Source organism: Nocardia lijiangensis NBRC 108240 (assembly GCF_001613045.1).
GTDB lineage: Bacteria > Actinomycetota > Actinomycetes > Mycobacteriales > Mycobacteriaceae > Nocardia > Nocardia lijiangensis.
In genome coordinates this window covers 1-57671 of the sequence record NZ_BDBP01000038.1, presented here as the reverse complement: position 1 = coordinate 57671, position 57671 = coordinate 1, and the positions used below count along the sequence as shown (strand labels likewise).

Sequence of the window (57671 nt, the reverse complement as noted above, 5' to 3'; positions counted from 1 at the left end):
GAAGACGCGCTGCTTCAAATGCCCCGTCGTCATCATGCGGATGAAGAAGGCCGAGGCCGCTGGCGTCAGCGGCAAGGACCTGAAGAAGGCGCTGAAACAGGCTCGCGCCGCCTGAGTTCCGCACATTCCGGTGCACACCCGGCAAACGGGGTACAACCGGCTTATGAGCATCCCACTGCTATCCGACGCCGAGATCGCCGACGCGCTGACCGGACTGCCGAATTGGAGCAGGTCCGGCGACAACATCACCCGCACCATCAAGGCCGCCTCGTTTCCGGCGGGCATCGATTTGGTGCGCCGGGTCGCCGACGCGGCCGAGGCCGCGAACCATCACCCCGACATCGATGTTCGCTGGCGGAATGTGACGTTCACGCTGTCCACCCATGCCGTGGGCGGCCTGACCGCCTTGGATTTCGGCTTGGCCCGCGAGATCGACCTGCTCGCGTCGCGGTCCGAATAGCCGCCAATTGCACGCCGTGGAAGCCCGTACTCGGCGCTCGACACAGCCGCCCCGGGCTTCGTCACACGTGCGCGACGAAGCCGAGCTACGCCCGCGCGGAATCCGCCACCACGGCGCTCGCCGTCTCGTCACCCGACGGCGCGCGCCGCGCGCCGGACCAGATGATCCAGCCGAACAGGACGAGCACGCCGAGCACGTCCACCGCACCCAGCCAGGACAGCACACCGGGCCGGGAGATCTCCCAGATCGTCGGCTGGAAGAACGACAGCACCCACGGCACCCCGATCAACATGGTCACCAGCCAGTAGCCCGCCAGGATCCGCGCGCCCGGCGCCCGGCGCAGCGGACCGTAGACCAACCAGAGCACCGCCGGCAGCAACCAGACCCAGTGGTGTGACCACGAGATCGGCGAGATCAGCAGCCCGAACAGCTGCACGATCAACAGCGTGCCCATCCGGTCGTCCGGTTCCAGCGCCCGCCACGCGAAAAAGGCCAGCGCGGCGACCGTGAGCACCGCCGCGATCCACACCGGTCCGGACTCCACGTCGTGGCCGAGGATGCGGCTCAACGTCCCGCGCAGCGACTGATTCCACACCGAGCCGACCGGGCCGATCCGGTCCGCGTCGCCGAGCAGCGTGCCGAAGTAGCGCGTCGCCTCGTGGTTGTTGATGAGATAGCTGATGCCGACCGTCGCGCCGAAAACCACCGCGGACCACAGCGCGGTCCCCCAGCGCCGCCGCGCGACGAAGTAGAGCCCGGTGATCGCGGGCGTCAGCTTGATGCCGGCGATGACGCCGACCAACCCGCCCGACACCCACCATCGCGAGCTGCGCACCGCGAGCATGGCGCCGAGCACCAGGAAGACGTTGACCTGTCCGTAGTCGATCGTGGTGCGCACGGGCTCGAGCCAGACGCCGACCGTGGTCCAGCCGACCGCCGCTGCGCGCCAACCCGGTTCACGCAACCGCTGTTCGCCGACGATCAATTCCAGCGCGATCCAGACCACGCCGTACAGCGCCGCAACGGTGGCCAGCAGCCAGCCGACCGCGATCACCTTGAACGGCAGGAAATGCAGCGGGAAAAAGACCAGCGCGGCGAACGGCGGATAGGTGAACGGCAGCGGGAAATCCGGCGTCTTTTCCGCGTAGGTGAAGTCGTAGAGCCGATCGGTGAGCAGCGCCGCCGAACCGTCCACGTAGACGTGCAAGTCGACCAGATTCATCCCGTTGCGCGACACCAGCATCCACAGCAGCCGGGCCAGAACGGAAAGACCGAGCAGCAACACCGCCAGTCGCAGGTGGGCAGCGGCCGGACGCTGGTCCGACCGAGCGCTGTCTCGGTTCAAGTCGCGGGCTTTCGGGTCGGGGATGCGGTCACGGGCCGCGACCCGCCGGTGTCCGGTGTGTCGGCGGCAAATGCCGAAGGCTGCGACTAGATTAACCGGAGCGCCGATCGATCCCGTGCGCGATACGCAACACCCATAACATTTGCATCACCTTTCACATCGGCAACGCCCCGCCGCACTACCGTCTGGTAACACTGATCGTCCACAGCACAACGTGATAACGACCACCGCTGTACAACTTGGCGGTCGTGTCCTTAGAGTGACCCCCGAAACAACGTGTTATCACCCGTTGACCAGATGTACCCGAGGTTAAAGGACGGCTAGACCAGTGCTTCGCACCCGAGGATCGCGGATCGCATTGACCGCACTCGCCATGGCGGCGAGCGCTTCGCTCGCCGCGCCCGCCGCAGTAGCGGCACCGGCGCCCGCCCAAACCGCGGTTTCGCACAACGTTCCGATGGTGCCCGAGGGCGTCCCGGTCGACGCGATCGCCGCGCTCACCCCCGCCATCGTCGGCGCCATCGCAGGTCCGGCCAATGTCGCCGGACCGCAGTCCGCGATCCTCGACCAGGCACGCATCCTGCTCAACACCCTGAATCTGCCGCCGCAGATCAAGTCGACCCTGGAGCGGATCATCACGTTCCTGGACGGCAGCGGCGGCGGCGGTCCTCAGCTACCGCAGGACGGCCCGGTCATCGCGCAGTTCCTCTACCCGACCATCGGCAAGGGCTGCATCAGCGCGTCCGCCGACTCGGTGGGCACGGCGCTCGCCGTGGCGGGCCCGGCCACGCTGCCCCCGCCCGGCCCGGAGGCCGGTCAGACCGGATTCGTGTTCACCGCGCTCGGCACCAAGGCGCCGACGGCGGAGCAGAACCCGCCGATGACCGTGCAGTGGCTGAACCTCGACACCCGTCAGTCCGGCGTCGCGACGCTGACCGACCAGGCGAAGATCAACCCCGAGGGCCCGGCGACCCTGTCCGCGATCGTGAACACCGGCTACGGCCGGATCGTCGCGGTGGTCGGCGGCTCGCTCACCACCAAGGCGCCCGACGCAGAGCCGCGCACCTGCTCGTTCCTGCCGACGCTCGGATTCTTCACCGTCGGTTGATGTTTCGAAGCCCGGCCGGTCGTTCGCGACCGCCGGGCTTCGTCATGTCCGGGTCATCCCACGGGGCCGAGGCCCCAACACACCACGGGGCCCGGGCCCGACATACCACCGCAATCGCGGCGATAGTCCCCGGCTCAGTCCCCGTTGTGGTAGACCGAAAGCATGTCGACTGTCGAAGGAACGGTACGACCCCGCTCGATTCGGAGCAGGCGCTCGCGCCGATCAATCCTGTCCATCCGTTCCGAAGGCTCGATCCTGTCCATCGGGTCGGCCTATTCGATCCTCTCCATCGGCAGCGTCGGCTCGGTGCTCTCGATCGGGTCGGTCGGATCGTTCGCCTCGGTGATCTCCTCCGGCTCCTTCGCCAGCATCGGCTCGGCCCTGTCCGGCCTGTCGCGCTGGTCGCTGCTGTCCTGGATGGGCGATCACGAAGCGCCGGAGACGCGGCCGAACCTGCGCGTGGTCCCGGACGACGAACCGGACCTGCGCGTGGCCCCGATCTGCCACTGTCAGACGTAGGCCGCTCTCACCACTGCCCGTACTCGGGCTTCAGAATGTCGTTGAGGTCGACGCCGACGCCGTCGACGGCGCGCTTGTCGATCTCGAACTGGTGCAGGTGCGCAGCCGGGTGCACGAAACCCTTCGGGGTGCCCCAATTGTGCTGCCAGTACCAGGAACCCAGGCCCGCCACCCGCGCGAGTTCGATGGTCGGCGAGTTGGCGTAGACACCGACGTTCTGCTTGCCAAGCACCGATTCCCAGCCGAGCAGGTACGGCGCGATCATGGTCGCGAAGTCGACCGGGTTCGGGTTGTCATCGATCGAGGCGTAGATGGGCCTGCCTTCCGGGCCGCCCGCGGCAAGATGCAGTTGCAGTCCGCGCTCGGCGTGCTTCTTGCCCGCCTCCAGTCCGCCGCGCCAGTCGGCGGTCGGCCCCTTGCCGAACTGATAGCAGGACACTATCTTCAGCCCGGCCGCGGAGAGTTCCTCCACCTCGCGGGCGAGCAGCGGTTTGCCCACCATCCACTCCGCGCCGGGCCGCCGATCGGAGACGTACCGGATGACGCCGACGTGCCCGGCCTCGAGAATCGCCTCGGCCGAGGGCACACCGCCGGAGTAGTCGATCAAGGTGCCGAAAGTTCCGCTCGCCGCGGCGGGGCCTGCGGCGCCGGCCACGCCGAGCGCGGCGGCCGCGGCGGTGTAGGCGAACAACTTGCGTCGAGACAGATCCAGAGAACGCATCGCAGGACTCCTTCGCGCAACCCCCATTGGTTGGCAGCGTGCCCGGCGCACCTTCCCCAAGGCTCACACGCGCGCCGGGAGCCTCGAACGTCGACTCATTTCACCACATTTCACATGCGAACCGCTAGACCCATCGGACACACTTTTCCCATTCGCCACAGGGGTTACGCGTCAGGCGAGGCCGTCGATCCGTCCGGCCACATCGATGGTGCGCCCGGCGCTGTCGGCCAGCTGCTCGCGCACCACACCGGCGACCTGCGCGACCACCTGTTTCTTGATTCCGGCCAGCGCGCCGAGGGTGGCCGCGCGCACGCCCAGCGCCTTGAAATCCATCCGGATGTCCTCGGTCGCGAGCGGCGGCACGTCGATGACGATCAGCAGCGGGTCGGCCGCCCTGGCGATCAGCACCAGCGGGATCTCGACATCGGCGCGGTACTGGTTCGCCTTGAAGACCTGCACGGTGATGTCCAGGCCCACGGGCAGTGTCAGATCGAATGCGACGAGATCGTCCGGCCCCGCGGCCCGCTCGACCAGGCGCGGCTGCCGGATCGCGCCTTTCACGGTGACGGTGGCCCGGTCCTTCGGTCCGGCCTTCAGCGGCCCCACTTCGATCGGGCGCCCGGCCATCTTCTCGACCACCTCGAAGACCCGGTCCCGCGTCACGATGTGGGAGAAGAATCGGTGGCCGAACTCGCCGTAATCGATCCAGTCGAATTCCTCCTGCACGCGGTGCCGCGACGGCGTGCCCGCGACCATGGCCTCGACGTCGAAAACCCGTCCGCTCCTGGCCTGCGGCTCGGCCAGCATGCCGTTGACCCGGTTGGCGACCTCCCGCTGCACCAGTCCCGCGATCGGATCGAGCAGCCACTCCCAGGCCGACTCCACGGTCTGGGCGCGCAGCACGAAGCTCACGTCGCGGGTGGTGATGGGCGGGATGTCGATGACGATCAGCAGCGGGTCCGCGGTGCGCGCGTGCAGCGTCAGATCGATCTCGACGACCGCCTCCAACCGGAGTTTCTTTCCGCCGAGCCGCACCTTCACCGCGAGCGTCAGCGGCACCGTCACCTGGAAGACGACGTGCGGATCGTGGCGGAGCACCGTGGGGTCGCCGACCTTGCCCTCGGCGATGAATCCGGCGAGTCCGGGAGGTCCGATGGTGAACGGTCCGATGGCCATGCCCCGTCCGGCCATGGAGGCCACCGCGGCAACGATGCGCTCTTCGGTCACCGCGTGAGTGACGAAGCGTTCGCCGAAGTCGGCGTAGTCGATCCAGGACGGGTCGTTCGTCGTTTCTTCGGTCGGCTGCATCAGAGATTCCGAAACCCTCACCTTTCAACGGACAACCGACACGGTACGCGACGAAAGCTTCCGGAAAACCGAACGATCGGGGAACCCTGTCCTGCTGATGAGGGGGTAGCAGGACAGGGTCCGTGTGACAGCGCTGCCGGGCGCTGCCATCTCCATATTAGAACTCAGCGGGGGACGCGCCGAGCATCGCACTCGCCGAACGACACCGCCTGAGCGGCAATGATTCTCAGAATCGTCCGTAGCCGACGACGTCGTTCACCTCGGCCACCCGGAACCGGTGCAGGCGCACCTCGCCGAATTCGTTGCCGCCGATCGTGGTCACCTCGCCGTTCGCCGCCGTCAGCACGATGTTCGTGTGCTGGGTGAATTGGCTTTCCTGGCCGTAGAGCAGCACGTCGCCGGTACGCGGGCGGTACCCGCTGTCTGCGGGCACGAACCGGTCCGCTCCCGCGTAGTACTCCTGCAGGGTGTAGACGCCGGGAATCCGCCAGGACCCGGAGTTCGGATTCGACAGCGGCCGCCCCGCCTCCCGCATCGCCCAGCTCACGAAGTCGGCGCACCAGGGCTCGACGAGCCCTTCGGCGTACTTCGGTCCCCCGCCCGGGTCGGCGAACTCGCGCTCCAACACCTCGACCAGCCTGGCCTGGGCCGGATCGAGGGCGGACCGATCGATGGCGGGGAAGGCCGTGGGACTCTGGCCGACCACGGCCGGGTGATCGGAGCTCGTCGTCCGCCACCAGAGCACCCCCGCCGCGACAGCGGCGACGACCAACCCCAGCGCCAGCAACAGACCGAGCCGCGCCCGGGTTCTCTGCGGTACGGACACTCCGACCCCCCATCACTCTGAACGATCACTCATTCTTAGGACGAACGGCCGCCGCGAACGGTTCCCGGATCGCGCCCCAGATAACGCAGCAGTTCGGCGACCGCGTCGCCGTCCGGCGCACCGTCGACCACCGCGGCGTACGCGCCCCACTGGCGCAGCGGTTCCACGATCGCCGATTCCGGTCCGCCGCCCGGCGCGGGATTCACGGTGCGCGCCGCGGTCAGCAGCGCCCCGGCCAGCTCCTCGTCGAGCGGCGAGGCCTGGCCGGTGGCGACGGCGAGATCCCAGGCGTGCACCGCCGCGTCCAACGCGCACAGCACGGCCGCCACCGGGGTCGGGAGTGCGCCGTGCGGCAACGGGGTCGGCACCGTCGGGGTCTCGTCGGTGACCGTGGCCCACGCGACGGCGGTCTGGTCGATCGCGTCGCGCACCAGCACCGTGGCCGAGCCGTCGATCGTCCCGGACGGCGCGAAGGGGTTGTCGGCCGGGCCGTTCCCGACGCCGAGGAATTTCGCGTACGCGAGCTGATCACCCGCGGCGTGCTGAATCACCTGTGTCACATCCCATTCCGAGCACGGTGTGGGCAGGTGCCACTGGTCGTCGCGGATGCCGGCGACGACGTCGGCGAGCGCGCGATGTGCCGCGGCGAGGGTTTCGCGCCAGACGGCGGTGAGGGCGATATCGGTGTGCATGGCGGGCCTTTCGGATGTCCTCGGTGTTTCCGACTTCGAGCCTATGAGCCCATTAGGCTGCTTTCGTTCCTAATAGATCGGGAGATCTCCATGGCCGAGACCACGACCCGCGTCCTGCGCCTGCTCGCACTGCTCCAGGACCGCGCCTACTCCGGCCGCGAGCTGGCCGAACGGCTCGGCGTCACGGATCGCACGCTGCGCAACGACATTCACCGGTTACGCGAATTGGGCTATCCCGTGCACGCCGAGCGCGGCGCCATCGGCGGCTATCGGCTGGGGCGCGGCTCCACCATGCCTCCGCTGCTGCTCGACGACGACGAGGCCGTCGCGGTGGCCGTGGCGGTCGGACTGGCCGAGGACGGCGCGACCGGCATCGCCGACATCACCGAGCACGTCGGCCGCGCACTGGCCAAACTCGAGCAGATCCTGCCGAAACGCTTGCAGCGCAAGGTCACCGCGCTGCGCAGCGCCACCGCGATCGGGCCCGCGACCACCGGCTCGCGCGAGCCCGATGCGCCCGTGCCCGCCGAGGTGCTGACCGCCCTGGCGGGCGCGATCCGGGACGGCGCCGCAGTGCGGCTCGACATCCCCACCGCCGCAGCGGAATTCGATGACGCGATCGAGGCAGAGCCGTATCGCCTGATCAATTGGCAACGTCGCTGGTACCTGGTCGCCTACGTCCTCGACACCCACACCTGGCGTGCGATACCCATCGCCGGGGTGCGCCACGCGGCCACGACCGGCCGCCGCTTCGCAGGCCGCGCGCTGCCCGACGACGATCTCGTCGCCTTCGTCATGCGCCATGTCGCCAGCACCGGGTGGCGGGTGCACGCCCAGGTCACGGTGCTCGCCCCGGCCGAGGTCGTGGTCGCACGGATCAACCCCGCGGTCGGGGTGGTGGAGCCGGTCGACGCGCAGACCTGCCTGCTCCACACCGGCGCGGACGCGCTGGAGACCATCGCCATCTACCTGAGCATGCTGATGATGGACTTCCGCGTCGAGGGCCCGCCGGAACTCGTCACGCACCTGCGGACGCTGGCCCGCCGCTACGCCGACTCGGTCCGGGACGCGCCGTCCTGAGCGGTCAGTCCTTCTTGCCCATCGGGATACAGGCCGTCAGCGCGACGGCCACCACCGCGGCCGACATGGCGATGAAGAACGTGGTGTGGAAGCCATCGCGGGAAGGCAGCAGGTGCGCGCCGAGCGAGATCGTCATGTGCGCGAGCACCACGCTCATCACCGCGGAGGAGGTGGACGTGCCGATCGAGCGCATGAGGGAGTTGAGCCCGTTGGCGGCGGCCGTCTCGGTGATCGGCACGGCGCCCATGATCAGCGCGGGCATCGCCGCGTAGGCCAAACCGACACCGCCGGCGACGATTACGGCGGCGAGCATGATCTGCCAGACGCTGTTCATCAACAGCACCGCGCACAGGTAACCGACGCCGATGACCGTCGATCCGAGCATCAGTGTCAGCTTCGGCCCGCGCGCCGCGGACAGCCGCGCCGACACCGGCGAGAGCGCCATCATCACCAAACCGGTTGGCGCGAGGGCCAATCCGGCGTTCACCATGGACAGCCCGAAACCGTAGCCGGTCTCCTCCGGCGCCATCAGCAACTGTGGGAAGGTCAGCGACATGCCGTAGAGCGAGAAGCCGACGGCGATGGAGGCCAGGTTGGTGAACAGCACCCGCGGCCGCGCCGAGACCCGCAGGTCGACCAGGGGCGCGCGCTGCCGCAGTTCGAAGAAGCCCCAGCCGAGGAAGACCACCAGCGAGATCGCGAACAGCGTGAGGATCGAGGCGCTGGACCAACCCCAGTCCGCGCCCTTGGTGATCGCGATGAGCAGCGCCAGCAGACCGATCGAAAGGCCAACGGCTCCACCGAAATCGAAACGAGCCGGGGTACGCACCGGCGATTCCGGCACGAACAGGAAGACCAGCGCCGCACACAGCGCGCCCAGCACCGCCGAGCTCCAGAACAGCACGTGCCAGTCCGCGTTCTGTGCGATCGCCGCGGCCACCGGCAGGCCGATCGCGCCGCCGACGCCCAGCGTCGCGCTCATAATCGCCATGGCCGAACCGACCCGCTCGACCGGCAGTTCGTCGCGCATGATGCTGATGCCCAACGGAATCGCGCCGACCGCGGCGCCCTGCAGCGAGCGGCCGACGATCTCCGGCAGCAGCGAGGAGAAGCTCGCGCAGACCACCGAACCGGCGATGAGGGCGAGCAGGTTCACGAACAGCACGCGGCGCTTGCCGAACATGTCGCCGAGGCGACCGCTGATCGGCGTGAATACCGCGCCCGCCAGCAGGGTCGAGGTGATCACCCAGGACGCGTTCGACGCGGAGGTGCCGAGCAGCGTCGGCAGCGTGGGAATGATCGGGATGACCAGCGTCTGCATCAGCGAGACCACGACGCCGACCATGCCGAGCGTCGCGATGAGCAGGCCGGGACTCGGGCGACGCCCGGACTCGGCGTCCGTGACGGTCGTGGACGCGTCGGCAGCAAGGGACATGAATGTGCACGCTACACATCGTGTGTATGCTGCACAATTTGGTATCAGGGTGATCCAGGCGACATAGTGTGTGCCATGTCAGACCGGGAACCCGCCGACCACGCAGCGCTCTCGCGCCTCGTCTTCGAGCTCACCCTGCTCTCCCGGCACTTCCCCGCCTCGGTGCTGCGTCGCCCTGGCTTTCAGCTGGACCGCTCGGCTTTCTTGCTCCTCACCAGGCTCGAAATCGACCACCCGCTGACCCTGCGCGAACTCGCCGACGCCTTCCGCCTCGACATCTCCACCATCAACCGGCAGGTCGGCGCGATGCTCAAACAGGGCCTGGTAGAACGGGTCCCGGACCCAGAGGGCGGCATCGCCCGCAAGATCCGCGCCAGTGCCAAAGGATTGGACCTGCTCGCCGCCGACCGCGCCCAGAGCCACGACGGCATCGGGGCTGTGGTCGCCGAGTGGTCCGGGAAGGACGTCGATCAGCTGAGCGTGCTGGTCGCCCGCTTCAACGAGTCCATCGAACACATCGAGCACAACCCGTGGCCGCGCCCGCCCGCGGCGCGCTGACCGCGACACCCGACTTCGCCGAACCCGATGCACTGCGCCGCGGGGCCGTTAAGCTCCCGACGATGGGAGAACATCGGCCTTCCCGGCGCCTCGGCACGGTCCGCCCGAGCTGGTTCGCCTGGGACAACTATCTGATCGGCGTCATCGGCCTGGCCTTCGCCGTCGCCTTCGGCACGGCGGCCGCGATTCTCGCCGAAGCCGGGCACTATCCGCCCGCTCTCGCGGTCGCGGCATTCGCGCTGCTGTTCGCCGCGCCCGCCGCGGTGCAGGCGATCGGCGAACTGCTGGCCGGGCTGATGCTGGTCGGCATGCTGCTCGGCGCGATCGTGCTGCTACCCGCGTTACTGCTGAGCCCGACAGTGCGCCGCTGGGCGAAGCGGCGGTGGGTGCGCGCCACCGCCTGACCGGTCAGCCCGCGCGCGAATACACGCCCGGCGTGATGCCGTAGCAGCGACGGAACCAGCGGGTCAGGTGTGCTTGATCGGCGAAGCCCGCCGCCACCGCCGCCTCGGCGACCGGACGGCCCGCCGCGATCAGCCGCCGCGCCGCCCGCAGCCGCAGGATGCGTTGGTAATCGCTCGGCGCCAGACCGTAATTCGCGCGAAAGGCCCGGTAGAGCGCGAAGCGGCTGGCGCCCGTCGAAGTGACCAGATCGTCCATCGACAGCGTCTCCAGATAGCGCTCGTCCAGGACATCGCGCACGCGGCGCGCGATCGCGCTGTTGCTGCCGCCGATCGTCGTTCTGGTGCGGGGAGTGCGCGCGCCGCGCTGGACGAGCGCCGCCACCGTGGCGGATAGTGCCTCGTCCCTTGCCAATTCGGTGGCAGGCGAGGTCAGGCTCGCGTACAGCCTGCCGAGCGCGCCCGCCAGCAGCGGGTCGTGCAGCACGGGCTCGGCGAAAAGCGGCAGGCCCGCGGGGCGACCCGCACGGTCCGACAGCAGGTCGGTGATCAGCTCGGTGCCGATGTGCACGATCCGATAGGTGAAGCCCGCCTCGGTCGCGCTGTGCCCGTCGTGCGGCTCGTCCGGGTTGAAGGCCATCACCATGCCCGCCGCGCTGACCCGGGCCGCGCCCCGGCAGTCGAAACTCTGCGCGCCGAAGTCGGTGAGGCCGAACGAGTAGGTCTCGTGCGCGTGCGGGTGGTAGACGTGCCGCTCGAAGTGGGCACGCATCACCTCCACCGGGCGATCCGGCATCCGCCGATATTCGACCCATTCGCTCACCGCTCCATTCTGACCGCACCAGCGTTCAATCTTTCGGGCCGGGCCGCGCCGAGTATCGAATCCGTGCGTATCCGTGTGCTGTTGGTTCTGGTCATGGCCCTGTGGGGCAGCGCGTTCGCCTCGTCCAAGGCGGCCGTCGGCGATGTCCCGCACGAGGTGGCGGGCTTCCTGCGTTTCCTCATCGGCGCCCTCGTGCTGCTCGTCGTTCTGCGCGCGCCCCGGCTGCCCGCCGCGGAAGTGCCGCGTGTGGCGGGCGTCGGCATGGTCGGCGTGTTCGGCTACAACGCGCTGTTCTTCCTCGGCCTCTCCCTCGCCCCCGCCGCGGACGGCAGCGTGATCGTGCCGATGGCCGCGCCGGTCTGCACGGTCGCGGTCGGCCTGCTGCTCGGCCGCGTGCGGTTGTCCGGTGCGCGCTTGCTCGGGCTGGTGACCGCCGCAACCGGCGGCCTCGTGTTCTTCCTCGGCATCCCCGACACCGGTGACGCCCGCCTGCTCGGCGACCTCGCCTTTCTCGGCGCCGCGGCCTGCTGGTCGGCCTACACCCTGCTGGGCGCGCCGCTGCTGAGCCGGTTGCCCGCCGCCACCGTAACCGTCTACGCGACGGCCGCGGGCGCCACCGCCCTCGGCCTCCTCGCCGTCCCCGCATTCGCCGAAGTCCACTGGTCGGAGCTGGGCCTCGAATTCTGGCTCAACCAGGCGTATCTCGGCGCACTGCCGACCGCACTCGCCTACGTGCTGTACTACCGCGCGGTCGGCCAGGTCGGCCCCACCACCGCGACATCGGCCATGTTCCTCGTCCCGGCTTTCGGCTTGACGTGCGCATGGATACTGCTCGGGGAATCCATTGCCCCACTGCAAGCGGTCGGCGCGGGGTTGATGTTTATCGGCGCGTGGGTGAATACCCGTCCCGCAGTGAAAGATTCGACCAGCGATCGCACACCCTCGACGAGCGACTCCGCACTGCCGTCAATCGAATCCGTCTGAACCGCAGCCGAGTTTGCCAAATTGGCAAGCAATGTTGCCGGTTCAGCGGATCGCCTCGCATAGTCGTCGCAGGAGGTGGTCACGGTGACCGGTCAGTGGGAAGACAGCTATGACGTGGTGGTGGTCGGCGGCGGCGCCGCGGGATTGAACGGTGCGCTGATGCTCGGCCGATCGCGCCGCTCGGTGCTGGTCATCGACGCGGGCGCGCCGCGCAACGCTCCGGCGCAGGGCGTGCACGGCCTGCTGGCCAGGGAGGGGACGCCGCCCGCGGAGCTGCTGGCACGCGGTCGCGCCGAAGTGCGCGGGTACGGCGTCGAGCTCGTGTCGGGCGAAGTGCGCGGCGCGGATCGCGACGGCGCCGGGTTCGTCGTGACGCTCGCCGACGACCGCACCGTCCGCGCCCGCAGGCTGCTGGTCGCCACCGGCTTGGTCGATGAACTCCCCGACATCCCCGGCCTGCGGGAACGCTGGGGCCGGGACGTGGTGCACTGCCCGTACTGCCACGGCTGGGAGGTGCGCGATCGGGCCATCGGCGTGCTCGCCACGAGCCCCATGTCGCTGCACCAGGCGCTGCTGTTCCGGCAGCTGAGCGTCGACATCACGTTCTTCGCCCACACCACGTCGCCGACGCACGAGGAGAAGGTGCAGCTGGCCGCCCGCGGCATCGGGCTGGTGGAGGGCGAGGTCGCGAACCTGGAGATCGCAGGCGATCGCATCACCGGCGTGCGACTGAGCGACGGGACGGTGATCGAACGCGAGGTCGTCGCGGTCGGGTCGCGCGTGGTGGCGCGGGCCGATTTCCTCGCACCGCTCGGCCTGCGCCCCAGCGAACATCCCATGGGCGAGTTCATCGCCGCCGACCCGACCGGCCGCACGGAGGTCCCCGGCGTGTGGGTGGCGGGGAACGTCACCGACCTGGCCGCCCAGGTCGGCACAGCCGCGGCCGCGGGCGCCACGGCAGCCGGGCAGATCAACGCCGACCTCGTCGCCGAGGACACCCGAAACTCGGTCGCCGCCTACCAGTTCTCGGCCGACACCGAAGCCCGCCTGTGCGAGGCGGCGGCGGGCGATCGCCGTCACGGCCTGTGAACCACGAAAGGATCACCGTGTCCGAACAACTCGACCACGCGTTCCGGGAAGACCGCTACCGCCACTCGACAACCCCTCTCCCCCAACCCAATCCCCACCTCGACCCACGGCAGTCACCGAATCGAGCTCCACGACGCCGTGCTGGTGGCGAGAAAGGATCGCTGAGATCGGCGTCCATAGCTCCTTACTTCCGCGCCGAGAGCAGCATCGGCTCGTGCAGGTCGTAATACGTGACCTCACCCATCAGCCTGCTCTCCTCCTCGAGCAACGGCCGCAGATCGTCGGGGATCTCGATCTTCTCGTGTTCGCGAGCCTCGGCTTCGGACCTGAAATACACCGTCTCGACGTACCCGTCGGCACCGTAGGTCGCCAGCGTGCCACCGAGAATGTCCGGGCGCAGTTCGTGTAAACGATCACCGGTCTGCGCCTGCAGTTCGCGCATCCTGCGCCCATCGGTGGTATGGCCCTCCATGACCTGCACGAAGCCTGCCTCGTCGGAGCCACCGCCCATCCACTGCGTCACCTCAGGGCAGTCCATGAAGGTGACCGGCCCGTCGAAGCACTGCTCTGTCTCGGCCCACCACGCACCCTGCTCCGGACGCGCGCTGTTGCGCCGAGCCGCCTCCTCGGATTCGAAACGGGCGAGCGCGATGAATGTGCCGTCGTCACACAATCCGTACGTCGTGCCGAGATATCCGACAGCCCCCGGTTCCAGTTCCGCTGTCCACCGATCCATACACCGACTCAGCCGGTCGGCGTCGGACACTTTGCCTTGAATCACTTGGATGAACATCTTGTCCTCCTCGTGTGGAGCAATCGCTCCGCGAATGGCGCGGGTCGGCGCGTCGCGGTCCACCGAGCGTGTGCAACCGCACGGCCCGCGGACACCGCCGCCGCACCGTCAATCGTTCGCCGCCCGCCGGGCCCGCGCAAGTGCGGTCGACTCAGCAGTTGCACCTGCGAAACGACAACTTCACCCCGCACCCCGACCAGGCACGAGGTTGGCCCGATACGGCGCGCCATCGCCGTGACGAGTGGTGAATCGATCTCGCTGCGCCTGCGAGCGGAGTGCGCTGGTTCCGGCGGAACGACCTGGACGGGAACTGCCTCGTCCACTTCCTCGCGGCCGCCGCCGTGCCCAACCATGAAGCCCCCCAGCAATTCCCGTCATCGGCGACGCTCAGCGACCATCGGCAGGCGTGCACCCGGGCAGGTCGATCAGACCTCCAGTTCCTCCTCGATGCCCCTGAGGTGGTGCCTGGCCAGCGCGAGGTTGGACCGGCCGCGGTCAAGGGCGAGGTAGAGGAACAACCCCTTGGATTTGCGCCCGGTCATCGGCCGGATGATGTGGTACTGGCCGGAGAGGGTGATGAGGATGTCCTCGATGTCCTCCTTGAGGCCGAGCTGCTCCATGGTGCGCAGCTTGGCGCGCACCACCTCGGTGTTGCCCGCCGCGGCGACCTGGAGGTCCAAAGCCTTGGAGCTGCCGAGCATTCCGAGCGCCATGCCGCTGTTGTAGTCGACGACGGCGGCGCCGATCGCGCCGTCGATCACCATCATGTCCTTCAGTGCCAGATCGAGATTCGACATTTCATTCCTTTCGATGGGTGTGTGTCGCCCGGGCTCTGCCGGGCTTTTCCGCCATCGCCGCCAGATGGTCGACGATCGCGCGGGCCACCGGGCGCGACTCCAGATGGAGCCGGCCGACGTTCACTTCGGATTCGGCCAGCACGGTCAGCGAGGCCCAGCCCGCCGCGTAGATCACCACGTGCCCCTCGGTGCCGCGCACCACGACCTCGTGGAAACCGCCGCCGTTGGCGGTGGCGGACAGCCGGTACGACAGCGCGAGATGCGAAGCCGACAGCGCTGCCATTCCGTCGGGTTCGATGTGCGCGGGCAGGTCGTGCGCGATCAGTAGCCCGTCGCCGGACGCGACCAGCGCGCCGGTCAGCTGTGGCACCCGATCCCGCAGCATCTTCAGTTCCGCCAGCACCGCCGCGTTCGGTTCGGGTCCGGACATTGCCACCTTGGTCAACCTTCCCATCCATTCGCCGAGCATCTTCTTTCGCGCGGTCACGCAAGCTCCTCCAACGCCGCCCGCAGGCGGACCAGCACGTCGCGGTCGACGGGTTCCCACTGTTCCGCGGGCGGCGGCGGGGCGGTGCGCACCCGGCGGCGTAGGGGCGGGAGGGCGGGGTCCGAGGTCGCGAGGGCAGTCATGCGGGGCATCTCGGCACCGGCGGTGTGCACGGGGCCGGGCTCCGCGACCACAACGGGCTCTCCGGCCCACGGCCCAGCGGGCTCGTTGCCTCGGGGACCAGTCAGCCTGGGACGCTGCATGTTTCGTGACTCGGTGCGCGCGGCGGACCCCTCCTCGCGCGGCCCGCTGTACGGAGCGAACCCCGCGCCCCATCCGGAGTTCTGCCCACTGGGCTCGACGACACCGGGGCCGGGCGGCCTGATCAAGCCCGCCGCGGTCAATTTCCGCACCGCCTCGAGACAGCCGTAGGTGGTGCGGCCCAGGTCGCGGGCGATGCCCGTGACGCTGCGCCGGGTGTCGGCCGCCGCGAGCACCTCGGCCTGGCTCGCCGTGAGCACCACGTGCCGTCGCCGGACGCGGCGAACCGGAACGACCGGCGCCCGGTCGACCAGCTCCGCGGGCCACGGTCCGGACTCGGGATCACCGCGCCGCTCGCACTCGTGCACCAAGGCGCGCGGCGTGATGTGACAGACCGGGGCGAGCCAGTGCGGCGGCGCAGGACGGAACTCGGGTTCCGCGGGCGAAGCGAGCAGGAAGTAGGCGGCGTCGAAAACCGATAGGAGCGCAAGGGTTTCCAGCCTCGGCCGGGCCAGCACCTGCCCCGGATCCCCGGCGCCCGCCCGCTGCCAATCCTCCGCGGTCGCCACACCCGCCTCCACCACGAGCCGGTCCAGACCGGTCGTTCTGCGGCAATCGGCGGAGGCGATCACTCCGCCAGTGAGGTAGAACGCGCCGTCGCCCGCGCGTAGCACACCGGTGCTCCCTTCTTTTTCCAGCCGCCGCAGCTCGACGGCGAGTTCAACCACCATGACCGTCCTCGGCGAATTCCGTGAGAATCGCCCGCAGCTGATATCGCGCCATTGCCAGATTCCCGGTGTCACCGTCGCACAACACGTGCACGAAAAGCCGGCCGTCGAAGTCGCCGTCCACCAGATTCAACAAGTGAAATGCGCGGGTGCCGCACACGACGATCTCGGTGAGATCGTCACCGTCCCTGCCGGTGACCAACGCCGAGCAGCCGAGCACCGAGCGCACCACATCCGTTGTGGCCGCGGCATCTTCGTGCTGATCCACCAGATCGTGCTGCCCGGCCGCGGCGATCGCAAGGCCGCTCGCGCCGTCCACCATCGTCACGCTGCGCGCACCGGGAATGTCCATGATGCGTTTCAGGCAGCCCTCAATACCGATCACCGTGCCACCACTTGTCTGTGAGGGTTTTTGCGAGCCCGACGCTACACACGGCCGGGGATAGATGTACAGCTATCGCCGAGAAATTTCTCAGCACACAACGCATTTCCCCCGGATACGAGAAAAGAATACCCTCCGGTATTTCAAACCTACCGGTCATTAAGGGACTTTAGTCATTCCGTATTGCGTAATTGGGTTGCCCACAATGCGGAAGACTCGCTGTGCAGGGTTCACAGCGGAGCGCGCTACCACCGCCCGAACACGAGGGCGGCATGGCGGCGTTGTGCCCACCGAAACCGTAAAAGTTGTTGAGCGCGTACCTGATTGCGCCGTCACGAGGTCGGCCGTGAACGATGTCGAGGTCGATCTCGGGATCCCGGTTGTCGAGATTCGATGTGGGCGAGACGATTCCGTCGCGGATGCTCGACACCGTCAAGGCCGCATCGACCTTGCATGGTGCCGATCGGTTCAGCGCGGGGCGAGCAGAGCGGTGAACGCGCGCATGATGTCATCGACCAGTGTCGCGGTGTCGGTGCAGAGCTGCATCCTGCGCTTGTCGAGCTGGCCGTCGACCCCGAGCGAGGCCAGTCCGTGGGCCAGCGCCCACCACGCGACGGCGAGCGTGTCGGCGCGCTCAGCGGGCAGGAGGCCAGCGGCGACGCAGGCGGCGATCGTATCGGTGAGCACAGCGAAGGCGGCATCACCCACCTCGGCGGCATCGGGATGCTTCTCCGACTGGGACAGCTCGGGCCGGAACATCAGCCGGAAGTGTCCGGGATGGTTCCGGGCGAAACGCACATAGGCCTCGGCCAGGGCCGTGAGCTGGGCCATCGGAGTAGCCGCGGAGTCCCGGGCGGCGGCGAGATCGGCGGCCAGCCCGCGGAAACCCTCGACGGACAGCGCGGCGAGCAGAGCGGCGCGGTCGGCGAAATGGTGATAGGGGGCACCGCAGCTGACCCCGGCCTCGCGGGCCACCCGGCGCAGGCTGACCGCCGCCAGGCCCTCGGTCTCGATCAGCCGCAGGCAGGCCTCCAGCAGGGCACCGCGCAGCGCGCCGTGGTGGTAGCTGGTGCGTCTCACCTTCCACAGGGTAGGCGACCGGTCACCCCGAGCCCGCATTGGACAGCAAATGTATACAGTGCTTAGATGATCTTAACATCGTTCAGATGCGCTGGTTTCTCGAGAAGGATGAAGACATGAACACACGCGTACTCGTCACCGGCGCAACCGGATACGTCGCCGGTCACTGCATCGCCGAGCTCCTCGCGCACGGCTACACCGTGCGCGGCACCGTCCGGGACACCGCCTCGGCGCGGTCCCGCCCGCACCTGGCCGAGCACCTGCGCGACGGCCGGCTCGAACTCGTCATCGCCACGCTCGACAGCGACGCCGGCTGGGCCGAGGCCGTCGACGGCTGCGACTACGTCCTGCACGTGGCCTCACCTTTCCCGTCCACACCGCCCGCAAACGAGTCCGAGCTGATCGAACCGGCCGTGCAGGGCACGCTGCGGGTGCTGCGGGCCGCGGCCGCCGGTGACGTGCGCCGGGTGGTGCTGACCTCCTCGGTCGCCGCGGTGGCCTACGGGCACGATGTCGACAAGGCGCGCACCGAGGCGGACTGGTCGGTGGTGGACAAGGTGCCCGCCTACCAGAAGAGCAAGACCCTGGCCGAGCGCGCCGCCTGGGAGTTCGCCGAATCCCTGCCCACCGAACGGGGATTCGAGCTGGTCGCGGTGAACCCGGGCATGATCCTCGGCCCGGTGTTCGATACGCGGCTGTCCACCTCGCACGAGGCGGTGCGCAAACTGCTCGACGGTTCGGCGCCCGGCTCGGTCCGTACCGGTTGGGCGCCGGTGGATGTCCGCGATCTCGCCGTCGCGCACCGGCTGGCGATGGAACACCCCGACGCGCCGGGCAATCGCTACATCTGCGCGGACGATCCGCTGTGGATGGGCGACATGGCCCGGATCCTCGCGGACCAGTATGTGCCGCAAGGCTATTCGGTCCCGACACGGGTGGTGCCGAACTGGCTGGTGCGTGTGGTGGCGGTGTTCGACCGGACTGTCCGGCTGACCGTACCCGTGTTGGGCCGCACCGAATTCGTCAGTGCCGACAAGGCGCGCCGGGAGCTGGGCTGGACCATGCGCCCGATCGCGGAGACCCTCGCCGACACGGTCGACAGTCTCATCGAGCACGGTGTGGTGCGTTCGCGTCGGACTGCCACGGCACCGGTCGGCGTGTAGGAGGTCGCCGCTGCTGATCGCGACGGTGATCGCCAGCGCACGCACTCGGCGGCCATCCCTCGGCTAACGGTCGCCCGCAGTGGTTCGATATGTGATAGACCGCACATTTTGTGTCGTAGGTAGACCGTCGAAGGACTCGTATGCCGGACGCAAATGCCCCCATCGGTTTGGTACCGAACCTGTGCGCCCTGCACAGGGCTGTCGGCGCGCCGAACCCGGCGGAGGTAGAGATGCGGAGTCAGCTGCTCGCCATGCCTCTCCCGAAGAACACCGTCGACGACCTGATCAATGGCAGGCGGGCGCGGCCGACGTGGCGGACCGTCGAGCGGTTCGTCACGGTGTGCTCGAAGATCGGCGGCAAACGAGGCGTCCGGTTGCGACCGGAGTGGGGTGATATGCAGTGGTGGCGCCGTCTTCACGAAGCCGAACCCACTGCCCCGTCCCGCCCGGAATCGAGGACGGACGCGTATTGGGATGCCCGAGCGCGCGGCGTGGAGTCGGCCCACGTGCCAGGCACATACTTCACGGGCCGTCGCCGCGCGCTCACCGAACTCGCCGAGTGGCTCATCGCAGAACCCCGCCCAGGAGACAATGTGCGGGTCGTCAGCGGCGGTCCCGGGTCCGGAAAATCCGGTGTCCTCGCCCGGCTGGTCACGCGCTCCGACCCACTCTTCCGGCAGCAGCACCCGGCCGCGGCGGACGACCCCTTGTATGCACTGCCCGCCGGGGTGATCGACGTCGCGGCCTACGCCCGCGGGCTCGATTCCACCGAGATCGTGCAGGTACTGGCCGCCGGGTTCGGTTCGGCCGTTACCGATTTCGCCGCACTCGTCGACAGCCTCGCCGCACGCGGCACTCCGATGACGTTCGTCATCGACGGTCTCGACGAATCCACCGACCCCAAGCGCACCGCGACGGTGCTGCGCCGTTTGGGCTGCGATACAGCAGATTTCGGTGTGAGGTTGTTGATCGGGACCCGCCCCGGACATCAGCGCGCGTTGCAGCGCGCGCTCGGCGCAGGCGCCGACCGAACCGCCATCGACCTCGACGCCGCCTACCTCGACCGGGCCGACCTGGCGGAATATGTGCGCCGCCGGTTGATGTTCGAAGGTCTTCCAGCGGAACAGGTTCCGGTGCGCGACACCCCGTACCGGGGCCGTGATCAGCTCGCGGCGCGAGTCGCCGCACAGGTCGCCGACCGCGCCTATCCGTCCTTTCTGGTCGCTGCCCTCACCGCCGTCGGCCTCGTCCGCAGTGGCACCGTTGTCGACGTAGCGCAGGACGGGTGGGACAAGTTCCCCGCCACTGTCGCCGACGCCATGCGCGATTGCCTGGAACGGTTCCCCGCGCCGGACGCCGATCGGGTCGAGGACCTGTTGCGGCCACTGGCCTACACCCACGGCACCGGCTTGCCGCCGGGCGAACTCTGGTCGCTTCTGGCCTGCCGACTGGGCAGACCCGGACGTACGTACCGGGTCGAGGACATCGTCTGGTTGCTCGACACCGCTGCCGACTACCTGCTGGAAGCTACCGCCGACGACACCATCGGCGCGACATACCGGCTCTATCACCGGGCCCTCATCGACCACCTGCGCGAACAAGACCGCGCGCGCGGTGTGCCCGCCGAGCAATGGATCTACCGGCAGTTGCTCGACTCGGTACCCCGCACCCCGGCGGGGGACGCGGACTGGAACCGGACCGAACCCTACCTCCGTAAACACCTGGTCGACCATGCCGCCGCGACCGGGCAGCTCGGCGACCTCGTCGACGATCCCGGATTCCTGGTGGCGGCGGACCCGGCCACCCTCACATCCAGCCTGCGTCGCTCACCGCAGAACAACCATCCCGGCGCACGCACCTACCTCACCACCGCCCATCTCCTCGCCGACCCGGACGACCGGGCGTTCCAGCTCCAGCTGCATGCCGCGCGGCTCCATGAAGCCGTAGCAGAGCGTTGGTTCGCCGCCCTCACCGTCGATATCGTGCCCAGGCTCGCCTGGACGCGGGAATCCCGCTACACGCCGCACTACACGGTGGGTCGCCACACCAAATTGGTGCGCGCGGTGGCCGTCGGCGCGCTGGAGGGCCGTCCGGTGGTGGTCAGCGGCGGTGATGACGCAACGGTTCGGGTATGGGACTTGGCCACCGGCGCCTCGGTCGGAAATCCGCTCATCGGCCACACCGATTCCGTGCGCGCGGTGGCCCTCGGTGTGCTGGACGGCCGCCCTGTCGCGGTCAGCGGCGGTCCGGATCGCACGGTGCGGGTGTGGGACTTGGGCGACGGCGCCCCGGTGGGCGACCCCTCGATCGGCCGCACCTGCCTGTACGCAGAGAGCGCGGTCAGGGCGGTGGCCGCGGGGGAACTCGACGGACGATCGGTCGTGATCACCGGCGGCGATGACGCGACGGTGCGGGTATGGAACCCGATTACGGGGACCCCGGTGGGTGCTCCGTTCACCGGTCACACCACGTACGTGGCAGCGGTGGCGCTCGGCGCGCTCGAGGGACGCCCGGTAGTGATCAGCGGCAGCGGGGACGCGACGGTGCGGGTCTGGGACTTCGCCACCGGAAACCAGCTCGGCCCTCCGCTGACGGGCCACACCGCCCCGGTGCGCGCGGTGGCGCTCGGCGCGCTCGAGGGACGCCCGGTGGTGATCAGCGGCGGTGAGGATGCCACGGTGCGGGTGTGGGATCTGTCCGGCGGCACGCCCGTCGGCCGGCCGTTCGGTCGCGCCAGGGAGGATCATCCGTTCGTCCGCATCGGGAAGATTTCGGCGGTGGCCTTCTGCGAGGTGAACGGCCGGCCAGTGGTCGTCAGCGGGGACGGCGATCAAATGGTCCGGGTGTGGGACCTTGCTACGGGCGCGCCGATGGGAGATCCGCTCACTGGACACGTCGGCACGTACGCCTGGGATGCGGATATGGCGGTGGCCGTCGGATCGGTCGACGGCCGTCCGGTCGTGGTCAGTGGCGGTGACGATGCGACCGTGCGGGTGTGGGATCTGGCCTCCGTCACCGGAGACGGTGACCCGCTCACCAGCGGACCCTGCGCGAGCGACTCGGGCGGAGTCCGTGCGGTGGCCCTCGGCGAACTCGCGGGTCGTCCGGTGGTGGTCAGCGGCGGACGGGATCACACGGTGCGGGTGTGGGATCTGGCAAACGGGTCGCCGATCGGTGATCCGTTCACCGGCCACACCGACGAGATTCGGGCGGTGGCAGTCGGCGCGCTCGACGGCCGCTCGGTCGTGGTCAGCGGCGGCCAGGACTGCACGGTGCGGGTGTGGGACCTGGTCACCGGGCATCCGATCGATGGTCCGCTGAGCGGGCACACCGGGTCGGTCGAGGCGGTGGCCCTCGGCACGATCGGTGGTCGAACGGTGGTGGTCAGCGGCAGTCTGGATTGCACGGTGCGGGTCTGGGACACGGCTGGCGGTTCGCCTGTCGGCGACCCGATGACCGGTCACGCCGGCCCGGTCGAAGCGTTGTCGGTCGGGGCGTTCGGTGGTCGAACGATGGTGGTCAGCGGCAGTCTGGATCGCACGGTGCGGGTGTGCGACTTGGCAACCGGCGCGCCGATCTGTGACCCGTTCACCGGCCACACCGGCCCGGTGGAAGCGGTGGCCCTAGGCACGATCGACGGCCGCCCCGTGGTGGTCAGCGGCGGCCGGGATCACACGGTGCGAGTCTGGGATCTGGCTACCGGCGCCGCTGTCGGTCATCCGCTTGTCGGTCACACCGACGAGGTTCGGGCGGTGGCTGTCGGGGCAGTCGACCGTCTGCCGGTCGTGGTCAGCGCAAGCAGAGACCGCACCGTGCGGGTGTGGGAGTTGACCACGGGCCGGAAGCCGCGAGTGATCCGTCTCAGCGTCAGCATTTCCTCGGTGACGCGGCCCGAGAACGGGCTTGTCGTCGCGGGGCATAGAGCGGGACTGACCGCTGTCTGCATCTGAACACCTCCGCGGCGATCGTGAATACCCTTGCGGTGCAGGATCGTTGGTGGTTCGCCCCGCTGTACCTCCGGTGGCGGTGGACACCGGAGGTGCAGCGGGCTGTCGCCGGTCAACTGTAGAAGGCGACGATCGAGTGGGCGGGGCCGCCGACTGCGGTCCAGGAGGTGCCGGACCCGCTGTAGCGGTAGACGGCCCCTCGGTCCGGGGTCAGCCCGAAGACCGTGTCACGGGTGACCGCGAACGAGGCCCCTGGACCGCCGATGGCTTCCCACTTGTCGGGTGTACCGAGGTACCGCCATATATCTCCGGACGGACTCGTGGCGAACAGCCCGTAGTCGCCGCCGTAGAGCTGGCTCGCCGCACCGCCGATCCTGGTCCAAGCCGTGCCGGACCCGGAGTAGCGGTGGACAGTCTTCCGGTCCGAGGCAAGCCGGTACACGCTCTCACGAGTGACCGCGAACGAAGCCCCACGCCCGCCCACGCGTTCCCACTTGTCGGGTGTGCCGAGGTACCGCCACAGATCCCCGGAAGGGTTCGTGGCGAACAGCCCGTAGTCGCCGCCGTAGAGCTGGCTCGCCGCACCACCGATCCTGGTCCAAGCCATGCCGGACCCGGAATAGCGGAATACGGCTGTCCGGTCCGGGGTCAGCCCGTAGACGCTGTCGCGAGTGACCACGAACGACGCCCCAGGCCAGCCCACGCGTTCCCACCTGTCGGGCGTACCGAGGTACCGCCACAGATCCCCAGCCGAGTTCGTGGCGAAGAGTCCATAGTCACCCCCGTACAGCCGGGTCACGGGTCCGCCGATCTTCGTCCAGGAGGTCCCGGAGCCGTTGTAGCGCGCCACAGCCGTCCGGTCCGGCGTGAGTGCGCACAGTCCGGAGGACTTTCTGCTCTTGAACGAGCCCGAAATCGTCCAATCGCCCTCGTTCCGCCACCGCTTGGTGATGTCGATGACCGGAGAGGCGAGCTCGGCGTGGCTGAATACCCATGCCTGAGTGCCGACATGGTCGTCGTTGTCACCGAACGTCGAGAACCAGGCCTTCTCGGCACCCGACATCGCGGACTTCACCGCGTCGACGACCTTTCCGTCCGCGGCGTCCTTGATGGCCTTCAACTTGGCGTCGATCTCGGCTTTGGTGGGCGCGGTCATCGCGTGCTTGAACTCGGCGGCCACTTCTTCGACACCCTCCGACACGGCTTCCACCAGTGCGGCGTACGCCTTCCGCGGGATGTCGGCAGGCCAGCCGTCCTCCTCCATCAGCACGACCACGACGCCCGCGAAGCCGGGCAGATCGTCCCCGACGATGCCCCGCAACGTCGGATCGAGGACGGGGATCGGCCTCAGGGTGCTCTCCCAGGTACCGAGTTCGGCGGGGATGCGCACATCATGGCCGGCGTCGACGGTCTTGCCGTCCTCGGATCGGTCGAGGTTCCCGTGGCGCCCGTTGCGCGACTCGACCACCGGTTTGCCCGAGAGCCCGCTTGCCGCGGATCGCACCGCAAAGCCGTGGCCATCGATCTTGAAGAAGACCGGCCACAGATACGGTGCGGCGTTCCCGAGGCCGTCGCCCTCGTCATGGCAGTGGAGGTTCTCCAGTGCGATCGTCAGGTTCAAGGTTGAGTGAGGCATTGTTCTGCTCCTTCGGTTGACGGAGCCGAGGGTTTCCCACTCCATCGATTCGGCCCCGGTGGTTGTCGCCCTTCCGGGTCGGCGTTTTTGCCTGATGCCCAATCAACCGCAGATCGGAAGCCCGTAGATCCGGTCCGGATCCGGACGAAACGGATCCGGACGAGCAGATTTCGTCGACCGCCGACGACGCGGGCGAGCAGACCAGCCGGGTCGCACCCGAACGACCGAACCCCCACCCGAGACCTTGGATGGGGGCTCAGTGGTGCTGGCTTCAGCTGTCGTACCCGGCGGTTCGGCGCCGCTTTGCGCGGTGGGCAAGCGCATCGATGATGCGTTCCCATGCCGGCGATGCCTCGGAGATCCGGGAAGAGACCAGCTTCAGATAGCCCGCCTGGCTGCTGTCCCGTTCGTGTTCGATCTCCCATGCGTCCAGGTCGTCGATGAGCTGATCCAGGCGTGGATCGTCCGGATCCCAGTCGACCGATTGATCGCAGGCGAGATACAGGCGCGTCGTCTCGGGATCGTCGAAGCCGGCGTTCTTCTCGCGTATCCGAAGCGGCATGGCGCGCGGGTCCAGTGCCTGCATCAGGATCCACGAGTCGCGCTCGAGTCGTACCCGCTGTTCGCTGACCCCGAGGCTGCGCATCCGGTTCAGGATGGCGACCACCTCCGGGGGCAGGACAAGTCTTTCGCCGCTTGCCAGTTCGGCGATCCGGCGGCGGTATTCGGTCAGCTGGTCGATCTTGCGCTGCAATTCGGTGTCGATGTCGGTGATGGCCGAGGCGAATTCGGTCGGCTGTGCATGCAGCAGCGCGCCGATACGGGCCAGCGGAACACCGGCATCGGCGAGGGTCCTGATCCGGATGAGATCCACCGCCGCTTGCGCGTTGTAGCGGCGGTAGCCGGAGGCATCACGCTCGGGCTCGGGCAACAGGCCGACGTGGTGATAGTGGCGAACGGTGCGAACAGTCACGCCGGCGGTCGCCGCGAGCTGACTGATCGTGAGCACCGTCCCCCTCGTCTTCGTGAAACGTGAATGTGCCGAGTCTAGGGGCGAGCCGCCAGGTCGACGACGTCGCGGACCGCCTTGACCACGGCATCGGGGCGGTCGAAGCAGAGCCGGTGGTGCACGGTGTCGGAGAGAATGCGCTGTTCGCCGTGCGAGACCGCGCTCACCAAGGCCGCATCCATTCGCCTCCTGCCGTCATGCATCTTCTGCAGCGTCTCCGCCTGCTGGGCGGGGTCGGTGCCCAGCACGCTGAGCGCGACCACCGGGACATCAGGAAGGTTCGGCCCTGCCCGCAGTTCGGTGGCCAGTTCGGTCAAATTGCTGCGCTCGGCGATGCCGACCCCGATCCATTCGTCGGTCTCCTTGGCCTCGATCAGCGCCCGCCGGACGTGCTCCGGGTAGTCCGCGAGCAACTCGGCACGCTCCTCGCGCAGGGCAGGGCGCAGCTGTCCGAGCTGCTCCAGATCAGTTCCCATCTGCTCGGCCGCGGCCAGCTGCATCGCGGGCGGCATGAAGTCGTCCCAGTCGCGGTGCAGACCGTCCAACCAGACCAGCCCGGCCACGTCCCGCGGGTACAGCTGCGCGAACCGATGCGCGTAGAAGCAGCCGAGCGAGTGGGGGGCGAGAATGTAGGGGGCGGGGATGTTCTGAGCTTTCAGCAGCTCGTGCAGTTCCACGGCGACCGCCGCGGCGGTGCGCGGCAGCGGGAGGGGATCGCTGTACCCCGTACCGCCCCGGTCGTACACCACGGCGGCGGTGAACTGCGAAACCTGTTGCTGGACACCGAAATAGTCCAGACCGACCGCGCTCGCGCCCGGCAGGAACACGACTGCCGGTCCGCCGCTGCCCGATCGATGCACGAAAATGCTGCGGCCGTCGATCTCCTGGAACCCGCCGACCGGCGGAGCGAGCCTCGCCGAGGAACTGCTGTTGTTCGTCATGCGACAAGGCTCCAACCCTTACGTAGCGTCAGGGTCAAGCTCGCCTGCGGCAGTACGGTGTCGACAGCCGCCGGACGGCCCGCAATGACGCCCGCCGCCATGGTCCCAGCAGGCCCCCTCCCACCGCCACCGCAACGAACCCTCGATCATGTTGACAGCAACACTGCTCGTACGCAGACTGCGCAGATGCGCTGGCACCGAATCGGCTGACTCCAGCGCCTTCCTGAGTCCTCAGTTCGGTCGGAGCAACTGCTTGTGAACAAAGACCCCTTACTGCTGTTGCACGGCGTGACGATGTCGGCCGCCGCCTGGGACGAAGTCGTTCCGCTGCTCGCCGACGAGTTCGAGCTCCTCGTGCCCACCGCCGCCGGGCACCGTGGAGGACCTCGCATCGAGGGCACGGCGACGATCGAGCACCTCACCGATGTCACCGAACAACTGCTCGACGAACGCGGCCTGAGCACGGTGCACATCGCCGGAAACTCGCTGGGGGGCTGGATCGGCATCGAACTCGCCCGCCGTGGACGCGCCCGCTCGGTCTGTGCACTGTCCCCGGCAGGATTCTGGACGCCCGGCACCCCCGACGAAACCACCGCCACCACCAAGCTCCGCCGCACGAAACGACTCGCAGACGCCGGACACAGAATCACCCCGGTGCTGCTGCGCTCGGCTGCCATCCGCAAACTGATCATGAATGATGTTGCGGTACACGGCGATCGCCTCACCAGAACCCAGGCGCTCGGCGCCGTACACGATCTCGTCGACTGCCCCGCCGCCTACGACATACTGAGCACCGACGAAAGCGTCGCCCCCCTGCCCACCCTGCCATGCCCCATCACACTTGCCTGGTCGGAGAAGGACCGCATCTTTCCACCCTCGGTGAACGGAGCGATCGCACGGGAACGCATCCCCGATGCGCGATACACAGAACTCCCCGGCGTCGGGCACGTCCCGATGATCGATGACCCGGCGCTGTGCGCGGCGACCATCCGCGCTACCGTCCGCACCTCCGGATAGAACGCTCGCACCGCACTACCCTGGGCTCCGGCTCGGCGGGCCGCACAAACGGCCCGCCCGGACCCGGCCCGGCTCGAACGGGGCTGCCTCCCTCTCCAGGGGTGGACGCGCCCATATAGCCGGTTATCGTGGATTCACCACGTGGGCGACGGCGCGCGAGCCTGGCTTCGGTGCTCGGTGCGACAGAGCAGGAAATGGCGGTTGAGGGAGAATACGGACGTGATCGACGCAATCAGGAAAAAGCTCAGAGATCAGCCCGGGGTACCGGCGATCGTGGCGCCGACGGGTGCCACGGCACTCGTCGGCGGCTAGCTCGATGTCGGACCGGGAAGGACCGGACCGGGGATCCCAGCCGGAGTCCGGCGGGACGAGGTTCGATGCGGTGGAACGGTTGCGCAGACGGCTGGAAGGTATGAAGTCTTCCGAGGCCGGTTCCTCCGAGGCGGGAGACGGCACGTCGAAGGTCACCCGGCTTCCGCGTCGACCGCGGCGAGTTTCAGAAGCCGACGACCATCCCCACCAACCTTGGCGTTCGGAAGGCTCCGTCTACGATCCTGCCCCGACCCGGCCCGTGCTGCGGTCAGAACTGCAGCTCGAGACAGGGGTGTGGCCGGTCGACCCCGGTGCCGCGCGGCACCCCGCCCCGGAGGATGCTCCGGGCAACACCGAGCATCACGGAAATGTCGTCGATCTCGCCGCATTGCGACGGAAACGAGCTGGTGACGATGCCCCGGCCGCCGCCATCCGGCGCATGCCCAGACCGCGCAGAATTGGACCCAAGGCGGGCGAGGGATCCGGCACCGACGGTGATCAGGACAGTGGCCGCAGCAGTGACCCCAATCGACCTGAAGACCTTTGAGCCGCTGACGTCTCTCTGGTGACCGAAGACATCGGGACGACACCCGGGCTGCATACGCCTACGTTCTGCGCGCCTCCGATGACTTCAGCTCGGCCGGCCCGCGACTGCACGGTGTGAGCTGCGGAAACACACTTGCGGCAGTGGGTTCAGGACGCCCTGGACGTTGAAGCCGAACTCGACCCCCTTGACATTCAATCGCTGCACGTCAATGCCTTGCTCACAGCTTGCCTCACGTTCCGTGAGCCGAATAACCTCTGGCCGCGAACGTGGCGGCTGACTCGGCTCTGAACGTCCTGTAATGGCTCCATTACCGCGTCAACATCTCCGCGGGATTCTCGAGCGTCGTTTCCGGCGGCGATGGGCCCCGCCCATGGCGCACCGCGGCAGATCGAGCGCGCCCGATCTGCCGCGGTGCTGCTGACCGCAGGGTGAGCACCCCAGCGATGTCGGCAACAACCTCGGGTACTACGACGAACTCCATCTAGCCCGCGTGCCGCGACGGTACGTCGGGCGTACCGCACGGCAGTTCAACGAAGGCCGCGTGTGATCGCGCTCGATCCTGCTCAGCGCACGACGTCGTAGACGAGCTTGGCCACTCCGTTGGAGTAAGTCGCGGAATCCCGCAGGCGCAGCTGCTGCTTGTCCCGGTCGGCCCTGCTGAACAGGCTCTTGCCCTCCCCCAGCAGCACCGGGAACACCAGCAGGTTGTACCGGTCGATCAGATCGGCGTCCGACAGACGCCTGGCCAGCTCGGCGCTGCCGTGGATGAAGATGGCGCCACTCTCGCTCTGCTTCAAAGCGGCGATGTCGTCGATCGACCGCAGGATCGTGATCGGACCCCATCCATCGATCACGGCGTCGTCGGTGAGGCTGGTCGACACCACGTACTTGGGAAGTTCCTTGTACGCGGCATGGTCGGCGGAGTCGCGCCAGAACGGGGCGAACGCCTCGTAGCTGCGCCGGCCGAACATCAGCGCGGTCGTGTCGGCGAGTTCTTCGCCCTTGAGCGAGTAGGCCTCGGGTACGAACTCGGTGTCCATCACCCAGCCGCCGCTGCGGTGCCCCTCCGCCTTGCCGCCCGGTGAGTCCACTACACCGTCCAGCGACATGAAGCCTGTATAGACCAGTTCACGTGTCAAAATTCCTCCTGAGATCTGAAAGCGGAGACCGCTGGTGACCGCCCGGGTACTGATCGCCCGGGTGGTCTGCACCCGGAGCGCCCGGGTACAGACCGCCCGGGCGATCACCGAAGACATCGCTGGTCGTTGGTGATCAGCGCGGGGCGAGGCGGTGCACGTCGGATTTGAAGGTAGTCGTCCCGAGCAATTCGAGGTGGGTGAGATCGGCGTAGCCCTCGTGTCGCCGACGAGCTATCAGGCCGGCCAGGTGAATTCGGGGTCGGTGATGTAGTCCTGGCGTCGAGCGTCCAGAGCCAGGGCGACCATCTGATGCGCGCTCGGGCCGATGATCTTGCGCAGCGGCGGGTTCGGGTCGTCGACGAGGTCCAGCAGGGCGGCGGCGGCGACTTCCGGTGCGGCTTCGACCCATTCGTCCTGGGCGGCCGGATCGGAGGCGGGTTCGGTCGCGGTTTTCTCGACGGCTGGCGGCAAGGCCGACATGTCTGGGTAGTCGCGCATGCCGAGGATGGATTCGCGGACAGCCGAATACGCCGGGATGCCCTCGGCGAACTTCATGCTCGACTTGGCCCAGTCGGTGTCGAAGCCACCCAGCTGGGCAAGGGTGACCTTGATGCCGAAGGGGCGCAGTTCGTCGGCGAGGGAGGCGCTGAAGCCCTCGAGGGCCCACTTGCTGGCGTTGTACATGCTGAACAGCGGCAGGGAACCGACCGCGCCGACCGTCGAGATCTGCACGATGTGGCCGGATGCCTGCGCGCGCAGGTTGGGGAGCGCGGCCTGCGAAACCCACAAGGCACCATAGAAATTGGTGTCCATCTGCTCACGGATCTGGGTTTCGGTCAGTTCCTCGAGCGCGCCGACGAGTCCGTAGCCTGCATTGTTGACGAGTACGTCGACGCGGCCGGTGACGTCGAATGCCTTGGCCACCGTGGCGAATACCTGATCGCGGTCGCGAACATCCAGCGGCAGCACCGTGAGTCGCTCAGTGGCGAGGTCGGACATGGTCTGCGGATCGCGGGCGGTCGCGACGACGGTGTCGCCGGCAGCCAGCGCCGCCACGGTGAACGCTCGGCCGAGACCGCGATTGGCGCCGGTGATGAACCAGGTTCTGGACAATGGAAATTCCTTTCGTCTGGAGATGGCAGGTGCCGTCAGCGCCCTGCGGATGCTGTTGCTTCCATAACCGTTTCGCGGACGGCCTCGGCGACCGCGCGGAAGTCCTTGCGCAGGATCTTGGAGTGGTTACTCGGGACCTTCGCGCTCACCCTCATGTTCGGGTTGCGGGCGAGCACCGGGTCGAGCGAGGCGCGCACATCCTCCATCTCCTCTTGGCCGCCACCGAGATTCGCACCCGTGGCGAGCACGTACCGCACCGGGTCGACGACCCGGTCGAGCACCGGCGCGATGGCGGCGACCAGCTCGTTGATCTCGATATTGACCTCGGCGTGCTCGTCGGCGCTCATCCTCGCGGCCATGCCGAGCGGGCGGGCAAGCGGGAGTACGAATCGCATGCGGCGGAACAGCTTTCGGATTCGTTCGCGGCCTTCCTCGCCGGTCAGGCCGTAGGGCATCGCACCGTCCACGCACACCACGCCCATGGCGCGGCCAGGGTTTCGCTCGGCCCAGTGCACCGCGGTTGTCGCGCCGTAGGACCAGCCCACCAGGATCGGCCGGTCGATCACCCCGCGGGCGGCCAGGACGGCGTCGACATCGCGCACACACGCCTCGAAGGAGTAGTCGGACGAGGTCTTCGACTTGCCCCGGGCCCGTTCGTCGAACGTGATGTGCCGGAAGCTGGTTCCGAGTTCGGCAATCATCGGCCGCCAGTGCGACTGGTCGGCGTAGGCGCCGTTGAGGTAGACGATGGCCTGGCCGGTGCCACCGGTGTCGGTCACCGCGAGCGCGGTGTCGTCGACGGGAACCATTCCGGTCCAGGCGGAAGTGATGGAGGGCGAGGTGGCGACGGTGTTCATCAGGGCGCTCCGTGTGCGTGAGGTGCGGTCTGCGGGGAGGGTGGACTTCGAGGCCGGATGGACGTTGCCGGTGCGTGCGCGGGTCATGTGCGCTCCTCCATTTCCGGAACGAGACGTTTCGTCTCGTTGATGAACAGAACTCTGCGCCATGACGGGCCCGTTTGTCAAGACGAGACGTATCGTCTTGCTAGAATCCATGTCATGACCGCCCAAACCCCTGCTCGCGCTCGCCGCCGCGAAAGCTCTCGCATCGCGATCCTCGACGCCACTCGCGACCTGCTCGGCGAGGTCCCGTACGCGAAACTGACGATTGAATCGATTGCCGCCCGGGCTGGCGTCGGCAAGCAGACCATCTACCGATGGTGGGAATCCAAGGGCGCCGTGGTCTTCGACGCGTTGTTGGCGGCGAGCGAGAGCGCCGAGGGAGCCGGAATCGAACTACCGGACTCCGGCGACCTGGCCAAGGACTTGAAAGCGGTACTACGCACCACCACGGCCGAATTCGCCGACCCATCGTTCAGCGCCCCGATCCGCGCCTTGATGATCGAGATCGTTGCCGACCCCGCCCTGGCCGCGCTGTATCAACAGAAGCTGCAACAGCCCACCCACGAAGCAATACGCACCCGCTTGCGCAGCGCCCAACGCGCCGGTCAACTACGCCCCGACGCCGACCTGAACCTCGTCATCGAGATGCTCTACGCCCCCCTGACCCACCGCTGGCTACTCCACTCGACCGCCCTCGACGACGCCTTCGCCGACAGCCTCGTCGACGGCGTCCTACACGGATTCGCCTAGGGTGCTTCATATATGAGATTTGCTGCGGGGTTCGGTCCGCCTCACCAGCCGCTAGGAGTGACTCTTCTCGCCACCAGTCTCGAGTAGCGCATACCTCGCCGCTCGAAAGGGTCCTAGACGTCGAAGCGGAACTCGACCCATTGACATCGGTCCCCGATCGGCACTCACAGAAGGTCGGCTGCCGCTGGTGAGCACTCGCGTCGACGCTCAAAATTGTTGCTTTGCAATCGATTATGCTGCCACGAGCCTGCGGGATGCGGAAGTCGTAGCGCCGTCGGCAGAAGCTGGACGGCAATTCAGCGCCTCGTCGGCGGCCGACCCCGTCCACGCGCTCTATGCCGATTATCAAGTGGTAGGCGCTGATCAACTCTGGGACCATCGGGTCAGCGTTCGACATTGATGCCGATGGAAGGAAATCGCGGATGACCACGCCGCGGCGGTACTGGATCGAATTCGACCCACAGCAGTGCTCCGACCCACGGTTCCGGCAGGGCGTCGGCGTGACTGGATTCGACGTACCGGATTGCCTGTCGATGGTGGCGAAGCTGTTCCCCGACGAACCGATGCCACCCGTGCACCGAATTACGGTCGACATCTCACTGGCCGAGCCACTGCCGGTGGGTACTCACTATCTCGGAGTCCCGGTGTGGCGCGGCGTGTGGTATCCACCCGTGAACCTCAAAACCGGGCCGACCGGCGCCATCGACCGAAGAGGCGCGCCTTCCGAATACCCGGCACCCGTCACAGCATCGGGCCGCCGAATGCGGGCCAGCGAGACACTGCACACGAAAACCACATGGTGGGACGAAATCCCGCATATCAATGGCCTGCTGTGGCCACTGGTGAACATGCACCACGCCGAGAACGGCCGCGGAATGCGGCTGAGCGCCCCAGCGCTGCGCGACACTTGCGCCACAGATCCGACTTACGGCGACATGGTGCGCGACGCTCTCGACTACATGATCGCGTGGCGCCCGACACCGGACGAATGGTTCGACCCGACCGAAACCAGGTTCGCCGATCAACGGGACCTGGACGAGTACCTGCGAGCCTTCCGCGACTACCTGTTCGGAACTCGCCCGGAGCCGATCTACCCGCCCGGCAGCGAACCGCTTTCACCCGAGGACGCGTACCTGCGAGCTATCCGCCGCTTGGTCATCACTCGCCCGGAGCCGATCGACCCTCCCAACAGCGGACGGCTTTCCCCTGACGCGGAATCACGGCTTCCCGAGGACGAATGAAACCCTCCGGAGTCCAAGACGTCCTGCATTGCTGCCCTACTTCTTCGCAGACGCTAATCCGCTTCGGAACTCGACCCCGTTGACATCGGGTAGCAACTATGCTGCCCAGACCACCGGGACGGACTGCTGAACCGCCGGGAAGCAGCCGAAATACCCTGCTGCGCAGTCACTTCGGCCCAGGTCCGCCGCGACCGCGCGTGAGCGGCCGCAGCACGAGTGGAGTTCCAGAGCCGAATAGCCTCTGCGACCCGATTTGTTCGGCACGTCCGTGCCGGAATTCTCGGAGCCGCGTAGGCGTCGTTGCGGCTGGCCGCAGGTGGCGCTGAACTGCTGGTTGGATGTTCAGTGGGGCATAGTCAGTGACGGCCGGAGAGTGCGGGGTCGTCCATGAGGTGTTCACGGCCCCATGCTTCCAAGGGGAGCAGGGCGTTGTTGAGCAGTTCGCCCAGCGGGGTCAGCGAGTATTCGACGCGTGGGACCACCTCGTCGTACACCTTGCGGTGGACGATCCCATCGGCCTCCAGCTCCCGCAGTTGCGTGGTGAGGACCTTCTCGGAGACACCCGGTACCTGGCGGCGTAATTCACCGAATCGGTGAGGGCGTTCGCTCAGCGGCCACAGGATCAGCATCTTCCACTTGCCGTTCAGTACCGAGAGGGCGGCGTCGAGCCCGCACGTGTACGCGCCCGGTCTGCGTGTGATCGGCACGACTACCCCTTCCACCTGCCTGTTCTCTTACCCGGAAGTACGTACCCACTTCCATGTGCGTACTTGATCGACCCGGATGCCTCGCCAAGAGTAGCCCTCATGTCCGATCACTCGAATAAGTCGCTCACTGTCCTCGGCCTCGGCGATATGGGCTCGGCCCTGGTCCGGTCTTGGCTCGCCGCCGGGTACGCCGTCACGGTCTGGAACCGCAGTGCCCGACCGGCTCCGGAAGGGGCCCTTGTCGCGTCCACCGCCGCTGAAGCCGTCACCGCGAACTCTCTCGTTGTTGTGTGTCTTCTCGACGACGCGTCGGTTCGCGCGACCCTGGACGGTATCGACCTGACCGGTCGGGACATCGTCAACCTGACCACCAGCACCCCGGCCGAGGCCCGCGGCCTGTCCGACTGGATCGCCGTGCGCGGCGGACGTTTCCTGGACGGCGGGATCATGGCCGTTCCGTCGATGATCGGTGTCGCCGACTCCGGCGGGTACGTCTTCTACAGCGGTTCGGCCGAGCTGCACGAGACCCACGCCGAGGCTTTGGCCGTACCCGCCGGTGTCACCTACGTCGGCGCCGACGCCGGGTTCGCAGCTCTTTACGATATCGCCCTGCTCAGCGCGATGTGGGGCATGTTCGCCGGCGCCGCGCACGCCTTCGCCTTGATAGGTCCGGAGGACATCTCGCCGGTGGAGTTCGCACCACTCCTGGTCGGCTACCAACAGGCGATGGCCGGATACGCATACGGCACCGCCGCGCAGCTGGCGAGCGGCGACTACACCGAGGGCGTCGAGTCGAACCTGGCGATGATGGTCACGACGAACGGGACGTTGCTGCGTACCGCCGCCGAGCAGGGCGTCAGCCCCGAACTTCTCACGCCCTTCATGGCACTGATGGAGCGCCGGGTCGCCGAGGGCGGCGGGAATGAGTCGAACACCGGCGTCGTGGACCTCCTGCGCCGCTAGCGGTCGCCCCGGCCGGAAGCCCTCCGGCATCACAATGACCATGCCATTCGCACCTGATGCGGCCGCCAGCGGTCTACCGGGTCATCGGGATCGCCGCCGGTGCGCGCAATTCGTTGTCGCCGTGAGTTGTTCATGCTCGGGTTGGACGCAGGTCAGCTGTTCCAGGTTCCAGCCCAGGTCGACACGCGCTGTAATGCCTGCGGGTTCAGGGTGTTCGCACGAGCGTGGACACGATCTCGGCTGCACCGATGAATTTTGTGTGGATCCGTCGTCGATACCTCTGGATACACCGACAGCGGTGGGTCAGAGCAGGAGCAAGCGATCCGGACGTGATCCGGGCGAGTGAGCAGGAGGCGCAGTGAGCGGTACCAGAGTGTTGGTGGCGGGGGCGAGCATCGCGGGGCCCGCGCTGGCCCACTGGCTGCGCCGGCGGGGGGCCGAGGTGACCGTGGTGGAGCGGGCCCCCGAGCTGCGTCCCGGTGGGCAGGCGGTGGACGCGCGGGGGGTTGCCAAGGAGGTCATCCGGCGGATGGGGCTGGACGCGGCGGTGCGCGCGGCCTGCACCGAGACCGCTGGCGCGTACACCGTGGACGTGGACGGGAACGTGCTGGAGACCTACCGTGCCGATGACGACGGCGGCGACGGGTTCATCTCGGAGATCGAGATCCTGCGCGGGGACCTGTCCCGGGTGCTCCACGACGACACCCGCGACGGTGTCGAGTACGTCTTCGGCGACCGGATCGCCGAGCTCACCCAGGACGCGGACGGGGTCGACGTGGCCTTCGCGGGCGGCGACCGGCGGCGCTTCGACCTGGTGGTCGGGGCGGACGGGCTGCACTCGGCGCTGCGAGCGATGGTCTTCGGGCCGCGCGAGCGGTTCGTCCGTCACCTCGGGCACGTGCTGGCCTTCTACACCGTGCCGAACGAGTTCGGGCTGGACCGCTGGCTGATCGATTACCAGGAATCCGGGCGCTCCGCCGGCCTGCGGCCCATCCCGGACGCCACCCGGGCGATGGCCATGTTCTCCTTCCCCTCGGCCGACCTCGACGTCGACTACCGCGACGTCGCGGCCCAGAAGCGGCTGCTGCGCGAGCGGATGGCCGGGCTGGGCTGGTTGACCCCGGACATCCTCGCGCACCTGGACGACACCCCGGACTTCTACCTCGACCAGGTCGCCCAGGTGGTGATGGACCGCTGGTCGAGCGGGCGGGTGGGGCTGCTCGGGGACGCGGCGTTCAGCTCGTCGCCGATGTCCGGGGCGGGCACCGGGCTGGCCCTGGTCGGTGCCTACCTGCTGGCCGGAGAGCTGGCCGCCGCCGGGTGGGACCCGGAAGCCGGGTTCGCCGGGTACGAGAGGCGGATGCGCTCGTTCGTCGAGGCCAACCAGGAGATCGGCCGGTTGAACGCGCGCAGCCGCGACGTCCCCGGGCCGGACGCCGAGCCGAGCATCGATTTCGACAGCGAATGGTTCACCGAGCTGATCGAGCGTGCGATCAACGGCGTCGAGCTGCCCGACTACGCAGGGGTGCCGGACTCCGGGGCCCCGGCCGGATCGCCGATCACCTCGTCGGCCAAGCCGTAGGTGTCACATAACGTGTCGAGCGGGACGACGCTTCGATAGGCCACCGCCGGACTACGTCCGCTCTATGCCGCATACCGCGCTGACCGAACCGGCCAACGCTTGACGCCGGCGAAACGACTGAGCCCCCACCCGGACACGGATGGGGGCTCAGCAGAGTCTCTACCAGCAGCGATACACGCGCTGCACTACTTCTTCGCAGGGCTCAGACGTTGAAGCGGAACTCGACGACGTCGCCGTCGCTCATGATGTAGTCCTTGCCTTCCATCCGCACCTTGCCCGCGGACTTGGCGGCCGCCATGGAGCCCGCGGCGACCAAGTCGATGAAGGCGACGATTTCGGCCTTGATGAAGCCGCGTTCGAAGTCGGTGTGGATGACGCCCGCGGCCTTGGGGGCGGTGTCGCCCTGGTGGATGGTCCAGGCGCGGGATTCTTTGGGGCCCGCGGTGAGGTAGGTCTGGAGGCCGAGGGTGTGGAAGCCGGCGCGGGCGAGAGCGTGCAGGCCGGGTTCGGTCTGGCCGATGGATTCGAGGAGTTCCATGGCGGATTCGGTGTCGAGCTCGAGGAGTTCGGCTTCCACCTTGGCGTCGAGGAAGACGGCGTCGGCGGGGGCGACGGAGGCCTTCAGCTCGGCGACCTTGGCCTCGTCGGTGAGGACGGACTCGTCGGCGTTGAAGACGTAGAGGAAAGGCTTGATGGTGAGCAGCGAAAGCTCTTTGAGCAGTTCGGTGTCCACCTGATCCTGCGCCGCGAAGAGGGTCTTGCCGCTGTTGAGGATCTCCTGGGCGGCCTTGGCCGCGTCGGCGACCGGCTTGCGGTCCTTCTTGACCTTGGCTTCCTTGTCCAGCCGCACGACGGCCTTCTCCAGGGTCTGCAGGTCGGCGAGGATGAGCTCGGTCTCGATGACCTCGATATCGGCGGAGGGGTCGACCCGGCCGTCGACGTGCACCACGTCGTCGTCGGCGAAGACGCGCACCACCTGGCAGATGGCGTCGGCCTCGCGGATGTTGGCGAGGAACTTGTTGCCGAGGCCCGCGCCCTCGGAGGCGCCCTTCACGATGCCCGCGATGTCGACGAAGGACACGGTGGCGGGCACGATGCGCTCGGAACCGAAGATCTCGGACAGCTTGTCCAGCCGCGGATCGGGCAGCGGGACCACGCCGACGTTCGGCTCGATGGTCGCGAACGGGTAGTTCGCGGCCAGCACGTCGTTCTTGGTCAGCGCGTTGAACAGCGTCGACTTTCCGACGTTGGGCAGGCCGACGATTCCGAGGGTGAGACTCACGAGGTAGAGAGTCTACGCGCCGCCTCGGACCGCCCGGCCAGCGCCATCGCCTCGGCATCCCGCACGGATCCGACCGGCCGCGGAGGGATCCCCGAGCCTGGCTCGCAGCGCTTCGAGCACGGGCCGACACATCTCCGGCCCGCATCCACGGCACTGCGCTGAGGCCGCTATGCGAAACCTCGTAGACGGCTCGACCAAGCGGCTGCAGCGAGCCGTTAGGGAATCAGAACAACCTTCCCGAGATTCCCGCGCCCCTCGATCACCGCGTGCGCCGCCGCCGCGTCCTCCAACGCGAATTCCCCGTGCACGACGGGCCGCACCTGCCCGGACGCGAAGTACTGCCACAGCTCCTGCCGCCAGTGCTCGTACACCGCCGGCGTCTCGCGCGCGACCCGCGCCATCTGGAAGCCGATCACCGATTTGGCGCCTGCCAGCAGGTCGTAGGCCTGGATGACGCCGCCGCCGGAGCTGTAGGCGACGAGACGTCCGCCGGGCGCGAGCGCGGCGAGGGCGGGGCCGAGCAGGTCACCGCCGACGGCATCGAGGACGTAGTCGACGGGCTCGCCCCACGGCTGCCCGTACACGACCACCTCGTCGGCACCGAGTGCGCGAAGGAACTCGCTCTTGGCGGGGTCGGAGACGGCGGCGACCACGCGCTTGGCTCCGCGCACCCGCGCCAGCTGCACGGCCAGATGTCCTACACCGCTTGCCGCGGCGGTGACCAGCGCGGATTCACCGGATTCCGGCTTCGCGGCGTCGAGCGCACCGAGCGCGACGAGCCCGCTGCGCACCAGCGCGACCGCGTCGACGGCGGAGGCGCCGTCGGGGATGGGCGACACCATTTCCTGACGCAGCAGGGCGTAGTCGGCGTAGCCGTGGCCGAAACACAGGCCGGTGACGCGGTAGCCGGGCGCGCAGTCGGTGACGCCCTCCCCCACCGCGATCACTTCGCCCGCGACCTCCCCGCCCAGCGGGACGGGTTCGGGCTGTTCGCGCACCTTGCGCACCACCGGCAGGGTCACGCCGATCGCGTGTACCTTCACCAGAAGTTCGCCGGGCCCGGGTACCGGTGTCTCCGCCGACTCCAGCTCGAGCACCTCGGGACCACCACTGCGCTCGTATCGGATTCGACGCATGACACCTCCATTCCTCATCTGAAGGCGTAACGGTAACTGGCTGGCAATCCGAACTCACAGACCCGAGGCCGCCCGTGTGCGCGATCTCACCGCACCCCGAACCGCGGCGTGTGCCACGTTCGCGCGCCCGAAGATCGGTGGGCGGACGACCCGCGCGGGCGTACCGTGACCCGTATGGAGCCGACCACGGAGGTGGTGACGGCCCGACCGGCGCCCGCGCTGGCGGCATTCATCGATCACTACCTCGGCTACCGGATGACGGGATACGCGCCCGGCCTGCACCGGGGCATGCCGTCGCGCCATCTCACGTTCATCGTCGCCATCGGCCCGGCCATCGATGTCGTCGCGCAGACCGATCCGGCCCAGCAGCCGCGCGACTACCGCTGTGTCCTCAGCGGATTGCAGGCGAGTTCGGCCGCCATCGCGCACGACGGGCATCAGGAGGGCGTGGCCATCGCGCTCACCCCGCTCGGCTGCCGGACGCTGTTCGGGCTGCCCGCCGCGGAGATCTGGAACACCTCGCTCGAATGCGCCGAGCTCGCGGGTCCGACCGGTGACGAGCTGTGGGAGCGGCTCCAGGGCGAGGCGCCGTGGTCGCGACGATTCGCCGTCTGCGACGAGATCCTCACCCGCATGTCCTGTCCCGACCGGCTCGTCACCCCCGAGCTCACCTGGGCGTGGCGGGCCGTGGTCGCCAGCGGCGGCACCGCGAGCATCGGTCCGCTGGCCGAGCGCATCGGCTGGACCCGTCAGCATCTGACCCGCAAGTTCGGCGCCGAGTTCGGGCTGAGCCCGAAGCTCGCCGCCCGCATCACCCGTTTCGAGCGGGCCAGGCGGATGCTCGAGCGCACGCCGTCGTTCGTCTCCATCGCCCAGGTCGCCGCGACCTGCGGATACTACGACCAGGCCCACTTGAATCGCGATTTCCTCGACCTCGCGGGGTGCAGCCCGACCACCTGGCTGGCCGAGGAGATTCCATCCGTCCAAGACGAGCCGGGGGTCGGAGGATGAGGCTGGAGTCATGACGAATCCCACGACAGCAAACACCACCACCCGCACCGCGATCTGGCCCTGCCTCGCCTTCCGCGACGCCAGGGCGATGACCGATTTCCTGGTGAACGCCTTCGGCTTCCAGGTCTCGGCCGTCTACGCCCGCGAGGACGATCCGTCGATCGTCGAGCACGGCGAGCTGCGCTGGCCACTCGGTGGCGGCATCATGTTCGGTTCCGCGAGCAAGGACGACACTCCGTTCGGTCAGCGCAAGCCCGGCAACGACTCGCTCTACATCGTCTGCGACAAGCCAGACGACCTCTTCGACCGCGCGACCGCCGCGGGCGCCGAGGTGGTGCGCGGCCTGCGCGACGAGGACTACGGTTCGCGTGGCTTCACCGTCCGCGATCCCGAGGGCAACCTCTGGAGCTTCGGCACCTACTGGGGCGAGTAACCCACCCCGCTCCCCCACGTCGGAAACCGATGCCGCACATCCGATCTCGCGCGGTCGCTACGGAGCTTCGGTGGCGGCGGCCCAGTAGGACGCCGCCGCCGCGCTTCGGCACCTCTTCCGCATCGGTTGCGTGACAGCAGCTTTCGTCACCGGCCACCGAGGCCGGACATGGCGATGCCGTGGATGAACGCCCGTTGACCGATCGCGTAGACGGCGAGCAGGGGCAGCAGGATGACGACGGCGGCCGCCATGAGCAACGGCCACTGCGAGTAGTACTGCCCTTGCAAGCGGACCAGCCCGAGGGTGACCGTCGCCAGCTCGTTGCGCTGGATCATGACCAGCGGCCAGAGGAAGTCGTTCCACACGGTGATCCAGGTGAGCACCGCGAGCACCATGAGAGCCGGGCGGGTGTGCGGGAGCAGCACGCGCCAGTACACCTGCCAGGTGGAACAGCCGTCGAGGATGGCGGCCTCCTCCAATTCCGTTGGCAGCGTGCGGAAGAACTGGCGCATCAGGTAGGTGCCGAAGGCGCTGCCGAACAGGCCGGGCACGATCATCGACCATGCCGTGTCCACCCAGCCGAAGGCGCGCATGAGCAGGAACTGCGGGATCACCGTGACGGTGAGCGGCACCATCAGCGTCGCGAGGTAGGCCAGGAACAACGTCTCTCTTCCGCGAAAACGCAAGCGCGCGAAGGCATATCCCGCCAGCGAACAGAAGAACACCTGCCCCGCGGTCACGCACGCCGCGTAGACGGTGGTGTTGAGCAGCATGCGGCCCATCGGCAGCAGCTCGAACACCCGGCCGAAGTTGGACCACTGCGGATCCGCGGGCAGCATGGTCGGCTCGGTGATCTCGCCGTCGCGTTTCAGCGAACCCGACAGCGCCCACAGGATCGGCGCCAGCGCACACCACGCGACGCCGACCAGCGCGGCGTAGATGCCGATGCCGCGTACCAACCTGCGTACGACCGCCCGGTCCACGCGACCGCGGGCTGCACGACCATCGAGTCGGGGTGGTCCCTGTCCGGCTGCCCGGCCTCCGGCAGATCGGGCGCTCGCCGCGGTCTTGCCCCTCCGGTGAAAGATCTTCTCGGCGTTCACAACTCGGTCTCCTCACGCCGAGACAGACGTAATTGAAGAACCGTCAGCACCAACAGGATCGCGAAGATCACCCAGGCCAGCGCGGAGGCGTAGCCCACCTCGTAGAACCCGAAGGCGTGCTGGAACAGCATGATCCCGAGCAGATAGGTGCCGGTCTCGGGACCGCCGCTGCCGCCGGTGAGCGCGTACGCCTGGTCGAAGGCCTGCACCGAGTTGATGACGGTGATCACGAAGACGAACGACAGCGGCCCGCGGATCAGCGGAAGCGTCACCGACCGGAAGCGCCGCACGGCGCCCGCTCCATCGATCTTCGCCGCCTCGTACAGGGTTTCCGGCACGCCCTGCATGGCCGCCAGCAGGATGACGGTGGCGAACGGCACGCTCTTCCACACGGTCACGATGCTGAGCGAGACCAGCGCCCAGTCCGGGTCCGTCAGCCACGGCACCGGGTCGATGCCGAACCAGCCGAGCCCTATGTTGAGCAGCCCGTCGTCGGTGGTGAAGATGAACCGCCACACCACCGCCATCGCCACCGTCGACGCCACCAGCGGCAGGAATGCGATGGTGCGAAACAGGCCGATACCGGCCAGCTTTCGGTTCAGCACGGCCGCGACCACCAGCCCGATCGCCACCGTCGGCAGCACCGTCAGCACGGTGAACACCGCGGTATTGCGCAGTGCTATCAGGAACAGCGGATCGGAGCCGAACAGCCGACGATAGTTCGCTGTTCCGACGAACCGCGGCGGGCTGAACAGATCCCACGCGTGGAAGCTCAGATACAGCGAGAAGCCGAGCGGGAACAGCAGGAAGACCAGCACCGCGGCCAGATTCGGTGCGACGAACAACCATCCGGCCCGCTCCCGCCTGCGCGCCAGCCGTCCGGGCCGCGCCGTGCCCCTGCGCGATCCCCTCGTCTTGCGTTGCGGAATGGGCGTTCCCGCGTCGTCCAGCACCGCGTCGTCGACGGAGGTACTCATCGCGCCGCCAGCAACTCGTCGACGTCCGCGGCGAGCCGACCGCTCTCCGACTGCGCGGTCGCCGCACCCCGCAGCACCCGGTTCCCGCCCCGTTCGAGCAGCGCCGACACCTTGCCCCACATCGGCGTCACCGGCAGCGGACGCGAATTGGCCGGACCGTCGGTCATCACCTCCAGATTCCGGATCTCGCGGTGCGCCGCCGCGAATCCCGGTGTGGCCATAGCGGATTTCAGTACCGGCACGAACAGTCCGGACTCGGCGACGATGGCCTGCCCGACCGGTCCGGTCGCGAATTTCACGAACTCCCAAGCCTGTTCGATGCGCGGGCTGTCGGCGGCGATGGACAGGCCGGTGCAACCGACGTCGGTGATCGCCCCGGATCCGCCCTGTGGGCCGACCGGAAGCACGGTCAGATCGATGGGAACGCCGTCGTTGCCCGCGAATTCGGAGTACAGCCAGTGCCCGCCGAGCGCCATGGCCGCGCGACCGCGCCGGAACAAATCCGGTGCCGAAACCGACTGCTGGTCGGCGACTCTCGGCGCCACCCGGTGCCGCACCGCGAGATCGGCGTAGAACTGGAACCCCTCCGCGAAGCGCGGATCGCCGAGATTGGTGCGGGTCGGATTCACCGAGGGCGTGAACCATTCGGCGCCGTTGTTCATCCCGAAGCAGGCGGCCGAGAAGTACGGCACCCAGGCGTCGGCGAAACCCCACTGCCTGGTGCGCCCGTCGGCATCGCGGCGGGTGAGCGCGCGGGCGGCGGCGAGGAATTCGTCGAAACTCCACGCGTCGCGCCAGCGAACCGGCGGCGTCAGCCCGGCTTCGGCGAACAGCGCGCGGTTGTAATAGAGGAAGACGCCGGACCACTGCTCGGGCAGCGCGTACTGGCCGCCGCCGTAGGTGAAGGTGTCGTACAGCGTGGGAAAACTGTCGCGGCGCAATGCGGCGGCGTACTCGGGCTCCTTGTCCAGCAGCGTGCGCAGATCGAGCAGCACGCCGCGCTCGGCCAGCCCCGCGTAGAGCAGTTCCCAGGCCATCAGCACATCGGGGCATTTGCCGCCCGCGCAGTAGGTGAGCATCTGCTGCAACGGATCCGGACCCGACATGATGGTGCGCACCGGAATGTCCGGATGCCGCTTACGGAACTCGTCGATGATCCGCAGCCGGACTCGCGCCTCTTCGGGACGGGCCTGGAAGAAGAACGTCAGCGCGTCGTCGTCGGAACCGCACGCACCCGCCAGCAGCGGCGCGGCGAGCGCCGAGCCGAGCAGGGTGCGCCTGCGAATTCCGCGCGGCGCTGCGGTGGTCGGCCGCCCGAGGGCGCGCGCGGCCGGGCACGGCGCGGGCGAACGCGGGGTCGGATCCAGAACAGCCCTCCTCGGGGCGGACATGGAGTGTGACGAACAGCACCGCAGCATACGTCCGGCTATGAATAACGTGCGGGCCGACACACGAACAATATTTAACGGTCGCCCATCGATGGCCGGAATCCGCGCAACGACGATCGGCCATGGGCTACTTTGTCTCGTGTTTCAGCAAGATCCCGCACGTCGAGATCCTGCGCGTTTCACAGGAGAGTAGGCAGATGGCGACAATCGAATATCTGCGGACCGACCCCGACCTGCCGCCCGTCGGCGTGGTGGACAGGTCCCCGATAACCCCGGCGAAGAAGGCAATCTTCGCCGGAATCGCGATACTCGGCGCGGTCGCCTGGGCCATCCTCGCCATAGCGCGCGGAGAGGACGTCAACGCGGTCTGGATCGTGATCGCGGCGGTGAGCACCTACATCATCGCCTACCGCTTCTACGCGCGATTCATCGAGTGGAAGATCACCAAGCCGCGCGACGACCTCGCGACGCCCGCCGAAATCCTGGAGAACGGCAAGGATTTCATGCCGATGGATCGGCGGGTGCTCTACGGGCACCACTTCGCCGCCATCGCGGGCGCGGGTCCGCTGGTCGGTCCGGTGCTCGCCGCGCAGATGGGCTATCTGCCGGGCACCATCTGGATCGTGGTCGGCGTCTGTCTGGCCGGTGCGGTGCAGGACTACCTGGTGCTGTGGGCCTCCACCAAGCGGCGCGGGCGCAGCCTCGGGCAGATGGCGCGTGACGAACTCGGCGCGGTCGGCGGCATCGCGGCCATCGTGGCGATTCTCGTGATCATGATGATCCTGCTCGCGGTGCTCGCGCTGGTCGTGGTGAACGCGCTCGGCGAGAGCCCGTGGGGCGTCTTCTCCATCGCGATGACCATCCCGATCGCCCTGTTCATGGGCGTCTACCTGCGGTTCCTGCGGCCCGGCAAGGTCGGCGAGGTGTCCGCGATCGGCATCGCGCTACTGCTGCTCGCCATCGTCTCCGGCGGCTGGGTGTCCGAAACCGAGTGGGGCGCCGACTGGTTCACGCTGTCGCGGACCACCATTGCCTGGTTGCTGATCGCCTACGGCTTCCTGGCCTCGGTGCTGCCGGTCTGGCTGCTGCTCGCCCCGCGCGACTACTTGTCCACGTTCATGAAGATCGGCACCATCGGCCTGCTCGCGGTCGGCATCCTCATCACCATGCCGGTGCTGAAGGCGCCCGCGATCTCCGACTTCGCCTCCACCGGCACCGGTCCGGCCTTTGCGGGCAGCCTGTTCCCGTTCCTGTTCATCACCATCGCCTGCGGCGCGCTCTCCGGATTCCACGCGCTCGTCTCCTCCGGCACCACGCCCAAGCTGCTGGAGAAGGAATCGCACGCGCGGATGATCGGCTACGGCGGCATGCTGATGGAGTCGTTCGTCGCCGTGATGGCCATCATCACCGCCTCGATCATCGACCAGCACCTGTACTTCGGCATGAACGCGCCGCTCGGCCTGACCGGCGGCACCCCGGAAAAGGCTGCCGCCTACACCAATTCGCTCGGCCTTGCCGGTCCGCCCGCCACGCCCGAGACCTACTCCGGCGCCGCCGCGGACGTGGGCGAGAACAGCATCATCTCGCGCACCGGCGGCGCGCCGACCCTGGCGGTCGGCATCTCCGAGGTGTTCCACCAGTTCCTCGGCGGCGAAAGCATGAAGTCGTTCTGGTACCACTTCGCGATCATGTTCGAGGCGCTGTTCATCCTGACCACGATCGACGCGGGCACCCGTGTGGCGCGGTTCATGACTTCGGACGCGCTGGGCAACTTCGGCGGCCCGCTGAGCAAGTTCAAGGATCCGTCCTGGCGGGTCGGTGCGTGGCTGTGCTCGTTCGTCGTGGTCGCGGCGTGGGGTTCCATCCTGCTGATGGGCGTCACCGATCCGCTCGGCGGCATCAACGCGCTCTACCCGCTGTTCGGTATCGCCAACCAGTTGCTGGCCGCCGTCGCGCTGACCGTCGTGATGACCATCATCGTGAAGAAGGGCCTGGCGAAATGGGCCTGGATTCCGGGCATTCCGCTCGCCTGGGACCTGCTCGTGACGATGACCGCGTCCTGGCAGAAGATCTTCTCCGACGATCCGAAGCTGGGCTACTGGAAGCAGCACAGCCTCTGCCAGCAGGCGCAGGAAGCCGGGAAGCTCTGCCTGACGGCGAAGACGCCGGAGGACGTCGAGACCGTCATCCGCAACACCTTCATCCAGGGCACGCTCTCGATCGTGTTCGCGGTGCTGGTGCTGATCGTCGCGGTGGTCGGGGCGCTGGTGTGCTTCCGTGCCTGGCGCTCCGGCGGTGGTGAGACCACCGAGTCGCCGGAGGAGCCGTCGAAGATCTTCGCGCCGAGCGGGTTCGTCGCCACCGCGACGGAGAAGGCCGTGCAGAAGGAATGGGACGAGCTGATCGCCACGGGCAAGGTGCGCGCACCCGGCGCGGCCCACGCGCAGGGCGCGGCCAAGGCGGAAGCGCCCGCGTAATGGGCGAATCGCTCGCGTCGCGGGAGGGCAGGTCAGCGCGACCGGCCCTCCCGCGGCGTGCGTTCGACGCGGTGCGCGGGGTCGTCTGGTGGTTCAGCTCCATCCTCGGCGGCCAGGACTACCAGCGGTATGTGGCCCATCTGCGGCGCACCCACCCGGGCTGCCCGATCCCCACCGAGCGCCAATACTGGCGCGACCGCCACGCCGAAGCAGACCGCAGCCCCACCAACCGCTGCTGCTGATCCACCACCTGCCACAGACCGTCCGCACGCTTCACACGCGCTGTGCCTGTGTGAGGCGTGTGGACGGTCTGTGGCGCCGGGAGCCGGCCTGGCGATAGTGTCTGATTTCCGCTAGCACGGGGCGGCGACGGGTGACATTGTGGAATGCGTGACGATCACGGCGTTGGATTTCGAGCAGTGCTATCGGGCGGTATCGACGCGCGACTCGCGCTTCGACGGTCAGTTCTTCACGGCGGTGCGTACCACCGGAATCTATTGCCGCCCTTCGTGTCCGGCGATCACCCCGAAGCGGGCGAATGTCAGCTTCCTGCCGACGGCGGCCGCGGCGCAGCACGCGGGTTTCCGTGCGTGCCGCCGCTGCCTGCCGGATGCGGCGCCCGGCTCGCCACTGTGGAACACCAGGGCCGATCTGGCGGCCAGGGCCATGCGGCTGATCGGCGACGGCGTCATCGAGCGGGGCGGGGTGCCCGCGCTGGCCGCCACCCTCGGCTATTCCCAGCGCCAGCTCACCCGGGTGCTCACCACCGAACTCGGGGCCGGTCCGCTTGCGCTGGCCAGAGCGCACCGCGCACACACCGCGCGCCTGCTCATCCAGACCACCGCGATGCCGATGTCGGATATCGCGTTCGCGGCGGGCTTCGCCAGCATCCGGCAGTTCAACGACACCGTGCGCGAGGTGTTCGCGGTCAGCCCGACCACCATGCGCACCGAGTCACAGCGCGCGCGCAAAGACCCGGCACAGCCCGCGCCGACCGCGAACGGCACACTCTCGCTTCGCCTTCCGTACCGGGAGCCGATGGACCGCGCCTGGCTGGAGTGGTTCCTCTCCGCGCACGTGGCGCCCGGCATGGAGCTGTGGGAAGACCGCGTCTACACCAGGAATCTGCGCACGCCGCACGGACACGCGACAGCCCGGCTCGGCTTCCGCGGCGATCACGTGCGCGCGGAGCTGGCACTGCACGACATGCGCGATCTCGCGCCGACCGTCGCGCGGCTGCGTCACCTGCTCGATCTGGACGCCGATCCGGTCGGCATCGACGAGGTGCTCGGCGCGGACGCGATGGCCGCGTTCGCAAGCAGCGCACCTCGCGCATCCGCAGGCCGGGCCGTGGACGCCTTCGACGACGAGGACGCGCGCCGGGTGCGCACCGCCACCCTGCCCGATGCGGGCAGTGCGCCCGCCACGGTCGGCGCGGGCATGTCGCGCACCGGTGCCGATCGGGTGCTGTTCACCCCGGGCATCCGAGTGCCCGGATGCCTGGACGGCCCGGAACTGTTGCTGCGCACGATGATCGGTCAGCAGATCTCGGTGTCGGCCGCGGCGACACACACGGCCCGGTTGGTGGAGGCGCTCGGCGATCCCGTCGAGGGGCCGGTGCCGCGACTGTTCCCGACCCCGGCCGTCATCGCCGAGCGGGGCGCCGAGGTGCTGACCGGCCCGGCGCGGCGCATCCGCTCGATCGTCGCCGCCGCGGCCGCGATCGCGGCGGGCGATCTGCAGCTGCATCCCGGACGCACCGCGGCCGAGCTGCGCCGCGATCTGCTCGCCTTGGACGGCGTCGGACCGTGGACCGCCGACTACGTGATCATGCGGCTGCTGGCCGACCCCGATATCTTGCTCGACACCGACCTGGTCGTCCGGCAGGGCGCAGACCTGCTCGGCATCGACCTGAGCACGACTGCACGCTGGGCGCCGTGGCGCTCCTATCTGTCCATGCACCTGTGGAAGACCGCGCTGAGCAGACGCGCCGCAGCACCCAAGCGACCCGCCCGCTCGGCACGCAAGACCAACTGACACCCCTGCCGCATCGAAAGCGAGCACACCATGAGCATCGAATCGACCCGCGCCGCCGGCTTCGCCGTCGTCGACACCCCCATCGGCCCGTTCACGGCGATCGCCGACGACGAGGGCGCGGTGCTGGCTTCCGGCTGGACCGCCGACGCGGAGAACCTGCGCCTGCTGATCCATCCGACGCTGCGCCCCACCGCACTGCGCCAACGGGATTCGCTCGGCGCCGTCACGGAGGCCGTCCTCGCCTATCACCGCGGGGACGTGCACGCCATCGATGACGTTCCGGTGCGCCAGCGGTCCGGGGAGTTCCTCATGCACGCCTGGGATGTGCTGCGCAAGGTGCCCGCGGGCGATCCGGTGACCTACACCGAGTTCGCCGCCATCTCCGGACGGCCGGAGGCGACCCGCGCCGCGGCCAATGCGTGCGCGCGCAATGCGGCGGCGTTGTTCGTGCCGTGCCACCGGGTGTTGCGGATCGGCGGGGCGCTGGGCGGGTTCCGCTGGGGGCTGGACGTCAAGAGGTGGTTGCTCGATCACGAAGCGTGAGGTTTTCGCCGGGCTCGTACGCGCCGGTCACCCACTCGGGGTGACCGGCGCGTTCACGTTTTGCGGGAACGAAACGGGCAGAGCAATGGCGTTGCCTACCGCGCGTCGGACATGCCGCGCCTGCGGGTGGTGCACGCGCCGCTGACAGTCATCGGGCGATCGTCCGCACTTCCGGCCGGTCGCTGCCGAAAAAAGGCGCCGCTGCAATGACAGCATTGACTAGAGTTCAACTCTAGTGACATTCTCACTAGAGTTGAACTCTAGTGAGAGGATGGCCAATGGCCGAGAGAGTCTTCGACCGCCGAGACCGGCTGGTCCTGCTGCTGATCACCGTCGTGGAACTGGTGGTCTTTCTCGACACCACGGTGCTGAACGTGGCACTGCCCGCCATCGGCGCGGACCTCGGACTCGGCGAGGCCGGGCTCGGCTGGGTCACCAACGCGTACCTGCTGGCGTTCGGCGGGTTCATGCTGCTCGGCGGGCGCGCCGCCGACCTGATCGGACCGCGCCGGGTATTCACCGGCGGGTTGGTCGTGTTCACCGCCGCGTCGGCGCTGGCGGGCTTCGCCGATTCCGCCGCGCTGCTCATCGCGGCGCGCGCCCTCCAGGGCGTCGGGGCCGCGGTGCTGATTCCGGCCCAACTCGCCCTGCTCACCGCAAGTTTCACCGCGCAGGCGGCCAGGAACCGGGCCTTCGGGGTGTGGAGCGCGATGGGCGCGGCGGGCGCGGCGATCGGCACCGCGGTGGGCGGACCGCTCACCGACGCGTTCGGCTGGCCCTCGATCTTCCTGGTCAACGTTCCCGTCGGGCTCGTCGCGCTCGCCGGCGTCCGGCTGCTACCACCCGACTCCGCGCGTCCCGCCGAAGGGGTGCGCCGACTCGACATTCCCGGCGCCATCACCGGAACGACGGCGCTGCTGCTCATCGGCTATGCGATCGGCGCGCTCGGCACAACCGGCACCCGTGCGATCGCGGCCGGTCTGCTCGCCCTCGGGCTGGCGCTGCTCGCCGCCTTCGTGGTCGTCGAAGCGCGCAGCCCGCACCCACTGATGCCGTTGCGGCTCTTCACGATTCGCCAGGTGAGCGGCTCGGCGGTGGTGAACGCCCTGGTCGGCGCGGCACACGTGCCCACCTTCGCGCTGCTCGCGCTGTATTTGCAGAACACCCAGGACTACAGCCCGACCCGCTCCGGCCTGGCGGTGCTCCCGGTCGCGGTGGTCAACATCCTCGCCTCCCGCACCGTCATCCCCTACCTCATGGACCGTCTCGGCGCAGCGCGCGTGCTGGCGCTCGGCCTCGGACTCCAAGCCCTGGCCATGGGCTGGTTCGCCCGCCTCCCCGAGCACGCCGACTACCCGATCGACATCCTCCCCGGCGCGATCCTGCTCGGCATCGGCCTCCCCGCCGCCTTCGTCGGCGTCACCGCCCCCGCTGTCACCTCGGTCGACACCGCCGACGCAGGCATCGCCGCGGGGATCGTCAACACCGCCCAACGCGTCGGCTCCGGCCTCGGCGTCACCGCCCTGCTCCTCCTCGCCGACCTGATCACCACACGCGCCACCACACCCCCCGACACCGCCTACCGCACCGGCCTCACCGCAGCCTTCGCCACCGCCGCCACCTTGGCCACCCTCGGCGTCCTCTTCACCCTCACCCTTCTGCGGACGACAACAACCGCGCCGTCGGCCGATCCCGAAAGAGCGGAGGCTTCAGCGCCTGCCGAGCGTTAGGACCACCCCGCGGGCTCAGGCGACGGTGGTGTGGAGGTGGGAGCCGGTGCGTCCGCGGAGGACGTGGAGGCGGCTGGGGATGCGCTGGCGCATTTCGTCGACGTGGCTGACGAGGCCGACGACGCGGCCGCCCGCGCGGAGTTCGTCCAGGACGCCCATGACGGCGTCGAGGGTGTCGGCGTCCAGACCGCCGAAGCCCTCGTCGATGAAGAGGGTGTCCAGGACGAGGCCGCCGGATTCGGCGGCGACGGTGTCGGCCAGGCCGAGCGCCAGCGAGAGGGACGCCATGAAGGTCTCGCCACCGGAGAGGGTCTTGGCGGGGCGCACGGCGCCGGTGTAGTCGTCGCGAATGTCGAGGCCGAGGCCACCGCGTCTGCCGCGTGGGCCTGCCTTGTCGGAGTGCACGAATTCGTAACGGCCGCCGGACATTCGGCGCAGCCGCACCGATCCGGCGAGAGCCACCTCTTCGAGGCGGGCGGCGAGCACGTAGGAGCGCAGCGACATGCGCCGGTTGTTCTCGCCGCGTCCAGCGACCACGTCGGCGAGTCCGGCCAGCTCTTCGTGGGTGCGCTGCAGCGGCGCGATCCGGTCCACCCCGGTCCACAGCTGACCACCGAGTTCCTCGAGCAGCTGCACCCGCCGTCCCGCCTCGGCCTGGGCGGCGACGGCCGCGTTCAGCCGGGCCTGCGACTCGGCGAGCTTGCACTCCAACTCCGCGGGATCGCCGAGTTCGGTGGTGGCGGCGGCTTGGATCTCGGGTTCGGCGAGCACCTTCTCGGCGTGCGCGCGGGCGTGCTCGGCGGCGACGAGTTCCGCGTCGATTTCCTGCTGCCGCTGCGGGGTTCGCGAGGCGGCGTTGACGACGCGCGCGTAAGCGGTGAGCAACGCGACGTCGTCGCGGGCGGCATCCGCGCCGAGCGGCTCTTCCGGAACGAAGCCCGCTGCGCGCGCGAGACTTTCGACCCGATCCGCGACCACGGTGACCTGCTCCCGCGCGGTGGCCGCCGCGGTGCGTGCGGCACGCAGCGCGGTCGCGTCGGTGACGAGTCCGTTCAGCCGGGCGCGGCGGCGATCGATGGTTTCGTCGGCGCCCGCGGCGGCGCGCAGGCGGTCGGTGAGTTCGTCGAGGCGGGCGACCGACGCGGCGATGCGGGTGACGACGGTGCTGCCGCCCGCCTCGGTCGCGCGCAGGTCGTCGTGCAGGCGGGTTTCCGCGGTGCGCAGCCGGGACAGTTCGGCGGTCGATCCGTCGACCAGCGCGGCGAGTTCGGCGGCGTCCTCGTAGCGGTGGGTCGCCGAGCGCAGAGCGGCCGCGAGCTCGACGCGGTCGGCGTCGCCGCCGCGGGCGGCCAGCGCCTCGATCTCGCGTTCCAGACCGGTGATTCGGGCATGAACGCGGTCGCGGTTCTCCTCGGCGGTGCGCTCACTGGCTACCGCCGCGTCCTCGGCGTCCTTGGAGACCGCGCTCGGCGCGGGCTTTGCCGGTGCCGGATGCTCCGCCGCGCCGCACACCGTGCACGGTTCCCCCTCGACCAGCTGACCCGCGAGTTCGGCGGCCATGCCCGCAAGGCGGCGCTCCCGGAGGTCGAGCACGCGTTCCTTGGCGTCGTTGTGGACGGTCCGCGCGCTCTCGAATTCGATCCGGGCGCGATCCAGATCCGTTCTGCGACCGGCCAATTCGACGGCGGCGGTGGCGGCGGCCTGGAGTCGTTCGCACTCGGCGGTCAGCGACGGCAGCGTGGCGGCGGCCTCGCCCGCCTCACGGACCCTGGCCTCGGCCGCGGCGATCGTCGCAGGCAGACGCGCACGCCGCGCGGTCAGCTCGGTCATCCGTTCGGTCAGCGCGGCGGACTCGGTGCGCAGCTCGGCGACTTCCCGCCGCAGCCGGTCGGCGGCAGCGGCATCGGACCGCACCTCGTCGAGCGCACCGATCTGGGCACTCCAGCGACGAACGACGGCGTCGAGATCGGCGTCCGCACGAATCGCCGGACTCGGTTCGTCCGCACCGGAATCCTCGTCCGCACCAGCATTTTCCGGTGCCACCAGCTCCGCACCGCCGAGATCGGCCGCCGCGGGCTCGAGCAGCGCGCCCGCCAGTCGCGCCGCGACCGCATCCGCCTCGCCCTCGCGACGACGCGAGGTCATGACCGCGGCGCGCGCCTCGTCGATGGCCTCGGTGACCGGCTGGGCCCGGCGGGCGGCTTCGAGCTCCTCGCGCAGCGTGACGCGGTGATCGGCGCTCGCGGCGTAGTGGTCGAGCTGACCGCGGGCGGCCGTCGTCCGGCGCTTCAGCTCCGTGAGCCGCCGCTGTTCGTCGGCGAACTTGCGCAGCTCGGACGAATCCGCTTGGCAGCGTTCGGCTTCCGCGGTCGCTTCGGTCAAGTCGGTGCGGGCGGTGGCGAGCAGATCCTGCGACCAGCCAACGGCCTCCAACACGCCGACCGACTCCGTCACGCTCAGGCCCGCGGCGCCGCGAATCTGCGCGATCAGCCGTTCGATGCCCTGCCTGCGCGACTCCAGTTCGGTCGCCGAGGTGCGGCGCTTGTCCGCGAGCCAGTGCTCGGCGGTGCCGAAACGTTCGGTGTCGAAGAGCTTTTCGAGCAGCTTCTCGCGATCCTCGTTGTCGGCCCGCAGAAAACGCGCGAAATCGCCCTGGGGAAGCAGCACCACCTGGAAGAACTGGTCGGCGCTCATGCCGAGCAGGCGGATGATCTCGTCGCCGATATCGGGGATGCGCGAGAGGTTCTCGCCGCGCCCGTCCAACCAGGTCAGCGTGGCCTTGGGCGGATCGGTGCGCATACCGGTGCCGCGCAGCTTGGGCCGCTCGAACTCAGGAATCCTGGTGAGCCGCAGGCGTCGCCCGCCCAGCGTCGCCTCCAGCACGACCTGGGGCGGCGTCTGTTCCGGCGCGTGATCGGAATGCAGGCGCTTGCTTTCCCCGCGCGCGCCAGGAACTCGGCCGTAGAGGGCGAAGGCGATCGCGTCCAGCACGGTCGTCTTGCCCGCGCCGGTCTGACCGTGCAACAGGAACAGCCCGTCCGCGCCGAGCGCGTCGAAGTCGACGACCGTGGTGTCGGCGAACGGGCCGAACGCGGTCATCTCCAGCCGGTGCAGTCTCATGCGCCGACCTCGCGCCACACCCTCCGCACGGACCCGCGCCACTCATTCAACGCAGACCCGCGCCATCCACCCAGCGCAAACCCGCGCCATCCACCCAGCGCAAACCCGCGCCATTCGCCCAGCGCAAACCTGCGCCATCGGCCCAGCGCAAACCTGCGCCATCGGCCCAGCGCAGACCCGCGCACTGCATTCCGCGCGATCATGCGCTCAGCTCGCCGGAGAGCGAATGCTCGGCGGGCACTGTGGACACCCGTTCGGGTTCGGCCACGGCGGCGGCCAGTGCCCGCTCGATCCACTTCATCTCCCCCTCGCTCGGCGCGCCGCGCACGTCGGTGAGGAAGCTCTGTGCTACTTCGGTGTCGCGGCGGCCGTGCACTCGCTCACGGTAATGCAGCTCCGGGTTGCCGCCGGGGCGCACCCATTCCACGTGCACGGCGTGCGGGAAGCGCTCGCGCAGTTTGCGTAGCGCGTCGATCGGGCGGGCCTGGTCGACGAGGGTCGCCGACACGTAATGGTCGACGGCCGCGTTGTGCGCCGGATCCGCGAGCAGTTCGTCCAGCGTTCCGGTGAGGCGGCTCAGCCCGCGCACCACCGGCAGGTCGCGGCGCTGCACGGCGGACAGCCCGTCCGCGTCGAGGTCGACGATCCACACCGCCTTGCGGTGCGAACTCTCCGCGAACGAGTACGGCAGCGGCGAGCCCGAATAGCGCACCGACCCGGACAGCGTCTGCGGCGAGTGCAGGTGGCCGAGCGCCACGTAGTCGATGCCGTCGAACTCCGCGAGCGGCACCGTCTCCACCCCGCCGACCGAGATGGACCGCTCCGAACCGGTCGACTCGCCGCCGACGACGAACGCGTGCGCGAGCACCACTGCGCGCGCACCCGGCCGTCCCGCGAGATCGGCGCGAATCCGGCCCATAGCCGCCGCCAGGATCTCGGCGTGCGAACGCGCCTGCGGGACACCGAGTTCGGCGCGGGTGATCTCCGGCTCCAGATACGGGATGCCGTAGCAGGCCACCTCGCCGTGCTCGTCGGCCAGCACGACCGGCCGATCGGCGTCGGCGACGGTGGTGCGCAGATACAGCCCGCCCGCCGCGGCGAAACTCGCGCCGGCGCCGAGCCGCGCGGGCGAATCGTGATTGCCCGAGGTCGCGACGATCACCGCGCCCGCGTCGCGAATCGCCTCGAAACCCCGGTTGCACACCGCGATCGCGTCCGCGCTCGGGATCGACCGGTCGTACAGGTCGCCGGGCACGACCACCACGTCCACCGACTCGGCCGCCACCAACTCCGCGATGGCAGCCAGCGAACGTGCCTGATCGGCAAGCAGATCGACGCCGTGAAAGGTACGCCCGATGTGCCAATCCGAGGTGTGCAACATCCGCATGGCCAGAAACCGTAGAGCCATCCACCGACAGGGTTCAATTTGCCGCGCCTGCGGCGCGGCGTGTTCGCGGCCCTCATGTCTCGCGTCCGGGTGGTCGAGACTCGCGACTGCGTCGCATGCGCTTCGACCACCCGGACGCGAGACGGCCGCGAACGGGCTCGTCAGGCTCGCCCTCGAAGCGGCTGGGAAGGTGCGTTGCTTGCGTGTGGTTCAACGCCCGGCGGCCGACGATCCCCGCACGGGTGCTGCCTGATTGCTCGGATGTCGGTGGCGTACGGCACCATCTGCGCTATGACCGCACCGATGCTCGTCGCACTGTTGCTGGTATTCGCCGCTGGAGTCGGAATGGGCTGGTTGGGGCATACCGCGAGGGCTGGGCAGCGGGCCGCCGTCGCGGAGGCGAGACTGGCGGCCGCCACCGACAACGAGCATTTGCTACGGCAGTCGCTGCACGCCGCGAACGAGGATGCGGCGCGCAGGCATTCGCACGCCGTCGGCGCGATGGTGGAGCCGCTGCGCGAGGCGGTCGGTGCGCTGAACCAGCACATCCAGCAGGTCGAACACCATCGCATCAACGCGTACTCGGGCCTGCGCGAGCAGGTGGCGAACATGCAGCGCACCTCGCATCAGCTCTCCAGCCAGACCGGTCAGCTGGTCGCGGCGCTGCGGGCGCCACAGGTGCGCGGGCGCTGGGGCGAGATCCAGCTGGAGCGCGTGGTGGAACTGGCCGGGATGACCAAGCACTGCGACTTCGCCACGCAGGTGAGCAAAGCGGTGCGCGGCGACGGCGGGCCGGACCGCATCGGTTCGGTGCGGCCGGACCTGGTCGTGTACCTGGCCGGGGGCCGGCACATCGTGGTCGACGCCAAGGTGCCGTTCACCGCCTACCTCGACGCCAGCACCGCCGAGGACCCCGACGTGCGCGCCGACCTGCTGGTGCGGCACGCCAAGCAGCTGCGGGCGCACGTCGACCAGCTGGCCGACAAGGCGTACTGGGCGGCCTTCGATCCCGCGCCGGAGTTCGTCGTGCTGTTCGTGCCCGGCGACCCGTTCCTGGACGCCGCGCTCACCACGGATTCGGGATTGCTGGAACACGCGTTCGGCCGCAACGTGATCCTCGCCACTCCGACGACGCTGATCGCCCTGCTGCGCACGGTGGCGTTCGGGTGGCGGCAGGAGGCCGTGTCCCGGGATATGGCGACGGTTCAGCAACTGGGCAGAGAGCTGTCGGCGCGACTCGGCATGACCGGCAGGCACCTGGACCGGCTCGGCGCCCAGCTCGGCAAGGCGGTGGACGCTTTCAATTACGCTGTCGCCTCGGTCGAGTCGCGGGTCATGGTCACCGCGCGCAAACTGCACGAGCTCGAGATAGCCGAACAGGAGGCGCCTGCGATCCAGCGGGTGGACTCCCGCCCGCGTGCCGTGGGGTTCGCCGACGCCGACGATTGAGAGCGTCCTTCCGCCTGCCAGTTAACGGGGCAACGGCCCCGCCGTAACCCCACCGAACGGTGCGGCAGTTAGTGTTCATGACGTGGCTGCTACCCAACGTGTGCGATCCCGGGTGCCCGCGCCGCAACGTTCGGTCCTGCCCTCGGTGCCGGGAGTCCCGGCCTGGGCGGCAGTCCTGATCGCGGTCGCGTGCACGTTGCTGGGGTTCCTGATCGATGCCAGCGGCGACAGCGTCGAGCTCACCGCCAGCTTCGCCACGCTGTATGTCGCCGGCTGTGTCGCCGCGGTGCTCGCCGTGCGGTTCCGCGGGCTGTTCACCGCGATGGTCCTGCCACCGCTATTGCTCTTCCTCGCGGTTCCGCTGGCCTATCAGCAACTGACCGGACGGATCTCGACCGGACTCAAGGACATCCTGCTGAACCTGGCCATCCCGCTGGTGAACCGGTTCCCGACGATGATCCTCGCCACCGCGCTGGTGCTGGCCATCGGCGGCCTGCGCATCGTGGCGGCCAAGCGGGAGTCGGCAGCGGATCAGTCCACGGAGGCCCGCCGCGGTTCGAGTTGGGGACGCACCGCGAAGCGCGGCGACGAGAAGGCACCCGCCGAGCCTGCGCGCCGTCGCCTGCGGCGACCGGAGCCGGAAGCGGACGAGGATCCGGTGACCGACAAGTACGAACCGCCGCGTCCCGGCGGTCGTCCGTCGAAGAACGTCGCCGACGCGCCGCCCCGGGTCGGCGCGAGCGGGCGCGGTC

At 68.7% G+C, this 57671-nt stretch carries 52 protein-coding genes (1 of these 52 running past the window's edge); 25 read left to right on the top strand and 27 right to left on the bottom strand.

The features are described 5' to 3' along the window. Positions 1 to 115: the 3' portion of a hypothetical protein gene (locus NL1_RS38540; protein WP_169813585.1), read on the top strand. Its footprint begins 62 nt before the window's first position; the window shows 115 of its 177 coding nt (coding positions 63-177); its start codon lies off the left edge, out of view; its stop codon occupies positions 113 to 115. A 48-nt stretch (positions 116 to 163) separates the two neighbouring features. Beyond that, positions 164 to 460, top strand: a complete 297-nt coding sequence (locus NL1_RS15435; protein WP_067839921.1) for a 4a-hydroxytetrahydrobiopterin dehydratase — start codon at positions 164 to 166, stop codon at positions 458 to 460. 85 nt (positions 461 to 545) lie between these two features. Here the strand turns inward: NL1_RS15435 and NL1_RS15430 are convergent, their stop codons facing one another. After that, positions 546 to 1877 carry a mannosyltransferase gene (locus tag NL1_RS15430; RefSeq protein WP_281180827.1) on the bottom strand — a complete coding sequence of 444 codons (1332 nt, stop codon included), beginning with the start codon at positions 1875 to 1877 and terminating at the stop codon, positions 546 to 548. Positions 1878 to 2178: 301 nt separating this feature from the next. Here NL1_RS15430 and NL1_RS15425 point away from each other — a divergent pair, with 301 nt between their 5' ends. Next, on the top strand, positions 2179 to 2913 hold the full coding sequence (locus NL1_RS15425; protein ID WP_245673293.1) for an Rv1157c family protein: 735 nt from the start codon (positions 2179 to 2181) through the stop codon (positions 2911 to 2913). A 162-nt stretch (positions 2914 to 3075) separates the two neighbouring features. Continuing rightward, complete coding sequence (locus NL1_RS15420) at positions 3076 to 3432, top strand: hypothetical protein (protein WP_067839913.1); 357 nt, start codon at positions 3076 to 3078, stop codon at positions 3430 to 3432. A 7-nt stretch (positions 3433 to 3439) separates the two neighbouring features. Here NL1_RS15420 and NL1_RS15415 read toward each other — a convergent pair whose 3' ends face one another. From NL1_RS15415 to NL1_RS15400, 4 genes are all read right to left on the bottom strand, one after another. Then, the gene (locus NL1_RS15415) at positions 3440 to 4153 is read right to left on the bottom strand and encodes a DUF1906 domain-containing protein (protein ID WP_067839910.1); all 714 of its coding nucleotides are present in this window, start codon (positions 4151 to 4153) and stop codon (positions 3440 to 3442) included. A gap of 171 nt (positions 4154 to 4324) precedes the next feature. Next, on the bottom strand, positions 4325 to 5461 hold the full coding sequence (locus tag NL1_RS15410) for a hypothetical protein (protein ID WP_067839907.1): 1137 nt from the start codon (positions 5459 to 5461) through the stop codon (positions 4325 to 4327). 226 nt (positions 5462 to 5687) lie between these two features. Further along, positions 5688 to 6287: a CHAP domain-containing protein gene (locus tag NL1_RS15405; RefSeq protein WP_067839904.1), complete on the bottom strand. Its 600-nt coding sequence runs from the start codon at positions 6285 to 6287 to the stop codon at positions 5688 to 5690. Between the two features lie 35 nt (positions 6288 to 6322). Next, on the bottom strand, positions 6323 to 6979 hold the full coding sequence (locus NL1_RS15400) for a TIGR03086 family metal-binding protein (protein WP_067839901.1): 657 nt from the start codon (positions 6977 to 6979) through the stop codon (positions 6323 to 6325). 90 nt (positions 6980 to 7069) lie between these two features. Between NL1_RS15400 and NL1_RS15395 the strand changes: the two genes are divergently transcribed. Beyond that, entirely contained in the window at positions 7070 to 8059 is a 990-nt protein-coding gene (locus tag NL1_RS15395) for a helix-turn-helix transcriptional regulator (protein ID WP_067839898.1), read from the top strand. 4 nt (positions 8060 to 8063) lie between these two features. On the opposite strand, the gene NL1_RS15390 is transcribed toward NL1_RS15395, so the two are convergent. Beyond that, positions 8064 to 9494 carry an MFS transporter gene (locus NL1_RS15390; protein ID WP_067839895.1) on the bottom strand — a complete coding sequence of 477 codons (1431 nt, stop codon included), beginning with the start codon at positions 9492 to 9494 and terminating at the stop codon, positions 8064 to 8066. A gap of 75 nt (positions 9495 to 9569) precedes the next feature. Here NL1_RS15390 and NL1_RS15385 point away from each other — a divergent pair, with 75 nt between their 5' ends. After that, positions 9570 to 10052: a MarR family winged helix-turn-helix transcriptional regulator gene (locus NL1_RS15385; protein ID WP_067839892.1), complete on the top strand. Its 483-nt coding sequence runs from the start codon at positions 9570 to 9572 to the stop codon at positions 10050 to 10052. A gap of 62 nt (positions 10053 to 10114) precedes the next feature. After that, complete coding sequence (locus tag NL1_RS15380) at positions 10115 to 10456, top strand: hypothetical protein (RefSeq protein ID WP_156094870.1); 342 nt, start codon at positions 10115 to 10117, stop codon at positions 10454 to 10456. Between the two features lie 4 nt (positions 10457 to 10460). Here NL1_RS15380 and NL1_RS15375 read toward each other — a convergent pair whose 3' ends face one another. Next, positions 10461 to 11276, bottom strand: a complete 816-nt coding sequence (locus NL1_RS15375) for an AraC family transcriptional regulator (RefSeq protein WP_245673289.1) — start codon at positions 11274 to 11276, stop codon at positions 10461 to 10463. 63 nt (positions 11277 to 11339) lie between these two features. On the opposite strand from NL1_RS15375, the gene NL1_RS15370 reads away from it, so the two are divergent. Beyond that, on the top strand, positions 11340 to 12260 hold the full coding sequence (locus NL1_RS15370) for a DMT family transporter (RefSeq protein ID WP_156094869.1): 921 nt from the start codon (positions 11340 to 11342) through the stop codon (positions 12258 to 12260). An 84-nt stretch (positions 12261 to 12344) separates the two neighbouring features. Then, positions 12345 to 13349 (top strand): NAD(P)/FAD-dependent oxidoreductase, encoded by a 1005-nt coding sequence (locus NL1_RS15365; protein ID WP_067840017.1) that lies wholly within the window; start codon positions 12345 to 12347, stop codon positions 13347 to 13349. Positions 13350 to 13533: 184 nt separating this feature from the next. Here NL1_RS15365 and NL1_RS15360 read toward each other — a convergent pair whose 3' ends face one another. The 6 genes from NL1_RS15360 to NL1_RS15335 form a co-directional block, all read right to left on the bottom strand. Next, positions 13534 to 14142, bottom strand: coding sequence for a hypothetical protein (locus tag NL1_RS15360; RefSeq protein ID WP_067840014.1), 609 nt, complete (start codon positions 14140 to 14142; stop codon positions 13534 to 13536). A gap of 425 nt (positions 14143 to 14567) precedes the next feature. Then, entirely contained in the window at positions 14568 to 14939 is a 372-nt protein-coding gene (locus NL1_RS15355; protein WP_067839884.1) for a hypothetical protein, read from the bottom strand. Position 14940: 1 nt separating this feature from the next. Next, positions 14941 to 15426, bottom strand: a complete 486-nt coding sequence (locus NL1_RS15350; protein ID WP_245673288.1) for a roadblock/LC7 domain-containing protein — start codon at positions 15424 to 15426, stop codon at positions 14941 to 14943. Beyond that, a complete protein-coding gene (locus NL1_RS15345; protein WP_067839881.1) occupies positions 15423 to 16418 on the bottom strand; it encodes a hypothetical protein in 996 nt (331 codons plus the stop codon). Before NL1_RS15345 ends, NL1_RS15350 begins: the two co-directional genes overlap by 4 nt. After that, positions 16408 to 16800 (bottom strand): hypothetical protein, encoded by a 393-nt coding sequence (locus NL1_RS15340; RefSeq protein WP_067839879.1) that lies wholly within the window; start codon positions 16798 to 16800, stop codon positions 16408 to 16410. The genes NL1_RS15345 and NL1_RS15340 overlap by 11 nt, the downstream gene beginning before the upstream one ends. A gap of 465 nt (positions 16801 to 17265) precedes the next feature. Next, complete coding sequence (locus NL1_RS15335; protein WP_084510622.1) at positions 17266 to 17877, bottom strand: TetR/AcrR family transcriptional regulator; 612 nt, start codon at positions 17875 to 17877, stop codon at positions 17266 to 17268. 116 nt (positions 17878 to 17993) lie between these two features. Here NL1_RS15335 and NL1_RS15330 point away from each other — a divergent pair, with 116 nt between their 5' ends. Continuing rightward, positions 17994 to 19040 (top strand): SDR family oxidoreductase, encoded by a 1047-nt coding sequence (locus NL1_RS15330; RefSeq protein WP_067840007.1) that lies wholly within the window; start codon positions 17994 to 17996, stop codon positions 19038 to 19040. Between the two features lie 230 nt (positions 19041 to 19270). Next, on the top strand, positions 19271 to 22990 hold the full coding sequence (locus NL1_RS15325) for a WD40 repeat domain-containing protein (protein ID WP_162272733.1): 3720 nt from the start codon (positions 19271 to 19273) through the stop codon (positions 22988 to 22990). A 109-nt stretch (positions 22991 to 23099) separates the two neighbouring features. On the opposite strand, the gene NL1_RS39020 is transcribed toward NL1_RS15325, so the two are convergent. The 3 genes from NL1_RS39020 to NL1_RS15310 form a co-directional block, all read right to left on the bottom strand. Next, the gene (locus tag NL1_RS39020) at positions 23100 to 24623 is read right to left on the bottom strand and encodes a tectonin domain-containing protein (RefSeq protein ID WP_218024425.1); all 1524 of its coding nucleotides are present in this window, start codon (positions 24621 to 24623) and stop codon (positions 23100 to 23102) included. A gap of 271 nt (positions 24624 to 24894) precedes the next feature. Further along, complete coding sequence (locus NL1_RS15315; RefSeq protein WP_067839870.1) at positions 24895 to 25632, bottom strand: MerR family transcriptional regulator; 738 nt, start codon at positions 25630 to 25632, stop codon at positions 24895 to 24897. 38 nt (positions 25633 to 25670) lie between these two features. Then, a complete protein-coding gene (locus tag NL1_RS15310; protein WP_067839867.1) occupies positions 25671 to 26573 on the bottom strand; it encodes an alpha/beta fold hydrolase in 903 nt (300 codons plus the stop codon). A gap of 255 nt (positions 26574 to 26828) precedes the next feature. Between NL1_RS15310 and NL1_RS15305 the strand changes: the two genes are divergently transcribed. After that, positions 26829 to 27590 carry an alpha/beta fold hydrolase gene (locus tag NL1_RS15305; RefSeq protein ID WP_084510621.1) on the top strand — a complete coding sequence of 254 codons (762 nt, stop codon included), beginning with the start codon at positions 26829 to 26831 and terminating at the stop codon, positions 27588 to 27590. 1422 nt (positions 27591 to 29012) lie between these two features. On the opposite strand, the gene NL1_RS15295 is transcribed toward NL1_RS15305, so the two are convergent. The 3 genes from NL1_RS15295 to NL1_RS15285 form a co-directional block, all read right to left on the bottom strand. Beyond that, a complete protein-coding gene (locus NL1_RS15295; protein WP_218024424.1) occupies positions 29013 to 29588 on the bottom strand; it encodes a dihydrofolate reductase family protein in 576 nt (191 codons plus the stop codon). Positions 29589 to 29822: 234 nt separating this feature from the next. After that, complete coding sequence (locus tag NL1_RS15290; protein WP_067839861.1) at positions 29823 to 30701, bottom strand: SDR family NAD(P)-dependent oxidoreductase; 879 nt, start codon at positions 30699 to 30701, stop codon at positions 29823 to 29825. Between the two features lie 35 nt (positions 30702 to 30736). Beyond that, positions 30737 to 31645, bottom strand: a complete 909-nt coding sequence (locus NL1_RS15285; RefSeq protein WP_307622814.1) for an alpha/beta fold hydrolase — start codon at positions 31643 to 31645, stop codon at positions 30737 to 30739. Positions 31646 to 31759: 114 nt separating this feature from the next. On the opposite strand from NL1_RS15285, the gene NL1_RS15280 reads away from it, so the two are divergent. Both NL1_RS15280 and NL1_RS15275 read left to right on the top strand, forming a co-directional pair. After that, entirely contained in the window at positions 31760 to 32353 is a 594-nt protein-coding gene (locus tag NL1_RS15280) for a TetR/AcrR family transcriptional regulator (RefSeq protein WP_067839858.1), read from the top strand. Between the two features lie 422 nt (positions 32354 to 32775). After that, positions 32776 to 33594 carry a hypothetical protein gene (locus NL1_RS15275; RefSeq protein ID WP_067839856.1) on the top strand — a complete coding sequence of 273 codons (819 nt, stop codon included), beginning with the start codon at positions 32776 to 32778 and terminating at the stop codon, positions 33592 to 33594. A gap of 356 nt (positions 33595 to 33950) precedes the next feature. Here the strand turns inward: NL1_RS15275 and NL1_RS15270 are convergent, their stop codons facing one another. Continuing rightward, a complete protein-coding gene (locus NL1_RS15270) occupies positions 33951 to 34301 on the bottom strand; it encodes a winged helix-turn-helix transcriptional regulator (protein WP_156094868.1) in 351 nt (116 codons plus the stop codon). Positions 34302 to 34400: 99 nt separating this feature from the next. On the opposite strand from NL1_RS15270, the gene NL1_RS15265 reads away from it, so the two are divergent. Further along, entirely contained in the window at positions 34401 to 35264 is an 864-nt protein-coding gene (locus tag NL1_RS15265) for an NAD(P)-dependent oxidoreductase (protein WP_067839853.1), read from the top strand. A 358-nt stretch (positions 35265 to 35622) separates the two neighbouring features. Continuing rightward, positions 35623 to 36846: an FAD-dependent monooxygenase gene (locus NL1_RS15260; RefSeq protein ID WP_067839850.1), complete on the top strand. Its 1224-nt coding sequence runs from the start codon at positions 35623 to 35625 to the stop codon at positions 36844 to 36846. A 202-nt stretch (positions 36847 to 37048) separates the two neighbouring features. On the opposite strand, the gene ychF is transcribed toward NL1_RS15260, so the two are convergent. Together ychF and NL1_RS15250 are read right to left on the bottom strand one after the other, a co-directional pair. Then, complete coding sequence (gene ychF, locus NL1_RS15255) at positions 37049 to 38128, bottom strand: redox-regulated ATPase YchF (protein ID WP_067839847.1); 1080 nt, start codon at positions 38126 to 38128, stop codon at positions 37049 to 37051. Positions 38129 to 38343: 215 nt separating this feature from the next. Continuing rightward, complete coding sequence (locus NL1_RS15250) at positions 38344 to 39264, bottom strand: quinone oxidoreductase family protein (protein ID WP_067839844.1); 921 nt, start codon at positions 39262 to 39264, stop codon at positions 38344 to 38346. Positions 39265 to 39438: 174 nt separating this feature from the next. On the opposite strand from NL1_RS15250, the gene NL1_RS15245 reads away from it, so the two are divergent. Together NL1_RS15245 and NL1_RS15240 are read left to right on the top strand one after the other, a co-directional pair. Next, on the top strand, positions 39439 to 40275 hold the full coding sequence (locus tag NL1_RS15245) for an AraC family transcriptional regulator (protein ID WP_067839841.1): 837 nt from the start codon (positions 39439 to 39441) through the stop codon (positions 40273 to 40275). A 10-nt stretch (positions 40276 to 40285) separates the two neighbouring features. Further along, positions 40286 to 40708 (top strand): VOC family protein, encoded by a 423-nt coding sequence (locus NL1_RS15240; RefSeq protein ID WP_084510619.1) that lies wholly within the window; start codon positions 40286 to 40288, stop codon positions 40706 to 40708. Positions 40709 to 40854: 146 nt separating this feature from the next. Here NL1_RS15240 and NL1_RS15235 read toward each other — a convergent pair whose 3' ends face one another. The 3 genes from NL1_RS15235 to NL1_RS15225 all read right to left on the bottom strand — a co-directional run bounded on the left by NL1_RS15235 (position 40855) and on the right by NL1_RS15225 (position 44179). Beyond that, positions 40855 to 41691: a carbohydrate ABC transporter permease gene (locus tag NL1_RS15235; RefSeq protein ID WP_067839838.1), complete on the bottom strand. Its 837-nt coding sequence runs from the start codon at positions 41689 to 41691 to the stop codon at positions 40855 to 40857. 116 nt (positions 41692 to 41807) lie between these two features. Beyond that, the gene (locus tag NL1_RS15230; RefSeq protein WP_067839988.1) at positions 41808 to 42686 is read right to left on the bottom strand and encodes a carbohydrate ABC transporter permease; all 879 of its coding nucleotides are present in this window, start codon (positions 42684 to 42686) and stop codon (positions 41808 to 41810) included. Positions 42687 to 42784: 98 nt separating this feature from the next. Further along, positions 42785 to 44179, bottom strand: a complete 1395-nt coding sequence (locus tag NL1_RS15225; protein WP_084510617.1) for an ABC transporter substrate-binding protein — start codon at positions 44177 to 44179, stop codon at positions 42785 to 42787. 194 nt (positions 44180 to 44373) lie between these two features. Here NL1_RS15225 and NL1_RS15220 point away from each other — a divergent pair, with 194 nt between their 5' ends. The 5 genes from NL1_RS15220 to NL1_RS15200 all read left to right on the top strand — a co-directional run bounded on the left by NL1_RS15220 (position 44374) and on the right by NL1_RS15200 (position 50963). Next, positions 44374 to 46653, top strand: coding sequence for a carbon starvation CstA family protein (locus tag NL1_RS15220; RefSeq protein WP_067839982.1), 2280 nt, complete (start codon positions 44374 to 44376; stop codon positions 46651 to 46653). Positions 46654 to 46724: 71 nt separating this feature from the next. Further along, positions 46725 to 46895 (top strand): YbdD/YjiX family protein, encoded by a 171-nt coding sequence (locus tag NL1_RS15215; RefSeq protein WP_245673292.1) that lies wholly within the window; start codon positions 46725 to 46727, stop codon positions 46893 to 46895. Between the two features lie 139 nt (positions 46896 to 47034). Continuing rightward, entirely contained in the window at positions 47035 to 48690 is a 1656-nt protein-coding gene (locus tag NL1_RS15210; RefSeq protein ID WP_067839832.1) for a DNA-3-methyladenine glycosylase 2 family protein, read from the top strand. A gap of 30 nt (positions 48691 to 48720) precedes the next feature. Beyond that, positions 48721 to 49233, top strand: a complete 513-nt coding sequence (locus NL1_RS15205) for a methylated-DNA--[protein]-cysteine S-methyltransferase (protein WP_067839829.1) — start codon at positions 48721 to 48723, stop codon at positions 49231 to 49233. Between the two features lie 278 nt (positions 49234 to 49511). Then, positions 49512 to 50963: an MFS transporter gene (locus NL1_RS15200; RefSeq protein ID WP_067839827.1), complete on the top strand. Its 1452-nt coding sequence runs from the start codon at positions 49512 to 49514 to the stop codon at positions 50961 to 50963. 15 nt (positions 50964 to 50978) lie between these two features. Here NL1_RS15200 and NL1_RS15195 read toward each other — a convergent pair whose 3' ends face one another. Next, a complete protein-coding gene (locus NL1_RS15195) occupies positions 50979 to 54083 on the bottom strand; it encodes an AAA family ATPase (protein WP_067839824.1) in 3105 nt (1034 codons plus the stop codon). Positions 54084 to 54282: 199 nt separating this feature from the next. Further along, complete coding sequence (locus NL1_RS15190; RefSeq protein ID WP_067839821.1) at positions 54283 to 55470, bottom strand: exonuclease SbcCD subunit D; 1188 nt, start codon at positions 55468 to 55470, stop codon at positions 54283 to 54285. Between the two features lie 291 nt (positions 55471 to 55761). On the opposite strand from NL1_RS15190, the gene NL1_RS15185 reads away from it, so the two are divergent. Beyond that, the gene (locus tag NL1_RS15185; RefSeq protein WP_067839979.1) at positions 55762 to 56919 is read left to right on the top strand and encodes a DNA recombination protein RmuC; all 1158 of its coding nucleotides are present in this window, start codon (positions 55762 to 55764) and stop codon (positions 56917 to 56919) included. 82 nt (positions 56920 to 57001) lie between these two features. Then, positions 57002 to 57671: DUF6542 domain-containing protein (locus NL1_RS15180; RefSeq protein ID WP_067839976.1), on the top strand; the 670-nt coding region annotated here is incomplete at its 3' end.

Excerpts from the sequence above, each read along its gene's own strand:
- NL1_RS15435 (WP_067839921.1), top strand. The coding sequence starts at position 164 with ATGAGCATCCCACTGCTATCCGACGCCGAGATCGCCGACGCGCTGACC.
- NL1_RS15425 (WP_245673293.1), top strand. The coding sequence starts at position 2,179 with ATGGCGGCGAGCGCTTCGCTCGCCGCGCCCGCCGCAGTAGCGGCACCG.
- NL1_RS15420 (WP_067839913.1), top strand. The coding sequence starts at position 3,076 with ATGTCGACTGTCGAAGGAACGGTACGACCCCGCTCGATTCGGAGCAGG.
- NL1_RS15415 (WP_067839910.1), bottom strand. The coding sequence starts at position 4,153 with ATGCGTTCTCTGGATCTGTCTCGACGCAAGTTGTTCGCCTACACCGCC.
- NL1_RS15410 (WP_067839907.1), bottom strand. The coding sequence starts at position 5,461 with ATGCAGCCGACCGAAGAAACGACGAACGACCCGTCCTGGATCGACTAC.
- NL1_RS15400 (WP_067839901.1), bottom strand. The coding sequence starts at position 6,979 with ATGCACACCGATATCGCCCTCACCGCCGTCTGGCGCGAAACCCTCGCC.
- NL1_RS15395 (WP_067839898.1), top strand. The coding sequence starts at position 7,070 with ATGGCCGAGACCACGACCCGCGTCCTGCGCCTGCTCGCACTGCTCCAG.
- NL1_RS15390 (WP_067839895.1), bottom strand. The coding sequence starts at position 9,494 with ATGTCCCTTGCTGCCGACGCGTCCACGACCGTCACGGACGCCGAGTCC.
- NL1_RS15385 (WP_067839892.1), top strand. The coding sequence starts at position 9,570 with ATGTCAGACCGGGAACCCGCCGACCACGCAGCGCTCTCGCGCCTCGTC.
- NL1_RS15380 (WP_156094870.1), top strand. The coding sequence starts at position 10,115 with ATGGGAGAACATCGGCCTTCCCGGCGCCTCGGCACGGTCCGCCCGAGC.
- NL1_RS15360 (WP_067840014.1), bottom strand. The coding sequence starts at position 14,142 with ATGTTCATCCAAGTGATTCAAGGCAAAGTGTCCGACGCCGACCGGCTG.
- NL1_RS15355 (WP_067839884.1), bottom strand. The coding sequence starts at position 14,939 with ATGTCGAATCTCGATCTGGCACTGAAGGACATGATGGTGATCGACGGC.
- NL1_RS15345 (WP_067839881.1), bottom strand. The coding sequence starts at position 16,418 with ATGGTGGTTGAACTCGCCGTCGAGCTGCGGCGGCTGGAAAAAGAAGGG.
- NL1_RS15330 (WP_067840007.1), top strand. The coding sequence starts at position 17,994 with ATGAACACACGCGTACTCGTCACCGGCGCAACCGGATACGTCGCCGGT.
- NL1_RS15325 (WP_162272733.1), top strand. The coding sequence starts at position 19,271 with ATGCGGAGTCAGCTGCTCGCCATGCCTCTCCCGAAGAACACCGTCGAC.
- NL1_RS39020 (WP_218024425.1), bottom strand. The coding sequence starts at position 24,623 with ATGCCTCACTCAACCTTGAACCTGACGATCGCACTGGAGAACCTCCAC.
- NL1_RS15310 (WP_067839867.1), bottom strand. The coding sequence starts at position 26,573 with ATGACGAACAACAGCAGTTCCTCGGCGAGGCTCGCTCCGCCGGTCGGC.
- NL1_RS15285 (WP_307622814.1), bottom strand. The coding sequence starts at position 31,645 with ATGACCCGCGCACGCACCGGCAACGTCCATCCGGCCTCGAAGTCCACC.
- NL1_RS15280 (WP_067839858.1), top strand. The coding sequence starts at position 31,760 with ATGACCGCCCAAACCCCTGCTCGCGCTCGCCGCCGCGAAAGCTCTCGC.
- NL1_RS15275 (WP_067839856.1), top strand. The coding sequence starts at position 32,776 with ATGACCACGCCGCGGCGGTACTGGATCGAATTCGACCCACAGCAGTGC.
- NL1_RS15265 (WP_067839853.1), top strand. The coding sequence starts at position 34,401 with ATGTCCGATCACTCGAATAAGTCGCTCACTGTCCTCGGCCTCGGCGAT.
- NL1_RS15250 (WP_067839844.1), bottom strand. The coding sequence starts at position 39,264 with ATGCGTCGAATCCGATACGAGCGCAGTGGTGGTCCCGAGGTGCTCGAG.
- NL1_RS15245 (WP_067839841.1), top strand. The coding sequence starts at position 39,439 with ATGGAGCCGACCACGGAGGTGGTGACGGCCCGACCGGCGCCCGCGCTG.
- NL1_RS15240 (WP_084510619.1), top strand. The coding sequence starts at position 40,286 with ATGACGAATCCCACGACAGCAAACACCACCACCCGCACCGCGATCTGG.
- NL1_RS15225 (WP_084510617.1), bottom strand. The coding sequence starts at position 44,179 with ATGTCCGCCCCGAGGAGGGCTGTTCTGGATCCGACCCCGCGTTCGCCC.
- NL1_RS15220 (WP_067839982.1), top strand. The coding sequence starts at position 44,374 with ATGGCGACAATCGAATATCTGCGGACCGACCCCGACCTGCCGCCCGTC.
- NL1_RS15205 (WP_067839829.1), top strand. The coding sequence starts at position 48,721 with ATGAGCATCGAATCGACCCGCGCCGCCGGCTTCGCCGTCGTCGACACC.
- NL1_RS15200 (WP_067839827.1), top strand. The coding sequence starts at position 49,512 with ATGGCCGAGAGAGTCTTCGACCGCCGAGACCGGCTGGTCCTGCTGCTG.
- NL1_RS15195 (WP_067839824.1), bottom strand. The coding sequence starts at position 54,083 with ATGAGACTGCACCGGCTGGAGATGACCGCGTTCGGCCCGTTCGCCGAC.
- NL1_RS15190 (WP_067839821.1), bottom strand. The coding sequence starts at position 55,470 with ATGCGGATGTTGCACACCTCGGATTGGCACATCGGGCGTACCTTTCAC.
- NL1_RS15185 (WP_067839979.1), top strand. The coding sequence starts at position 55,762 with ATGACCGCACCGATGCTCGTCGCACTGTTGCTGGTATTCGCCGCTGGA.